Source organism: Nocardia arthritidis NBRC 100137 (assembly GCF_001612765.1).
GTDB classification, from domain to species: Bacteria; Actinomycetota; Actinomycetes; order Mycobacteriales; family Mycobacteriaceae; genus Nocardia; species Nocardia arthritidis.
On sequence record NZ_BDBB01000030.1, the window covers coordinates 1 to 57,671 of the forward strand.

Annotated in this window: 45 protein-coding genes and 1 pseudogene (1 of these 46 running past the window's edge); 24 read left to right on the plus strand and 22 right to left on the minus strand. The window is 67.3% G+C overall.

Translation table 11 applies throughout. The features are described 5' to 3' along the window. The 5 genes and pseudogenes from NA8_RS21175 to NA8_RS21195 form a co-directional block, all read right to left on the minus strand. Positions 1 to 277, minus strand: a pseudogene (locus NA8_RS21175) (hypothetical protein); the annotation flags it as partial. A gap of 351 nt (positions 278 to 628) precedes the next feature. Continuing rightward, the gene (locus NA8_RS21180; protein WP_063052112.1) at positions 629 to 1,372 is read right to left on the minus strand and encodes a CPBP family intramembrane glutamic endopeptidase; all 744 of its coding nucleotides are present in this window, start codon (positions 1,370 to 1,372) and stop codon (positions 629 to 631) included. A 53-nt stretch (positions 1,373 to 1,425) separates the two neighbouring features. After that, entirely contained in the window at positions 1,426 to 2,355 is a 930-nt protein-coding gene (locus tag NA8_RS21185; RefSeq protein WP_063052113.1) for an RluA family pseudouridine synthase, read from the minus strand. 61 nt (positions 2,356 to 2,416) lie between these two features. Further along, entirely contained in the window at positions 2,417 to 2,998 is a 582-nt protein-coding gene (locus NA8_RS21190) for a putative glycolipid-binding domain-containing protein (RefSeq protein ID WP_063052114.1), read from the minus strand. Between the two features lie 4 nt (positions 2,999 to 3,002). Then, on the minus strand, positions 3,003 to 3,455 hold the full coding sequence (locus tag NA8_RS21195) for a TIGR03667 family PPOX class F420-dependent oxidoreductase (RefSeq protein WP_063052115.1): 453 nt from the start codon (positions 3,453 to 3,455) through the stop codon (positions 3,003 to 3,005). A gap of 768 nt (positions 3,456 to 4,223) precedes the next feature. Between NA8_RS21195 and NA8_RS21205 the strand changes: the two genes are divergently transcribed. Next, complete coding sequence (locus NA8_RS21205) at positions 4,224 to 6,077, plus strand: ABC transporter ATP-binding protein (protein ID WP_063052117.1); 1,854 nt, start codon at positions 4,224 to 4,226, stop codon at positions 6,075 to 6,077. Continuing rightward, a complete protein-coding gene (locus tag NA8_RS21210; protein WP_063052118.1) occupies positions 6,074 to 7,810 on the plus strand; it encodes an ABC transporter ATP-binding protein in 1,737 nt (578 codons plus the stop codon). The genes NA8_RS21205 and NA8_RS21210 overlap by 4 nt, the downstream gene beginning before the upstream one ends. A 63-nt stretch (positions 7,811 to 7,873) precedes the next feature. Here NA8_RS21210 and NA8_RS21215 read toward each other — a convergent pair whose 3' ends face one another. Then, positions 7,874 to 8,581 carry a siderophore-interacting protein gene (locus tag NA8_RS21215; RefSeq protein WP_063052119.1) on the minus strand — a complete coding sequence of 236 codons (708 nt, stop codon included), beginning with the start codon at positions 8,579 to 8,581 and terminating at the stop codon, positions 7,874 to 7,876. A 111-nt stretch (positions 8,582 to 8,692) separates the two neighbouring features. Further along, entirely contained in the window at positions 8,693 to 9,163 is a 471-nt protein-coding gene (locus NA8_RS21220) for an MTB12 C-terminal domain-containing protein (RefSeq protein WP_063052120.1), read from the minus strand. 172 nt (positions 9,164 to 9,335) lie between these two features. Here NA8_RS21220 and NA8_RS21225 point away from each other — a divergent pair, with 172 nt between their 5' ends. Further along, positions 9,336 to 10,619 carry a SidA/IucD/PvdA family monooxygenase gene (locus tag NA8_RS21225; RefSeq protein WP_063052121.1) on the plus strand — a complete coding sequence of 428 codons (1,284 nt, stop codon included), beginning with the start codon at positions 9,336 to 9,338 and terminating at the stop codon, positions 10,617 to 10,619. 35 nt (positions 10,620 to 10,654) lie between these two features. Here the strand turns inward: NA8_RS21225 and NA8_RS21230 are convergent, their stop codons facing one another. Then, a complete protein-coding gene (locus NA8_RS21230) occupies positions 10,655 to 11,317 on the minus strand; it encodes a GNAT family N-acetyltransferase (protein WP_063052122.1) in 663 nt (220 codons plus the stop codon). A gap of 184 nt (positions 11,318 to 11,501) precedes the next feature. Here NA8_RS21230 and NA8_RS21235 point away from each other — a divergent pair, with 184 nt between their 5' ends. From NA8_RS21235 to NA8_RS21265, 7 genes are all read left to right on the plus strand, one after another. Further along, a complete protein-coding gene (locus NA8_RS21235) occupies positions 11,502 to 12,275 on the plus strand; it encodes a thioesterase II family protein (RefSeq protein ID WP_063052123.1) in 774 nt (257 codons plus the stop codon). Positions 12,276 to 12,282: 7 nt separating this feature from the next. Continuing rightward, complete coding sequence (locus NA8_RS21240) at positions 12,283 to 13,611, plus strand: beta-ketoacyl [acyl carrier protein] synthase domain-containing protein (RefSeq protein ID WP_063052124.1); 1,329 nt, start codon at positions 12,283 to 12,285, stop codon at positions 13,609 to 13,611. Continuing rightward, entirely contained in the window at positions 13,604 to 16,651 is a 3,048-nt protein-coding gene (nbtC, locus tag NA8_RS21245) for a nocobactin polyketide synthase NbtC (protein ID WP_063052125.1), read from the plus strand. The genes NA8_RS21240 and nbtC overlap by 8 nt, the downstream gene beginning before the upstream one ends. Before the next feature lie 35 nt (positions 16,652 to 16,686). Then, the gene (locus NA8_RS21250; RefSeq protein ID WP_063052173.1) at positions 16,687 to 21,219 is read left to right on the plus strand and encodes a non-ribosomal peptide synthetase; all 4,533 of its coding nucleotides are present in this window, start codon (positions 16,687 to 16,689) and stop codon (positions 21,217 to 21,219) included. A gap of 53 nt (positions 21,220 to 21,272) precedes the next feature. Next, entirely contained in the window at positions 21,273 to 26,309 is a 5,037-nt protein-coding gene (locus NA8_RS21255; RefSeq protein WP_063052126.1) for a non-ribosomal peptide synthetase, read from the plus strand. An 82-nt stretch (positions 26,310 to 26,391) separates the two neighbouring features. Further along, positions 26,392 to 27,465 (plus strand): MAB_1171c family putative transporter, encoded by a 1,074-nt coding sequence (locus NA8_RS21260; RefSeq protein ID WP_063052127.1) that lies wholly within the window; start codon positions 26,392 to 26,394, stop codon positions 27,463 to 27,465. Positions 27,466 to 27,547: 82 nt separating this feature from the next. Next, on the plus strand, positions 27,548 to 31,051 hold the full coding sequence (locus tag NA8_RS21265) for a non-ribosomal peptide synthetase (protein ID WP_063052128.1): 3,504 nt from the start codon (positions 27,548 to 27,550) through the stop codon (positions 31,049 to 31,051). A gap of 144 nt (positions 31,052 to 31,195) precedes the next feature. On the opposite strand, the gene NA8_RS21270 is transcribed toward NA8_RS21265, so the two are convergent. Beyond that, a complete protein-coding gene (locus NA8_RS21270) occupies positions 31,196 to 31,843 on the minus strand; it encodes a hypothetical protein (RefSeq protein ID WP_174550115.1) in 648 nt (215 codons plus the stop codon). Positions 31,844 to 31,880: 37 nt separating this feature from the next. Further along, positions 31,881 to 32,861 carry an ABC transporter substrate-binding protein gene (locus tag NA8_RS21275; protein ID WP_063052130.1) on the minus strand — a complete coding sequence of 327 codons (981 nt, stop codon included), beginning with the start codon at positions 32,859 to 32,861 and terminating at the stop codon, positions 31,881 to 31,883. Between the two features lie 160 nt (positions 32,862 to 33,021). On the opposite strand from NA8_RS21275, the gene NA8_RS21280 reads away from it, so the two are divergent. Both NA8_RS21280 and NA8_RS21285 read left to right on the plus strand, forming a co-directional pair. After that, a complete protein-coding gene (locus NA8_RS21280) occupies positions 33,022 to 34,812 on the plus strand; it encodes an MFS transporter (protein ID WP_157106819.1) in 1,791 nt (596 codons plus the stop codon). Between the two features lie 69 nt (positions 34,813 to 34,881). After that, on the plus strand, positions 34,882 to 36,000 hold the full coding sequence (locus tag NA8_RS21285; protein WP_063052131.1) for an MAB_1171c family putative transporter: 1,119 nt from the start codon (positions 34,882 to 34,884) through the stop codon (positions 35,998 to 36,000). On the opposite strand, the gene NA8_RS21290 is transcribed toward NA8_RS21285, so the two are convergent. From NA8_RS21290 to NA8_RS34570, 3 genes are all read right to left on the minus strand, one after another. Continuing rightward, on the minus strand, positions 35,949 to 36,389 hold the full coding sequence (locus tag NA8_RS21290; RefSeq protein ID WP_063052132.1) for a nuclear transport factor 2 family protein: 441 nt from the start codon (positions 36,387 to 36,389) through the stop codon (positions 35,949 to 35,951). The two genes, NA8_RS21285 and NA8_RS21290, sit on opposite strands and share 52 nt — an antisense overlap. Positions 36,390 to 36,499: 110 nt before the next feature. After that, positions 36,500 to 36,889, minus strand: a complete 390-nt coding sequence (locus NA8_RS21295) for a cupin domain-containing protein (protein WP_063052133.1) — start codon at positions 36,887 to 36,889, stop codon at positions 36,500 to 36,502. Next, complete coding sequence (locus NA8_RS34570; protein WP_174550116.1) at positions 36,886 to 37,275, minus strand: hypothetical protein; 390 nt, start codon at positions 37,273 to 37,275, stop codon at positions 36,886 to 36,888. The genes NA8_RS21295 and NA8_RS34570 overlap by 4 nt, the downstream gene beginning before the upstream one ends. Before the next feature lie 316 nt (positions 37,276 to 37,591). Here NA8_RS34570 and NA8_RS21300 point away from each other — a divergent pair, with 316 nt between their 5' ends. Further along, complete coding sequence (locus tag NA8_RS21300) at positions 37,592 to 38,287, plus strand: TetR/AcrR family transcriptional regulator (RefSeq protein WP_084466966.1); 696 nt, start codon at positions 37,592 to 37,594, stop codon at positions 38,285 to 38,287. Positions 38,288 to 38,406: 119 nt separating this feature from the next. Here NA8_RS21300 and NA8_RS21305 read toward each other — a convergent pair whose 3' ends face one another. Then, positions 38,407 to 40,455 (minus strand): M13 family metallopeptidase, encoded by a 2,049-nt coding sequence (locus tag NA8_RS21305; protein ID WP_245663934.1) that lies wholly within the window; start codon positions 40,453 to 40,455, stop codon positions 38,407 to 38,409. A 338-nt stretch (positions 40,456 to 40,793) separates the two neighbouring features. Between NA8_RS21305 and rplN the strand changes: the two genes are divergently transcribed. The 4 genes from rplN to NA8_RS21325 are packed head-to-tail and all read left to right on the plus strand — an operon-like array spanning position 40,794 to position 42,236. Further along, the gene (gene rplN / locus NA8_RS21310; RefSeq protein WP_039795505.1) at positions 40,794 to 41,162 is read left to right on the plus strand and encodes a 50S ribosomal protein L14; all 369 of its coding nucleotides are present in this window, start codon (positions 40,794 to 40,796) and stop codon (positions 41,160 to 41,162) included. A 1-nt stretch (position 41,163) separates the two neighbouring features. Continuing rightward, on the plus strand, positions 41,164 to 41,481 hold the full coding sequence (rplX, locus tag NA8_RS21315) for a 50S ribosomal protein L24 (protein ID WP_040864865.1): 318 nt from the start codon (positions 41,164 to 41,166) through the stop codon (positions 41,479 to 41,481). 1 nt (position 41,482) lies between these two features. After that, positions 41,483 to 42,046 carry a 50S ribosomal protein L5 gene (gene rplE, locus NA8_RS21320; RefSeq protein WP_040864866.1) on the plus strand — a complete coding sequence of 188 codons (564 nt, stop codon included), beginning with the start codon at positions 41,483 to 41,485 and terminating at the stop codon, positions 42,044 to 42,046. A gap of 4 nt (positions 42,047 to 42,050) precedes the next feature. Next, on the plus strand, positions 42,051 to 42,236 hold the full coding sequence (locus NA8_RS21325; protein ID WP_014981705.1) for a type Z 30S ribosomal protein S14: 186 nt from the start codon (positions 42,051 to 42,053) through the stop codon (positions 42,234 to 42,236). A 169-nt stretch (positions 42,237 to 42,405) separates the two neighbouring features. Here NA8_RS21325 and NA8_RS21330 read toward each other — a convergent pair whose 3' ends face one another. The 3 genes from NA8_RS21330 to NA8_RS21340 all read right to left on the minus strand — a co-directional run bounded on the left by NA8_RS21330 (position 42,406) and on the right by NA8_RS21340 (position 46,732). Beyond that, entirely contained in the window at positions 42,406 to 43,647 is a 1,242-nt protein-coding gene (locus NA8_RS21330) for an AraC family transcriptional regulator (protein ID WP_084466967.1), read from the minus strand. Between the two features lie 234 nt (positions 43,648 to 43,881). Next, positions 43,882 to 45,090, minus strand: a complete 1,209-nt coding sequence (locus tag NA8_RS21335) for a cytochrome P450 family protein (RefSeq protein WP_169810535.1) — start codon at positions 45,088 to 45,090, stop codon at positions 43,882 to 43,884. A gap of 442 nt (positions 45,091 to 45,532) precedes the next feature. Further along, positions 45,533 to 46,732 carry a serine hydrolase domain-containing protein gene (locus NA8_RS21340; RefSeq protein WP_084466969.1) on the minus strand — a complete coding sequence of 400 codons (1,200 nt, stop codon included), beginning with the start codon at positions 46,730 to 46,732 and terminating at the stop codon, positions 45,533 to 45,535. Between the two features lie 288 nt (positions 46,733 to 47,020). Here NA8_RS21340 and NA8_RS21345 point away from each other — a divergent pair, with 288 nt between their 5' ends. Then, the gene (locus NA8_RS21345) at positions 47,021 to 48,181 is read left to right on the plus strand and encodes a hypothetical protein (RefSeq protein WP_157106820.1); all 1,161 of its coding nucleotides are present in this window, start codon (positions 47,021 to 47,023) and stop codon (positions 48,179 to 48,181) included. On the opposite strand, the gene NA8_RS21350 is transcribed toward NA8_RS21345, so the two are convergent. Beyond that, positions 48,133 to 48,804 (minus strand): DUF3159 domain-containing protein, encoded by a 672-nt coding sequence (locus tag NA8_RS21350; protein WP_169810536.1) that lies wholly within the window; start codon positions 48,802 to 48,804, stop codon positions 48,133 to 48,135. The genes NA8_RS21345 and NA8_RS21350 overlap by 49 nt on opposite strands. 430 nt (positions 48,805 to 49,234) lie before the next feature. Between NA8_RS21350 and NA8_RS21355 the strand changes: the two genes are divergently transcribed. Next, positions 49,235 to 49,606 carry a MarR family winged helix-turn-helix transcriptional regulator gene (locus tag NA8_RS21355; RefSeq protein ID WP_218019489.1) on the plus strand — a complete coding sequence of 124 codons (372 nt, stop codon included), beginning with the start codon at positions 49,235 to 49,237 and terminating at the stop codon, positions 49,604 to 49,606. Positions 49,607 to 49,644: 38 nt separating this feature from the next. Here the strand turns inward: NA8_RS21355 and NA8_RS21360 are convergent, their stop codons facing one another. Beyond that, positions 49,645 to 50,229 (minus strand): hypothetical protein, encoded by a 585-nt coding sequence (locus NA8_RS21360; protein ID WP_063052141.1) that lies wholly within the window; start codon positions 50,227 to 50,229, stop codon positions 49,645 to 49,647. Between the two features lie 879 nt (positions 50,230 to 51,108). Beyond that, positions 51,109 to 51,768, minus strand: coding sequence for a DUF8020 domain-containing protein (locus NA8_RS21370; protein WP_063052143.1), 660 nt, complete (start codon positions 51,766 to 51,768; stop codon positions 51,109 to 51,111). A 722-nt stretch (positions 51,769 to 52,490) separates the two neighbouring features. On the opposite strand from NA8_RS21370, the gene NA8_RS21375 reads away from it, so the two are divergent. After that, positions 52,491 to 53,861: a WXG100 family type VII secretion target gene (locus tag NA8_RS21375; protein ID WP_063052144.1), complete on the plus strand. Its 1,371-nt coding sequence runs from the start codon at positions 52,491 to 52,493 to the stop codon at positions 53,859 to 53,861. Next, positions 53,861 to 54,274 (plus strand): hypothetical protein, encoded by a 414-nt coding sequence (locus tag NA8_RS21380; protein WP_157106821.1) that lies wholly within the window; start codon positions 53,861 to 53,863, stop codon positions 54,272 to 54,274. Before NA8_RS21375 ends, NA8_RS21380 begins: the two co-directional genes overlap by 1 nt. A gap of 571 nt (positions 54,275 to 54,845) precedes the next feature. On the opposite strand, the gene NA8_RS33905 is transcribed toward NA8_RS21380, so the two are convergent. After that, the gene (locus NA8_RS33905) at positions 54,846 to 55,100 is read right to left on the minus strand and encodes a hypothetical protein (protein ID WP_157106822.1); all 255 of its coding nucleotides are present in this window, start codon (positions 55,098 to 55,100) and stop codon (positions 54,846 to 54,848) included. A 339-nt stretch (positions 55,101 to 55,439) separates the two neighbouring features. Beyond that, entirely contained in the window at positions 55,440 to 56,093 is a 654-nt protein-coding gene (locus tag NA8_RS21385; RefSeq protein ID WP_063052146.1) for a Uma2 family endonuclease, read from the minus strand. A gap of 283 nt (positions 56,094 to 56,376) precedes the next feature. Here NA8_RS21385 and rpsH point away from each other — a divergent pair, with 283 nt between their 5' ends. The 3 genes in view from rpsH to rplR are tightly spaced (at most 14 nt apart) and all read left to right on the plus strand, a layout consistent with a single transcriptional unit that may run on beyond the window. Further along, complete coding sequence (rpsH, locus tag NA8_RS21390) at positions 56,377 to 56,775, plus strand: 30S ribosomal protein S8 (RefSeq protein WP_039795549.1); 399 nt, start codon at positions 56,377 to 56,379, stop codon at positions 56,773 to 56,775. 14 nt (positions 56,776 to 56,789) lie between these two features. Then, entirely contained in the window at positions 56,790 to 57,329 is a 540-nt protein-coding gene (rplF, locus tag NA8_RS21395; RefSeq protein WP_063052147.1) for a 50S ribosomal protein L6, read from the plus strand. 2 nt (positions 57,330 to 57,331) lie between these two features. Beyond that, a protein-coding gene (rplR, locus tag NA8_RS21400; RefSeq protein ID WP_051174870.1) for a 50S ribosomal protein L18 crosses the window boundary here: on the plus strand, positions 57,332 to 57,671 show its 5' portion. It continues 68 nt past the right edge of the window; the window shows 340 of its 408 coding nt (coding positions 1–340); the start codon lies at positions 57,332 to 57,334; its stop codon lies off the right edge, out of view.

Genomic DNA, 57,671 nt, shown 5'->3' on the forward strand with positions numbered 1-57,671 from the left:
GCCAGCGGGCGTCGGCTTCCTCCGAGCGGCGCAACGCCGTCGCCGACTTCCGGTCGCGCCGCTCGGCGGCCAGCTCCGCCTCGATTTCCCGGCGCCGCTGCTTGCGCCGCTGCGCGCGAATCCATTCCGCGAGTTCGCGCTCAGCGGTGATCTCGCGTTCGGACAGCACGTCCAGCAGTGCCGGATCCGATTGCAGGGGCAATTTGCCGCGCGCGGTCTCGACTTGCTGTGCCAGCGCGGCAATCTCGGAACTACCGTTCGAGGGTTCGTCGGGCATCGCGAGCCTTCCCGGGAGCAGGTGTCATGTCGGGTGGTGGAGACATGAGTGCTCGAACATATGTGTGATCGGAGTGAGACTAAACCGACCTCTGCCCGTGGTCAATGCGATGCACACTGGGCCGGCGGCGACACGCCGAGCTGCCGAAATTCGCGGCGCGCGTCGAATATCCGGGTGAGCGGCTCTTTTGTCGACGTGCCCGCGTGTCGAAAGTGAGTTCGATTTCTCCCTGCGCCGACTTTCGCCGCTCCGGGCGGTCGTCGATTGATCGACCGCGCAAGGCGGTTCCCCGCGCGAGCGTTTTCCGCGGCCCGGAAGAACGCGAAGGCAATCGTCCGTCCGAAATCCAGGTCAGCTCAATGTGGTGTGCCAGACGATGGCGGCGGCCAGGGCTCCCGCGCCGTTGACCGACCAGTGCAGGGCGATGGGGGCGAGCAGGCTGCCGCTGCGGTGGCGCAGCCAGGTGAACACCACGCCCGCCGCGGCGGTGGCGAAGACGGCGAGCAGGATCCCGATGACCTGTCCGGCCACGCCGCCGCCGACGACTCCGCTCAGGCCGCGGTTGCTGGAGGTAAGCCCCAGGGAGGAGGCGATGTGCCAGAGACCGAAGAGGAGCGAGCCCGCCGCGAATACGCCGCGCGCACCGTAGACGCGATCCAGCGTGCCGTACAACACACCGCGGAAGGCCAGTTCCTCGGGAATCACGGTTTGCAGCGGGATGACGATCATCGAGGCGATCATCGCGCCGGAGATGGTGGCGTAGCGATCGGCCAAGAAGAACGGCCGGGTCAAGGGGAGTGTCGCCCCGATCGCCACGACCGCGATGACCAGCGCCGCCGCGCCGAGCGCGTAGAGCGAACCACGCCGCCAGTGCCGGGGCGAAAGGCCCAGCTCCGACCAGCCGAGGCCGCGCCTGCGCATCAGCGCGAGCAGTGCGATCGCCGCGACCGGAACCGTCACGATGCTCGCCCACACGGTGGTGAAGTGCGCGATCAGATTGGTCCCCGCCAGAACGAGCACGACGACGGCGACGTCGAGGTAAGCGCGCGCTCTCTGGCGTTGCTGGATGGGTGCTGCGAGGTCGGGTTGAGCCATCCCGGACCAGTCTACGGATCTGAAACAGGTTCACTGCGCGCGGCCCGGCGCCGTCAGCCGGCCCACCCGTGCGGATCGGTCCAAGCCTGCAGGGTGCGCGTGGTCTGGAAGCGGCGCGGCTCGCGGGTGACCGGGTCGGTGAACTCGAGCGAGGCGGCGAGCAATTGCAGCGGCCTGGTGAAGTCGTCGACGGGCTTGTCGGTGAGCACCGGGTAGAAGTCGTCGCCGAGGATGGGAATGCCGAGGCTGTTCATGTGCAGGCGCAGCTGGTGGGTCCGGCCGGTGTGCGGGCGCAGCCGGTAGCGGCCGAGGCCGTCACGGTGCTCGAGCAGTTCGATCTCGGTTTCCGCGTTGGGTTCGCCCGGCACCTCCTGGGCGGCGAGCACCTGCTTCTCCTTGATGATCCGGCTGCGCACCACGCGGGGCAGTTCGAGGCCGGGATCGTACGGGGCGATCGCTTCGTACTCCTTGCGCACGGTGCGCTTGTGGAACATGGTCTGGTACGCGCCGCGGCGGGCGGGGTTGACCACGAACAGCAGCAGGCCCGCCGTGACGCGGTCGAGCCGATGCGCCGGGATCAGGTCGGGGAGGTCCAGCTCCCGGCGCAGCCGCACCAGCGCGGTCTGCAGAATGTGCTGACCGCGCGGAATCGTCGCAAGGAAGTGTGGCTTGTCCACCACCAGCAGGTCGTCGTCGCGATGCACGACGGGGATGTCGAACGGGACCACCGTCTCCTCGGGCAGGTCGCGGTGGAACCAGACCGCGCCGCCGGGCACGTACGGCGCGTCATGGGGGATCGGCCCGTCCAGGTCGACGATGCCGCCCACGTGCAGCAGTTCATCGATCCGCGTCGCGGGCACCCGGGGCAGACGCTCCACCAGGTGGTCCCGGATGGTCGCCCAGTGGCCCTGCTCCGGTAGTCGCAGCCGGGCCGGGTCCAAGCCGTGCCGCTTGGGCAACGGCGGTTGTTGCCGCCTTCTCATCGGTATCGACCCTAACCGGAGGCCGGACCCGCGATAACCGAGGCCGTGCCGCGCCGCGCGCTCAGTGGGCGCGAACCGCTATACCCGGGTAATCCAGCACCAAGCCGGACTTGTCGTAGTCCAGGGTGCAGGTGAAGTCGAACTCCGGGGCCTGGTAGCGGAACCGCGGTCCGTGCGCCCCGTCGGCGATGCGGGCGTAGCGCTGTTCCAACCGGGCCACCGCGGCGCCGGAGGCGTACACGTAGGCCGCGGGGGCGGCCGCGCCGTCGCCGATCTCCCACGCCGACCGGTGCACCGGGAGGGCGTTGGTCAGTGCGGAGGATTCCAAATCCACGTCCAGGCAGCCGTCGAGCAGCGGCGCGGGCATGCCGTCCAGCAGCCAGGACCCCGCGCCGTCGGACTCCAGCACCAGCGTGTTCCAGCCACCGGGTTTACGCACGCCCACCTGGGCCCGGCACGTCCGCCATTCGGTGTCCAGCGCGATCCGGTAGTCCACCACCCACGCCGCGCCGTCCTCGACGGCCGTCGTGCAGCCGTCGATCAGCACGCCCAGCTCGGTGACCCGGAAATACGCCACCTCGAATCCCTCGCGGGCGATGCGGTGCCGCCACGCGGCGGTGGGCGGCGGCGGCTCGAACATCATGGGATCAGAATCCGCGCAACCGGTCCGGGATGACGCGCAGCACGACCGAGTACTCGGCATAGAACTGCTCGTCGGTCAGGCCGATCGAGCGCAGTCCGTCGGCGTACTTCTTCGTGAATGCATCGATCTCGTCCGCACCGGGACGTTGGTCGACCACGCGCGCCGTGCCGGTGAGCACGACGACGTCGCCGCCGTGCTCGGTGCTGTTGAGGTTCAGCGAGACCCGGGGATTGCGCTGGATGTTGCGCACCTTCGGCTGGCCGGGCTTGCTGAAGATCAGGAACTCGCCGTCGCGCCACTGGAACCAGACGGGGTTCGGCTGCGGTGTGCCGGTGGGGCCGACGGTGGTCAGCCAGAGAACGGACTCGCGGCCGAGTCGTCCGGCGACTTTCGCGCCGAATTCGGTCTCGGTATCCACGACGGGGGCGGCGGATCGATCGGATGCCGTTGCGGTCATGGCAGGGTCAACACTGCGGCCCCCGGCTGGATTCCGCTCCACGCACAAAAGTCACTCCGGTGCGTGCGAGTTCGTCGCCGTCCGCACCGGAGCCGAGACCTGAGCGCCGTGCGTCCATCGCGGACGCCACTACGGCGTGGCCCGTTCATCGAGCACCATCAGACGAGCCTCGACCAGCGTCCTGCGTGCGCGCCGCCGGACCCGGCACGATTCGACGCTGCAATCCAGGTGCACCTGCATTGCCGTGTGCGCTCGGCCCGCGGTCAGTTCGCCGGGATCTTTCGCGCAATTGGTCAGAACCGAAAACATCTCCGTGCCACACATATTCGAAACTCCTGCGTGTCCGATGGTTTGCTTTCGTCGAAGTTAGCGATGCGCACGGGCTATCCGGCCAGGATGGGCCGCCGTTCACGGAGGATTTCCCGGCCCGTCGGGAGTTCGAAAAATGCTGGTCCCAAACAATTTTCGCACATTGGCGAAATAAGTCGGGAAGGGCAACTGTGTACGCACGCCGAGTATCCGGCGCAATGCCGTTGCGAGACTCGACGCGACATGAGGGCGTGGGAATTGCCGCACGAGTCGGCGAGCTCGTCGAGGTTGCGGTGCGCGTGGCCGGATCTGTCGGAGCCGATGCGTCGAGCGCGAAGCGATGAAGAGGCCCCGGACGAGGCAAGGTAACTTAGGCTAACCTTCCTTGCTGAGCGTTCCTGTGTGAGGATGGGGCGATTCCAGTGACGGATGCCGCAAGGGTGAGAGACGAGGGTCCAGATGACGGTAGAGGTCGCGCCGCTGCCCGCGGCGCAGACGGGAAACCGGCCGCCGAAGACGGTGCTGAAAGAACGCAAGCAGCAGGAGGCGCGGGCCCGCAAGGAGATTCTCGCGCCCGTACGCGGCCCGTTGACCGTCGCGAGCGTCGTCATGGCCGTCGCGTCGGCGTGCGCGGTCGTGCCATTCGTGCTGATCGTGGAGGCCTGCCGCGAACTGCTCCGAGACCATGTGGACACCGATCGGGTATGGCGCCTGCTGACGATCGCGGTGCTGGTCCTGGTGGCCCGCGCCTTGCTTCAAGCCGCCGCGCTGACCTGGACGCATCTGGTCGACGCCGGATATCAGCTCACCGTGCGCCGGGCGCTGGCGGCCAAGCTGACGAGGGTGCCTCTGGGCTGGTTCGGCGAGCGCACGTCCGGTGAGGTGAAGAAGTATCTGCAGGACGACGTGGAGGCATTGCACTACCTGGTGGCGCACGCGCGCCTGGAGTTCGTCGGCGCGCTCACCGTTCCGCTGATCACCCTCGGGTATCTGTTCACCGTCGAATGGCGGCTCGCCGTGGTCCTGCTGCTGCCGGTCCTGGCGTACGCCGTGCTCTACAGCCGGATGATGGACCGGGACGGCCGTGACCGTTTCGTGGTCTACACGCGCTCCGAACAGGCCACCAAGCAGGCGACCATCGAATTCGTCGACGGCATCCAGGTGGTGCGCGCCTTCGGGCAGGCGGGCAAGGCGCACAGCGCGTTCCAGGACGCCGTCGAGCACCAGGCGCGCAGCGTCCACCGGCTGAAGATGCCGATCCTGAAGGTGCAGGCGGCCTCCGACATCGTCGTCACCCCGGTGTTCGTGATGCTGGTCGTGGTCTTCGGCGGACTGGCGGCAGTCGGGCTGGACTGGGTCGAGCCCCTTGATGTGCTGCCGTTCCTGTTGGTCGGCCTGGGGCTGGGCAGCTCGTTGCTCAGTCTCGGCTACGGCGCGCAGGCGCTGCGGGCGGCCGCGGTGGCCGCGCAGCGCCTGCACGATCTACAGCAAACCCCCGAACTGAGCACCGGGGCTCCGGAGGCCGCCGAACCGGCATCTGCGCCCGCCGGACCGGTCCGGTTCGAAGGGGTCGGCTTCGGCTATCGCTCCGGCCACGACGTGCTGCGCGACATCGACCTCGAACTCGCTCCCGGCACCATCACCGCGCTGGTCGGCCCGAGCGGATCGGGCAAGTCGACGCTGGCCAAACTGCTTCCGCGCTTCTACGACGTGGGATCGGGCCGAATCACCATCGGTGGCCGCGACGTCCGCGACTTCCCGAGCGAAGAGCTCTACCACACGGTCGGATTCGTCTTCCAGGACGTGCGGTTGATTCGCGGCAGCATCCGGGAGAACCTGCGCCTGGCCCGGCCCGACGCCGACGACGCGGCGTTGGAGCGGGCTGCTCGCGCCGCGCAGATCCACGATCGCATCGTGGCGCTGCCGCGTGGCTACGACTCCGAGCTCGGCGTCGACGCGACCCTGTCCGGCGGCGAGGCGCAGCGGCTTTCCATCGCGCGCGCCCTGCTCGCCGACACCCCCGTCCTCGTACTCGACGAAGCGACCGCCTTCGCGGACCCGGAATCGGAAGCGGCGGTGCAGGACGCGCTGGCGGTGCTGGTCGCGGGCCGCACAGTGCTGGTCATCGCGCACCGGTTGCACACCATCACCGGGGTGGATCGAATCCTGGTGCTCGAACGGGGACGACTGGTCGAGCAGGGTGATCACGCGAGTCTCGTCACCGCGGGCGGCGCCTATCAGCGGCTGTGGGAGATCAACGAAGCGGCGCTGGGCCAGATCGCCCTCGTCGACAGTGCGGAGGGTGTCCGATGATTCGCAAGGTGCTGGGGTTGGTTCCGGATGAATTCGCCCACCTGACCCCGAAACTGTTCGCCGTCATCGTGGCGCAGGCACTCAGTCAGGCCGTGGCGTATCTGCTGTTGGTCCCGGTGCTGACGGCGCTTTTCGACGATGACCTCGGCCGCGCCTGGCTCTGGGCGCTCGGCATGCTCGCCGCCGTCGCGGGCGTGGTGGTGTTCGGCTACCTGCAGGCGGCGATCGGGTTGCGCGTCGGCATCGGCATGCAGCGCGGGTTGCAGACTCGGCTCGGCGACCACCTGAACGCGCTGCCCCTGGGCTGGTTCGAGACCCATGATGCCGGGCCGCTGGGCCGGTTGACGGTCGACAACGTGCGCGAGCTGCAGGGCCTGGTCGCCTATCTGCTGGCGAGGATTCTCACCGGTGTCATCGTCCCGCTCGCGGTCGCGGTCGGCATGCTGGTGGTCGACTGGCGCATCGCGCTGGCCATGCTGCTCGCCGCGCCGGTGCTCTACCTGGTGAACGGCCTGGCCAACCGCGCCTACACCAGCGCGGACCAGCGCATGCACGCGGCGGCGGCCGAAGCCGACTCGCGCGTCATCGAATTCGCCCAGGCCCAGCCGGTGCTGCGCGCGTTCGGCGCGGTGGGCTCGGGAAATCGGGCGCTCGACGCCGCCCTGGCCGGGCAGCGCTCGGCGGGCTCGCGGATGGTGTTCGCCAGCGTGCCGGGGCTGATTCTGTTCGCCCTCTTCGTGCAGGCGGTTTTCCTCGTCCTGGTGTACGTCGCGGTGGCGCGGGTGACCGACGGCGCCATCTCCGCCGCCGTCGCGATCGCGCTCATCGCGGTGAGTTCGCGGTTCATCGAACCGCTCAATCAAGCCGCGCAGCTGGGCAGCGCGCTGCGTTCGGCCGGTTCGGCCGCCGACCGCATCACCGAGCTGCTCGACGAACCGGTGCTGCCGGAGGCGGACGCACCGGTCACACCGGGAACGCCGTCGGTGGTCTTCGACGATGTGAGTTTCGGATACCGTCCAGGTGAGCCGGTGCTTTCGGGGGTGACCTTCAGCGTGCCCGCGGGTACCACCACGGCCATCGTCGGGCCCAGCGGCGCGGGCAAGACGACTCTGCTGCGGTTGGCCGCCCGGTTCTACGACGTGGATTCCGGCCGAGTGGTGGTGGGCGAGCACGACGTGCGCGATCAGCCGTCGGCGACGCTGCTCGATCAGCTGTCGCTGGTCTTCCAGAACGTGTACCTGTTCGATCAGTCGGTCGCCGACAACATCCGGATCGGCCGGCCGCAGGCCGATGACGCAGAGGTGCGTCGTGCGGCGGCCGCGGCCAGGGTCGACGAGATCGTCGAGCGCCTTCCCGACGGATTCGACACCCGGGTCGGTGAGGGCGGCGCGGCGCTGTCCGGCGGTGAGCGCCAGCGCGTCTCGATCGCCAGGGCGCTGCTGAAGGACGCGCCCATCGTGCTGTTGGACGAGGTGACCAGTGCGCTGGATCCGCACAGCGAAGCGCTCGTGGTGCGCGGGATGCACGAGATCACCAAGGACAAGACGGTGATAGTCGTCGCGCACCGCCTGGCCACCATCGCCCACGCCGACCAGATCCTGTTCGTGGACGGTGGACGGATCGTGGAGCGCGGTACGCACGCGGAACTGCTCGAGCTGGACGGCCGCTACGCCGCGTTCTGGAACGAGCGATCCCGCGCGGCGGGTTGGCATCTGGAACCTGTTGCCACATAGCGGTTCTCGGGCCGACGAAACGCCGCACCGCGCGGGGGAGCGGTGCGGCGTGGGAGAAAGACCCTACTTCCAGTAGGCCTGGGATTTGATCGCGGTCTTGGGCAGGTTGTGCGTCGTCTTGAAGCTCTTCACGATCGAGCGGGTGGTGTGCCCGTCGCAGGCGACCCAGGCGAAGGCGTCGGCCGGGCAGGTGAGTTCCTGGGCCGCTTCGCGCAGCAATCGGCCGTCATCGACGCGTTGCAGCCACGTCACCTGGTGGTGCGGTTTGTTGCGCAGCGGGATCGTGGTGTCGGATTCGTGCTGCCACTCCAGCCAGACCCGCGCCGGGGTGTCGCCGATGGCATCCAGCAGCGAGTTGATCGCGGGCAGCGAGGCGGTGTCGCCGAAGATGAGGTATTCGCCGGGGGTGGATTCCGGCAGTTGGAAATTCGAGCCGAGCACCGACACGTCGAGTTCGTCACCGACCGAGGCGTTTTGTGCCCAGCGGGCGGCGAGCCCGTCGTGCAGCGCGAATTCGATCGCGCAGCGGTCGCCGTCCGGGTCGGGGTCGACCAGGGTGTAGCCGCGCTGTTGCAGCTTGCCGCTCTCGCCGTCGGGGAACCAGCACCGAACCCACTGGGTGGGGTGAACCGGGTGATCGGCGAGTAGCCCGCCGGCGGTGAAGCCGAGTCGCACGTACTTGTCGGTGATGTGTTCGGTCGACGTGACGGTGAGCCGGTAGTCGTTCCCACCCCACGCCTTGACTAACAGACCGTTGAAGCCTTTGCCCATGATACTAAGGTTAGCCTAACGAAAGTTTAATGTCGCGTGATGCTTTCGCTCGCGCGGCGACGCCGAGGGGTGTACCCCCGGGGCAGCGCCCGGGGTTACACGGATTCGAGATCAGCAGGACAGCGCGAGCGCCGAGGCGAGGCTGCACTCCGCCTGGCGGGTCAGCTTCCAGTGGCCGTCGATCTGCTTCCACGAGACGTCGTAGGTGAAGTCTGGGTAACCCTCGGTGGTGACCAGCAATTGGGCATCGATCCGGTCGCCGGAGGTGGACGGGTTGGCCACGCTGTAGCGCAGGCTCGGCGGAGCGGCCGCGAGCAGGCCTGCGATCTTGTCCATCGTCGCGACGCCCGCCTCGCCCGATTCCAGCTCCGCCGCCCGCGCGCTGCGCGAGGCGCCGGTGTTGATCGCCACGCGCAGTTTGGCGGTCAGCTCGCCCGCGCCGGGGACCTGGGCGTGCAGGGGTGCGACCATGGGCGCCGCCACCGCGGGCGCGACGGTAACCACCGGGCCGGCGAGTGCGGCCGCGAGCGCGAACGCCGTTGCGGCGAGCCTGGTAATGGCGTTGTTCGAAGTCCTGGTCATTTGTTCATCCAATCGTTCGCGGGTGTGAGTGTCGCCGCTCTGGTCGGGTACGAGTGTGCAATATAAGGTAAGCCTATGCAAACATGATCCGGACGGGTTCTGGTTGTCGGCGCGGGAGTATCCCCGTGCACCCAGCGGGAAGCCGCGGGACGTCGGAGAGAGTGGAGAACCGGTGGAAACGCTTCTGGTGATCGGAGCCGGCCCGAAAGCCCTTGCGGTGGCCGCGAAAGCGCACGTGATGCGCGAACTCGGCTTGCCCGCGCCGCGGGTCGTCGTCATCGAGGCGCACGCGGTGGGCGGGAACTGGCTGCCGAGCGGCGGCTGGACCGACGGCAGGCACCGGCTGGGCACGAGCCCGGAGAAGGACGTGGGCTTCCCCTATCACTCGACCTGGGCTCGCGGGCGCAACCAGGAAATCAACGCGGCCATGATGGCTTACAGCTGGACGTCGTTCCTGATCGAGCAGGGCACCTACGCGGAGTGGATCGATCGAGGTCGTCCGAATCCGGCCCATCACGTCTGGGCCAAGTATCTGCAGTGGGTGGCGCGCCGGATCGATCTCGAACTCGTCTCCGGCACAGTGCGATCCATCGGCGCCGCCGCCGACGGCTGGCTCGTCACCGCGACGGATCCCGACGGCGGCACGATCCGGCTGGACGCGTCCGGGCTGATGATCACCGGTCCTGGCGTCAGCACCAAGGCCCTCGCCGACCATCCGCGGGTGTTGAGCATCGCGCAATTCTGGGATCTGGCCGGGCGGCGCAGCCTGCCCCTCGCCTCCCGTGTCGCGGTGATCGGTGGCGGCGAGACGGCGGGCTCGGCGTTGGACGAGCTGGTGCGCCACGGCATGCTGTCGATCTCGGTGATCTCGCCGATGGCGACGATCTACACGCGTGGCGAAAGCTATTTCGAGAACTCGCTGTTCAGCGATCCGGTCAAGTGGGCGGGACTGACCGTCCAGGAACGGCGCGACGTCATCCGCAGGACCGACCGCGGCGTCTTCTCGGTGCGGGTGCAGGAGAGCCTGCTCGGCGACAGCCGGGTACATCACTTGCAGGGCCGTGCGGTTCGCGTCGCCGAGCAGGGTGACGGGGTGGCGCTGACGCTGCGCAACGAGCGGCGTCCGGATCAATCGCATACTTTCGACCTGGTCATCGATGCCACTGGCGGCCAGCCGCTGTGGTTCCTGAACCTTTTCGATCAGGACGCGGCTGACCTGCTGGAGCTGGCGGTCGGCGGCAGGCCCACCCAAGAGCGGATCGAGGTATCGATCGGCTACGACCTCGCGGTGTCGGGGATGGAGACCAAGCTCTACCTGCCGAACCTGGCGGCGGTCGCGCAGGGGCCCGGGTTCCCGAATCTGAGTTGCCTGGGCGAACTTTCCGATCGCGTGCTGCAACCGGTCACCCGGCGGTCCGGTGCGCACCTCACGGGCGCCGCGCGGGCGCTCGGATGAGTGCCCACGCTGTCGACGCCGCGTGCCGCGCCGCACTACTCCCGCACGGTCGGGATGTCCGCCGGGGTGCGCGGCAGATAGTAGAGCGTGATGCGGCGGTCCGGCCGGATGTCGAATTCGCCGAGGTTGGGAACGCCGAACCGCTCGGTCATGCGCCGCACCGCGACATTGCGGTGATCGGGTTCGATCAGGATGCGACGGCAGTTCGATTCCGCGAAGATCCCCGCCAGCAGGCCGCTGACGAAGGCGAACATGATGCCTCGCCCGATCGCCTCCGAATCGGCGGTGGCCAGGTGGAAGGCCACGTCATAGGGGTCGGCGTGGTAGATCCTGGCGATCTCGTCCTTGGCCGGGCGATACAACTCCAAGTAGGCGATGTCGCGCCGGCCCAGTTCCGGCCTGCCCGCGGCGGCGAAGTCGTAGCCGACGATGCATGGGCGGGAATAGGTTCCGGCCAGCTGCGCGCGCAGATTCTGCCTGCGCAGTTCGACGGGCCACGGCTGCTCCCACGACTCGATCAGATGCGGTCGGTTCATCCACTCGGTGAGCAGCTCGGCGTCGGCGCCGTCCGCGTCGACCGTCCGGATGTCGAACGGAGCGGGCAGGGCGGGCAGTGGCGGAGCGGGCACGGCCCGCAGTTCGTCGGAGATGTCGGTCAGCTCGCGCGCGATGACATAGGGCGTTTCGGTGGGGTTCATCGGTCGTCGAGCTCCGTTCGGTAGTGGCCCTGCTGGATGAAGGTAAGGTTACCCTATGCTAACCTCTCGTGGTCGGCGAGGTCCGGCCGTTCCCCGGGGGCGGCGCGGGGCAGCGTGCCGCGGCCGAATCCATTTGTCCGCGGTGTCTTTTCGCTGACACCGCGTTATGTGTAGGAGCTGTTGGATGACGAGAAAACCCGGGTGGATTCGGAAGTTCCACAAGCCCGCCGCGGAAACGCTGCCGCCCCTGGTGCTGTTCCCCCACGCAGGCAGTGGAGCCTCGACCTACCGCACCATGTCCAAAAGGCTCAGTGCGGATTTCGACGTCGTCCTCGTGCAATATCCGGGACGTCAGGACCGCGCCGCCGAACCGATGCCCGCCAGTCTTTCCGAACTCGCGGCAGGTGCGCTCGCGGAATTCCTCGAATCCCCGTATCACCGCGGTATTCCGATCACGGTATTCGGGCACAGCGTCGGCGCGATGGTGGCCTTCGAGTTCGTCCGTCAGGCCGAGGCCGCCGGGGTGCCGGTGGCGCTGCTCGGCGCGTCCAGCGCGGTGGCGCCCGCCTTGGTGGCCGACAGCGAACCGCTGCCGACCGAGGAGGAGGCGCTGCTCGACCGGCTCGCGGCCTTGAACGGCACCGGCGCGGATGTTTTGGCTGATCGCGACATCATGCGGATGACACTGCCCGCCCTGCAAGCCGACTACCGCGCCTTCGATGCCTACGTGTGCGAGCCGGATGTGCGGGTCGGCGCGCGGATCGAGGTCGTCGGCGGCGCCGACGACGACTTCGTCACCATCGCTGATCTGCGCCCATGGCTCGCGCACAGCGCTCGGGGTGGCTCGGTCACGCTCTTCGACGGCGGGCACTTCTATTTGTACGACCACATCGACGGCATCGCGGAATTGCTTTCCGCCGCAGCCGCCGACGCCGGACAGTCCGCTCTTTCCAGTTAGGTTCAGCATGTCAGGATCGGCTTCGGGGGACGAAGACCATATCGTCGTCGTCGGAATCGGGGTCGAGGCCCCCGGCGGGATAAACAGTCCACAGGAATTCTGGTCGGCGCTCACCGACTCGAAAGAACTCATCGGCCCGCTGCCGCGCGACCGGGAATGGCCGATCGAACAGCTGCTCACTCTCGGCCGCAACGACGGCTGGAGCGATGTTCGCGATGCGGGTGGTTTTCTGTCCGAAGCAACGGAATTCGATGCGGCGTTCTTCGGGATCACGCCGCGGGAAGCCGTCGCGATGGATCCGCAGCAACGCGTGGGATTACGCGTGGCGTGGCGGGCGGTCGAGGACGCCGGACTGAATCCCGGCGCCGTCGACGGCGCCGACGCGGGGTGCTGGATGGGCGTCACGCCGTTGGAGTACGGCCCGCGGATGGCGAGCGTCAGCGAGCACAGCGGCTATCGGATGACCGGCACCACGCTCGGCGCGGTGGCGGGCCGGATCTCGCACAGCCTGGGGCTGATCGGGCCTTCGATCAGTGTGGACACCTCCTGCGCGGCGGGTTTGACCGCCCTGCATCAGGCGGCGGCGGCGATCCGGGCGGGCGAATGCGACTGGGGCCTGGCGGGTGGCGTGTGCGTGATGGGTTCACCCGGCATGTTCGTGGAGTTCGCGAAGAACAACGCGCTGTCGACCGACGGCCACTGCCGCGCGTACTCCGCGGGCACCACCGGGACCCTCTGGGGCGAGGGCGCGGGAGTGGTTGTGCTGGAGAGGGAATCGCGGGCACGGCGGCTCGGTCATCGAATCTACGCGCGACTGCTCGGCTCCCGGGTCAATCACAACGGCAAGGGCGCTCCGCTGGCCGTGCCCAGCGCCGACGCGCAGCAACGGCTGATCCGCGCGGCGCTCACCGCGGCCCGCGTCGCCCCGGAACACATCGGACTCGTCGAGGGGCACGGCACCGGCACGTCGGTGGGCGACCCCATCGAACTCACCGCGCTCATGCGGATGTACGGCGCGCCCGAGCGTGCGCGGGGCGCGCTGCTGGGATCGGTCAAGTCGAACATCGGTCACACGCAGGCGGCGGCGGGCATGCTCGGCCTGATCAAGATGCTGCTGTGCGGCGCGAACGGTCACGTCGTGCCGAGTCTGTGGGCGGAGCACCCGACCGACGCGGTCGACTGGGAGACCACGAGTCTGCGGCTGGCCACGAAATACGCGCCGTGGGAGCCGATCGATGGCGTCCGCTACGGAGCGGTGTCGGCATTCGGCGTGGCGGGGACCAACGCGCACGCGATCGTCGGGATGCCCGATCTGGAGGAGGACAGTGATGCCTGAGTACCGGCTACCGGACGGCACCACCCCGGTGCTGCTCTCCTCGGACAGCGCCGCCGGGCTGCGTGCCGAGGCCGCCGCGATCCTGGCCTATCTGGACACCCACCCGCGGGTGGACCCCGATCGACTGGCGAGCCATCTGTTGCGCACCAGGATCGCCCGCAGATATCGCGCGCTGGCCATGGTCACCACACGCGAGGAGTTGCTCGACGCGTTGCGGTCGGTCGCGGCGGACGCCGCGCACCCCGCGGTGGTGACCTCCGGCGGCGCGGTCGCGGCACGCCGCGTCGGATTCGTCTTCCCCGGCCAGGGCAGCCAGCGCCCCGGCATGGGCAAGCCGTACTACGACTTCTCGCAGGCGTACCGGGCCGCCGTGGACGAGTGCGCGGCCGTGCACGAGGAGCGATACGGCCATGCGCGACCGGTGCACTATCTGCTCGCGGCCGACGAGGAATACGGCGAGACGCTCTGGGAAGTGCAGCCCGCCAGAATGTTCCACCTGATCAGCTTGGCCGCCATGTGGCGGGCGGCGGGCGTGCGTCCCGCCGCCACCATCGGGCACAGCCAGGGTGAACTCGCCGCCTGCGTAGTCTCCGGGGCGCTGACGTTGCGCGATGCGGTGTCGATCGTCACGCATCGGGCCGAACTACTGGAGCGGGACCTGTCGGACGGGTACGCGGTGGCCGTGCTCGGCGCCGACCGGGAGGAATGCGAGGAGCTGCTGGCCCGGAATTCGGGGTGGGCGGAGGTCTCGATCGTCAACTCGCCTCGTCTGATCGGCGTCTCCGGCCACGAGGCCGCCATCGCGGAACTCGTGGCGACCGCGACCGCCAAAGGGCTGTTCGCCAGGCAGATTCAGATGTCCTTCCCGTCGCATACCTCCGCGATGACGCGGTTGCGGAGCGAATTCCAGTCCGCGCTCGAGGAACTGAGCAGCAAGACCTTCGCGATCGGCGAGATCGCCTGCTACGGAGGCACGCTCGGTGCAGCGATCACCGCCGAGTCGACCCATCACGACTACTGGTACTGGAATCTGCGCAACCGCGTTCGCTTCGACCGCGCGATCGTGGCGGCGGCCGAGCACGTGGACACCTTCATCGAGATCGCCGAGCATCCCACGTTGCAGCCGGCGTTGCGGGAGAATCTGGCCCACGTCGCGGCCGAGCCGGGGCGGGCCGCCCGTGAGTTCCGCATCGCCGGGACCTCACTGCGCACCGCGGACGGGCTGGGTGAGTTCACCCGGAATCTCGCCGAGGTCGCGGTCCACGACCTGCACTACGACTGGCAGGCACTTCGCACCGTATCGGAGCAGCGCCCGCCCGCGCTGCCGTTGCGCGACTTCCCCGCCACGGTGATGAATCAGAAGAGGCTGTGGGCGCCGTACCAGTCGGGGGCCGAGGCGCCGGTCCCGGTCGCCGTGCCGCCCGTGCGGTTGCGCGAGGAGTGGACCAAGCTGTCCCGCTTCGCGCTGGCCGCACCGCGGAGCGTGCTGCTCGCTGATCACGACGGTCGCGCCGACGAACTCGCGGCGGCGATGCAGGCGCGGGCCCCGCGCCACGGCGCCGCTATCTCCGACACCGAGACCCCCGCCGATACCATGGTGCTGTTGCTCGCGCCGAGTGTGGCCGCGAACGAAGAAGGCGCGGTCGCGGAACTCGCCGAGTTCGCTCGCACTGCCGAGCAGCTGACCGCCATCGCTCCGGGTGTCACCGAATGCTGGCTGGTGACAACGGGTGCGGAGGCCGCGACGCCGGAAGATGACCCGTCCCTCGCCCACTCGGCGGCGAGCGCCGCATATCGCAGCCTGGGCCTGGACCATCTCGGCATCGCCTTCCGGCACCTCGACTTGCCGCCGGATGCCGCGACGCTGGACCCGACCACGGTGGCCGACAAGATCTTCGAAGCCATTCATGTGCTGGGCGAGCCCGAACTCGCGCTGCGGAACGGAAAGTTGCACGCGAAGCGTCTCGTCCGCGCCGAGCCGGGCGGTGCGTCGACGCCTCCGGATCTGCGCGAAGTCTTGATTCTCGGTGGGACCGGATACGTCGGCCTCGAGTTCTGCGCGCAGTTCGTCCGCGACGGCGCGCGCCGGATCACCCTGGTGAACCGCACCGGGGAGACGAGCGCGTTCACCGAGCGGCTGCGGGCGATACGCGAACTCGGCCGGACCGAGATCGACTTGGTGGCCTGCGATATCACCGAAGCGGCCGCGGTGGCCGACCTGGCGCGGCGTTTCGCCGATCGCCCTGTGAGCGTGGTCGTGCACGCCGCGGTCCGATACGCATGGACCCGGTTCGAATCGGCCGCGGTCGCCGAGGCAGCCGCCGCGAAGGTGCTCGGACTCGCCGGGGTGCTGCGCACGCTGCCATTGGCCGCCGACTGCACCGTCCTGTTGTGCTCCTCGTTCGTGGCCACGCTCGGTGGGCGCGAGCAGGCGTTGTACGCGGCCACGAACCGCATGCTCGACAGCCTCGCGGTACGGCTGCGGGCGCAGGGCGGGGATTGCGTGTCGGTGCAATGGGGCCTGTGGGGGCTGTCCGGTGCGGAACACGCCGCGGTGGAGGCCCGAATCCTCGGTGCGGGTTTGCAGCCCATGCCCGCCGCGCCCGCGATCGCGGCGGGTTTCGCCGATCGCACCGGGAACGGGGTGGTGCTGTCCGCGGACTGGGAGCGGTTGCGTCAGACGGTCGAGCTCGCCGGCCTGACAACGGTTTTCGCGCCCGCGCTCCCCGCTCGCGAGCCTTCGGTGCCCGTGGCCACACCGTCCACGCCGCCGTCGTCCGCCCTCGAGCGGGAAGCGGACGTGACAGACGATCTCGCGGAGATCGTCCGGCGCGAACTCGGACAAGTGATGCTCCTCGACGGCCCCGACCATATCGACGGCTCGGTTCCGCTGGTCGCGCTCGGCTTCGACTCGTTGCAGGCGGTCGATCTGCGCGCCCGGTTGAAGACGACGCTGCACCGCGAGCTGCCGGTCGCGGCCATCCTGGGCGGTGCGTCCCTGGATGACGTCGTACTGCTCATGTCCGGGAACCGAGGCTGATGGTGGCCGAGAACACAGGCTCAGGAGGCCGCTTCATGTCGGAGAACACGCAGGCGCCCATGCCGGAGATCGAGGACGTGCTCGCGCTGAGCCCGTTGCAGGAGGGCCTGTTCTCGCTGGCCAGGCTGGCCGGAGAAGGCGATCTGTACGCACTGCAGTTCGTCTACGAGATCGCGGGACCCGTCGATGTGGCACTGCTGCGCCGCAGCGTCGAGACGATCCTGCGGCGGCACGCGAACCTGCGCGCGTCGTTCTGGGATCGCGACCTTCCCCGGCCGGTGCAGATCGTGCCCGTCGCCGCGGAGCTGCCGTGGGCCGAACGCGCGATCGACCCGGCCGAACTCGACGCCGCAATCGCCGCCGAAACGCGGGCGCCTTTCGACCTGGCCCGCGGCCCTCTGCTGCGCGTGCTGCTGCTGCGGTTGCCGGACGACACCTGGCGTCTGGTCCTGACCGCGCACCACATCCTGCTGGACGGCTGGTCGCTCGGCGTGTTCTTCCGGGAACTGTTCGCCCTGTACCAGGCGGGCGCCGCGGCCGACGCGCTGCCCGCACCCCGGCCCTACCGGGACTACATCGGCTGGCTGTCCGCCCGCGACAACGAAACCGCGCTGCGCGCCTGGCGGGAATACCTCGGCGACCTCGATCCGCTGATCATCGCCGACCGCGGCGATTCGACGGTCAACACCATCGTGCCCACGATCGACACGCTGACGCTGGACGCGGTCGAGACCAGCCGGTTGACGGCATGGGCGCGGGCGAACGCGCTGACGATGAACACCGTCGTGCAGTACGCCTGGTCGGTCGTGCTCGGCAGGCTGACCGACCGGAGCGACGTGGTCTTCGGCACCACCGTCTCGGGACGGCCGGACGAGCTGTCCGGTGTCGAGACCATGATCGGGTTGTTCATCAACACCGTCCCAGTCCGCGTCGCCGTCGGTGCGGGCAACGTGGTGCGCGACTGCGCGCGGCTGCAACGCGAGGCGGCTCCGATGCGTGATCTCGCCTACGTCAGCCTGTCCGCGATTCAGCGGTCGGTGGGTTCCGGCACGCTGTTCGACACGCTGTTCGTGTACGAGAACGCGCCCATGTCCGATGTGCTGCGCCCCATCGAGGCGGCCGACGGTGTTCGGTTCCGGCCGATCACGTCGGAGAGCCTGACGCACTACCCGCTCGCGGTGACCTCGTTCCTGTACGAGGGACAGCTGGTGGTGACGGTCGAGGCGGTGCAGGCGGCGTTGCGCACCCTGTCCGGTTCCGACGTCGCGGCGCGGTTGATCTCGGTGCTGCGGCAGTTACCCGAGATCGGCGAGCGCGGGCCCGACGCTCTGGACGTGCTGCTACCGGGCGAGAGCGCGCGGCCACCGGCAGCCACCGCCGAAGACGTGCGCGGCGCGACCGTTTGGGAGCTGTTCGCGCGCCAGGTCGCCGCCACGCCGGACGCGCTCGCGCTCAGCACCGAGCACGATCGGTACACCTACCGCGAGTTGTCCGATGCCGCAGTGCGTCTGGCGGGTGTCATCGCTGCCTACGGAGCCGGTCCGGAAGATGTCGTCGCCCTGGCCTTGCCGCGGTCGGCTCAGTCGATCGTGGCGATCCTCGCCGTGCTCGCCACCGGCGCGGCCTATGTGCCCGTCGACATCACGCTGCCCGCCACCCGCGTCGAATCGATCGTGCGCCGATCCCGTCCGCGACTGATCCTGGTCGACGCCTGGGGCCTGCCCGCGGTCCACGAGATCGGGGACAGCCCGCAGATACTGCTGATGGACCAGTTCTCCGAGAATCTGCCTGCGTTCACACCCGTGCCCGGCCGCCGCCCCGAACAGGCCGCCTACCTGATCTTCACTTCCGGTTCCACCGGGGAACCAAAAGGCGTTGTGGGCACCCACTCCGCGTTGGCCGCCTACTTCGCCGACCACCGCGACCGGGTCTACCGGCCCGCCGTGGCGCGGCTCGGGCGGCCGCTGCGGATCGCGCATGCCTGGTCGCTCAGCTTCGACGCCTCCTGGCAGCCGCTGATCGGACTGCTCGACGGACATGCCATCCACCTGTTCGACGTCGAGGAGATGCGCGACGCGCGACGTCTGGTCGACGGCATCATCCGGCACGGACTGGACATGATCGACACGACCCCCTCGATGTTCGCCCAGCTCGCCGTGGCCGGGCTGGTCGACGCGGGCGCCACGCCGCTGTCCGTGCTCGCGCTCGGCGGCGAGGCCATCGGCGCTCCGCTGTGGAAGCAGTTGTGCGCGCTGCCCGATACCGCCGTGCACAACTGCTACGGCCCCACCGAGACGACGGTGGAGGCGGTGGTCGCCGCTGTGGTCGACGGCGATGCCGAACCGGCCATCGGGGCGCCGGTCACCGGGATGACCGGATATGTCCTGGATTCGCGGCTGCGGCAGGCGCCGGTTGGCGTCGTGGGCGAGCTGTATCTCGCCGGCGCTCAGGTCGCCCGCGGTTATGTCGGCATGCCGGGAATCACCGCGGGCCGGTTCGTCGCCGATCCGCACCGCGCGGGCGAACGGATGTATCGCACCGGTGATCTGGTGCGCCGCTTGCCCTCCGGCGATCTGGCCTACGTCGGCCGGGCGGACGACCAGGTGAAGATCCGGGGCTACCGGATCGAGATCGGCGATATCGAGACGGCCTTGCTCGCGCTGCCGGGCGTGCAGGCCGCCGCGGTGGTCGTGGTGCGCCGAGCGGGTGGTCCCAGCCTGGCCGCGTTCGCCGTGGGTGACGGTCTCGACGCGGTGGAGTTGCGCGCCGCGCTGACCGAGCGGCTGCCCGGTTACATGGTGCCGAACCGGATTCTGGTCGTCGAGCAGCTGCCGGTGACCAGCAACGGAAAGCTCGACGCGAAGCGGCTCGCGGTGCTCGCCGAGGATCGGGCCGCCGGTGCGGGGGCGGCCCCCGCGCGCACCGGCACCGAACGCCGGCTGTGCGCCGCGGTGGCCGAGCTGTCCGGCGGTCCCGTCCCAGGTATGGATGACGACCTGGTCGGCCTCGGCATGGACAGCATCGTGGCGATCTCCCTGGTGAATCGACTACGGCGCGACGGACTTTCGATCAGCCCGAAGGCGGTCCTGAGCGCCTCGACGATCCGGGATCTCGCCGCGCGGATCGACGCGGAAGCAGGCCGCGAACGGGCGTCGACATCCGAGGGCTACGGCCCGGTCGGTCCGACGCCGATCGTGTCCTGGATGCACGAGTACGGGGCCTACCGCAGGCTCGCCCTGAGCAACCTGCTCGAGCTGCCCGGCGGCATCGATCAGGACGGGCTCACCGCCGTATTGCAGGCGTTGCTCGACGGCCACGACATGCTGCGGGCCCGTTTCGAGACCACCCCGGAGGGCTACGAACTCCACACCCGCGCTCCAGGTAGCGTACGCGCGCAGGACATCCTGTCCCGGGTCGACGAAGGCGACGACTTCCACGCGACGCTGGCGGCTCGCGGCCATGCGGTCGCCGACGAGATCGATCCGTTCATCGGCGATCTGGTGCGCGCCGTGTGGTTCGCCAGATCCGGCGCCCCTGACGTCCTGCTGCTCACCATCCACCACCTGGCCGTCGACCCCGTCTCCTGGTACATCATCTCCGCCGACCTGGAAGCGTGCTGGGCGGAGGTCGCCGCGGGACGCACGCCGACCCCGGCCGTCGAGCACACCGGCTACCGGCAGTGGGCCCGGCTGCTGCGCGAACGGGTGGGCTCCGAGGCGGTTTCGGCTCAGCGCGACTACTGGACGCGCCAGGTCGCCGCACCGGATCCGGTGCTCGGCGCCCGGTTGCCCGACCCGACGTCGGACACCTGGGCTTCCTACCGGGTCCACCCGGTGCCGACCTCGGCCGAGACGAGCGCGGCGATCCTGGACAGCCTCGGCGGTGGCGCGGCCGGGGTGCGCGAATTCCTGCTGGCCGCATTGACGATGACGCTGGCGAGCTGGCGCGCGGAACGCGGTCAGGACCCCGCCGCGGGCGCGTATGTCGCGCTGGAAGGCCACGGCCGGGAGGACGAGGTCCTCGGCGCCGACGTCGACAGCGCGCACTCGGTGGGCTGGTTCACCAGCATCGTGCCCGCCCGGCTCGGCGCGGGCGCCGAGAGCGTGGATGTGGCGACGGCTCTGGCGGATCCGGTTCGTGCCGCCGCACTGCTCGAGCACATCGCGAAGCACCTGGCCGAACTGCCGAACGGCGGTGTGGACTTCGGCGTGCTGCGCTACCTCGACCGAGCGCCCGAGCTGGCCGGCGCGCCGCAGCCGCAGGTGCTCTTCGACTACCTGGGCCGGTTCGACATGGCCGGTGCGGGGCGGCCATGGGCGCCGATCCCGGACCTGGCGTTGCACGAGTGTCTTCCGCTCGTCGCGGAGCCCGACTTCCCGCTTCGCTACGCGCTCGATGTCGTCTCGGCGGTGCGAACCACCGCCGACGGGCCGCAGCTGGTCACCGTGCTCCGCTGGAGCGAGGCGGTGTTCACCGCCGCCGAGGTGGCCCGGCTCGCCGAGCTGTGGCACGACGCCGTCGCGGCGCTCGAGCGCGCCGTGTCCGTGGTGACCGTCGGCGCCGACTGACCGCGATCTCCGCGCCACCCAGCCCATACGAATTCCCAGCCTGAAGGACCCCCATGTCAGACGAGATCCTCGAGCGGCGCAAGCGGCTGCTCCAGCAGCGACTGCGTGAACAGCACCTCGCGCCCGCCCAGGCGACACCCGAGCGCGGCAGGCGCCCCGGCGAACCGGCTCCGCTCTCGTCCGCGCAGCAGCGGATGTGGTTCCTGCAGACGGTCGCGCCGGAGGACACCACGCTCAACGTCTGCGTCGGCTACCGTCTCGACGGTCCGCTGGACAGCGCGCGACTGCGCGCCGCCTTCGACACCGTCGTCGCGCGGCACGAGATCCTGCGCACCACCTACCACGCAGGCGCGGACGGCGACCCGTATCAGGTCGCGCACACCGATCTGGGAATCGCCTGGCAGCAGCACGATCTCACCGACCTGTCCGAGGAAGGGCGAGGCAGGCGGCTCGAAGTCCTGGCGAGGCGGGAATTCACGCGTCCGTTCGACCTGACCTCGGAGTCTCCGCTGCGGGTGACGCTGGCGCGCACCGGCCCGGCCGAACACGTGCTGGTGCTCACGATCCACCACATCGGCTGGGACGACGATTCCTGGTCGGTCTTCTTCGCCGAGCTCAATGCCGCCTACCGCGGTGACGCGCCGGCGGAGATCCGGTCGCAGTACGTCGACGTGTCGCTCGCCGAGCGGTCCGCCGACGACGACGCCGACCTGGCGTACTGGCGCGCCCGGCTGACTCCGCTGCCGGAACGACTCGAGTTGCCCGGCGCGCTCGGCGCGACCGCGGCCACGCGCAACGCCGACAAGTGCGTGCTGCCGTTGCCGCCCGAACTGCTCGACCGGGTCACCGAGGTCGCGCGCGAACGGTCGGCGACCCCGTTCATGGTGCTGCTGTCCGCTTTCCAGGCGCTGGTCAATCGGTACACGGCGGCGACGGACTTCCTCGTCGCGGTGCCGGTGACCGACCGCAGAGGCCGCGACGCCGAGGCACTGATCGGCTATTTCGGCAACACGCTGCTGTTGCGGGCCCGCATCGATCCGGCGGAGACGTTCGCCGGGCTGGTCGACGCGACGAGGGACGCCGCCCGCGACGCGTTCGCGCACCAAGGCGTCGGCGTCGAACGGGTCGTCCGCGAGGTGAGCTCGGACCGCATCGCGGGCAGCGACGGCCTGGCCCAGCTGGTGCAGCTGAGCTTCAGTGTGCGCGGCGGGGCGAACGGCTTCGATCTCGCCGATGTCGGATCCACCGAGCTGCCGTGGGGAAGCGCGGTCGCGCAGGAGCCCCTCGGCCTGATGGTCGTCCTCGACGACGCGGGCGCGCGCGTGGAAGCCACCTATCTCGTCGACGAGCTGGACCGGTCGGTGGTGGATCAATTGCTGCGGCACTACCTGGCATTGCTCGCCGGCGCGGTGGGCGATCCGGGGCAACCGGTCCGCGCGATCGACATCCTCGGCGCCGCCGACCGCGCCGAGATCATCGCGGCGTCGCACGGTCCGCTCGTCGACGCAACGGCGACCACCTTGGTCGACCTGGTGCGGCGGCAGGTGGCGGCGACCCCGGATCGCGTCGCGGTGGTATCCGACGACGCCGAACTCACCTACGCCGAGTTGAAACGGCGGGCGAACCGGCTGGCGCACTGGCTGATTCGCCGCGGTGCCGGACCCGAGCAGCTCGTCGCGCTGCGCATGGCGAACTCCATCGAGTTCATCGTCGCGAGCCTCGCGGTGCTCGAGTCGGGCGCCGCGTACCTGCCGATCGATCCGGCCTATCCTCCGGATCGCATCGAATATCTGCTGTCCGACGCCCGGCCGACGCTGTCGTTCGACGCCGACGCGATCGCCGCGGCGATGACCGCGGCGGCGGCCTTGCCGGACACGGACCCGACCGACGCCGAGCGCACCGCACCGCTGCGCCCGTCGAATATCGCCTACGTCATCTACACCTCGGGCTCCACCGGCCAGCCCAAGGGCGTGCCCGTCCCGCACGACGCGATCGCCGATCACCTGGTGAATTTCGCGGCCGACTGGGACGCGAGCATCCCGGAGCGGGTCCTGCAGGCGACCTCGGTGAGCTTCGACGCGTCGCTGGCCGACATCTTCTTGCCGCTGATCGCGGGCGCGAGCATCGTGGTCCCGAAACCGAACGCCTACCGGGACATTCCCTATGTCGCCGAACTGATCGCCCGGCACGGGATCACCGTGCTGCACATGGTGCCCTCGCTGCTGGCGACCTTCCTCATGCTGCCCGAGGCGAACGACTGGCGGGCGTTGCGGCACGTGCCGGTTGGCGGTGAGGCGCTGCCGGGGGAGATCGCCGACCGCTTCGCCGCGCAATTCGACGCCGATCTGCGCAACCACTACGGCCCCACCGAAGCGGTCGTGTGCTCGACCTCCATGCCGGTCGACGGGCCGCAGGGCACCAGGATCGTGCCGATCGGATTCCCGAACCGCAACGTCTACGTCTATCTGCTCGACGACTCGTTGCGGCTGGTGCCGCCGGGCGTGCTCGGGGAGATCTACCTCGGCGGCCGTCAGCTCGCCCGTGGCTATCTGGACCGGCCCGCCCTGACCGCGCAGCGGTTCGTCGCCGATCCCTTCCTGCCCGGCGGCAGGCTGTATCGCACCGGTGACCTCGCCCGGCGCACCGCCGACGGCGAGATCGAATTCGTCGGCCGCGCCGACGAACAGGTGAAGGTGCGCGGATTCCGGATCGAGCTCGGTGAGGTGGAGGCGGCGGTCGCCGACCACCCCGGCGTCGGGCAGTGCGTCGCGATCGTCACCGACCACGAGCGGCTCGGCCCGATCCTGGCCGCGTACCTGGTACCGGCCCCGGGAGCCGAGATCGATCTGCAGCAGGTGCGCGCGACGGTCGCTGCGACGCTGCCCGAGCACATGGTCCCGGCGGCGTTCGCGGTGATCGACGAGGTGCCGCTGAGCGCGCACGGCAAGCTCGATCGCCGCGCGCTGCCGGAGCCAATGCTGGCGAAGACCCATAGCTATCGCGAGCCCGAGTCGCCCACCGAGATCCGGCTCGCCGCGCTGTACGGCGAGCTGTTCGACACCGAGCGGGTGGGCGCCGACGACTCGTTCTTCGAACTCGGCGGCCACTCCCTGCTCGCGGCCCGGCTGGTCGCGCTGGTCCGCGATACCTTCGGGGTCGACATCGACGTGCGCGCGCCGTTCGACACCCCGACGGTCGCGGGACTCGCCGCGCATCTGGTCGCCCGGTATCGCGATCAGTTCGGCGAGAATCTCGACGAGGTCACGCCCACCGGCCGCGCGGCGGGCGACGACGCCGCGATCCCCGCGAAACAGCTGCGCCCCGAACGGGTTCCGCTGTCGTACTCGCAGCGCGCGTTGTGGCTGCGCCGCAAACTGGAGGGCCCGTTCGGCTGGGAGAACTTCCGGTTCGCCATCCGTTTCGACGGTGCGCTCGACATCGACGCGCTCCGCGACGCCCTCGCCGACGTCATCGGCCGCCATGAGTCGCTGCGCACGAGCTTCCCGGAGCACGAGGGTACGCCGTATCAGCGGGTGGCCCCGGCCGGCCCGGTCGAGCTGCCGCGCACTGTGCTCGACGGCGACCCGGACGCGGTGGCGGCTCGGCTGGAGGAAGCCCTGGAAGCCGAGGCGAGCCACGTCTTCGACCTGGCGGCGGAGTCGCTGGTCCGGTTGCGCCTGTTCGTCCTGGACGAGCAAGCCCATGTGCTTTCGGTGCTGGCGCATCACATGGTCACCGACCGGGAATCGTGCCGGGTATTCATCGAGGATCTCACCGTCGCCTACCGGGCGCGGATCGGCGGCGCCGCTCCGTCCTGGCCGGAGCTGACACTGCAATTCGCCGATTTCGCGGTGTGGCAGCGCGATACCTTCGACCACGCGCCCGGCCGCGACGGTCTCAGTGAATACGGCCGTAGGCAGCTCGACTATTGGCGTGGCGCTTTGGCGGGGTTGCCGGTGGAGATCGCGGTCGCGCACGATCGCCCCCGTCCCGCGCGGCTCGGCCACACCGGCGTGAGCGCGACCCGCATTGTTCCCGCCGAGACATGGCAGGCATCGCGATCGCTGGCCGAGACGTCCGGCGCGACGGAATTCATGCTGTGCCAGGCGGCGGCCGCGGTGCTGGTGCACACGCTCGGCGGTGGTGACGACGTGCCGATCGGCGCGACGGTCGCCAACCGGCCCGGGCGATCGGTGGACCGGCTGATCGGGCTGTTCGCCGACATGATGGTGTTGCGCAACGACCTTTCGGGCGAACCGACGCTGCGCACCGTGCTCGAGCGGGTGCGCGAGTCGGCGCTCAGCGCCCTCGGCCATCAGGATGTGCCCTTCGAGCGGATCGTCGAGACGCTCAACCCGCCGCGGGTGCTCGGCCGCAACCCGCTGTTCCAGGTGATCATGCAGTTCGGGCACACCGCGCCGACGGTCGATTTCGCCGCGCGCGGGGAAGCGACGCTGACTCCGCTCACGCCGCAGTACGACGCCGCGTTCATGGACTTCCACCTGGACTTCCTGGTGCAACCCGGTGGCGAGCTGCTGGTGCGGGTCGTGGTGAACTCCGAGCTCTACGACCCGGCCTCCGGCGAGGTCTTCGTCGACACGCTGGTGCGGATCTTGACCGCGTTCGCCACGAAACCCGATACGGCGGTGCGGGAATCGAACCTCGCGCCGGAGGGCTGGGACACCGCGCGCACCGTGGTGCGTTACTCGACCACGGAGGTCGCGGTCGGCGAGGCCGAGCCAGGCCCGCCGCAAACCGAGACCGAGCGCACGCTGGCCGCGCTTTTGGAGGAATTGCTCGAGATCACCGACGTGGGCCGCACGGACGGATTCTTCGCGCTCGGCGGCGACAGCGTCATCGCGATCCAGTGGGCGGCGCGAGCAGGCGAGGCGGGCTTGGCGCTGACCCCGCAGATGATCTTCGAGTACTTCACCCTCCACGAGCTCGCTGCGGCGGTGGACGCGGCCACCGATCAGGCCGCGCAGGGAGCGCGGACGCCCGAGGAACATCGCTACGAGCCGATGTCGGCCTCGGGGCTGTCCGGTGACGCGTTGGCCATGCTGCGCGAATCCTGGTCCGCGCAACGATGATCCGAGAGAGCCGGTCGCGGTCGGCGGACCGCGACCGGCTCGCGATCGGCCCGCCGGGCCGCGGCGACTAGGGTCTACGGCGATGGATTCTGTGCCTGCGTGGTTCATGTTCCCGGTCATCCTCGCCGTCGCGGCTATCGCGGCCGGGCGATGGTTTCTCGTCGCGGACACCATCACCGATCGCATGATCAACCGGGCATGGGCGTGGAATGTCGGTGGCCTCGCGCTCTATGTCACCGTCAGCGCGGCGGGATTCCCCGTACTCGGGCAGCGGCTGTTCCTCTGCTGCGGATTGATGACCACCGCCGTCGTCTTGGTGCTCGCACAATTGGTCGTGGGCTCGCGGCCCGAGGTGGCACTGCGACGGCAGCGGACCTACAGCGCCGTCGCCGCCGTGGCTTCGGCGGTGACGCTGGCGATTTCGCCTGCCGCCCGGGACGTGCTGCACGTCGATCTCGACGAGATCGTGTGGACGCTGTCCGAGCTGCCCATGGCGGCCAGCGGGTGTCTGTTGGCGCAGGCCAGTATTCGGGAGCTGCGCACCGCCGCGCTTTCGGCGAAGGAGAAGCTGACTTATTCGGTTCTGCTGTTCCTCGCGGTGTATTGGGCGGTGGCGGCGCTCCTCACTGTCGTCCGCGCGATGAATGGTGTGCCGCCGAGTCATCCGGGGAATGTCCTGGCGGTCTCGTCGTTCTTCTGCCTACTGGTCATCGCGACACTTACGGCGATTCCACTGTTCACCGCCGTGTTGGTGCGGGCGGGGCTGGATCGAGCAGGCCGGCGTTGCCGCCGCCTGCATCCTCTCTGGTGTGACCTGACCGCTGCCGTCCCCGAAGTCGTCTTGAGCCAGGAGGGCAGCGGCGCGGCGTCACGGCTCTATCGGATGACGGTGGAGATCCAGGACGCCCTCCTGCATTTGAAGCCTTACATGCCGTCCCCGGCGCCGGGACGCGAGATCGCCTCCGGTCCTGACGCAGGCGATCATGCCCGTCGGATCGCCCATGCCGTCCGGTCCAGAGCCGCCGGGCTCCGACCGGTCGCGCAGACGGCCCCGTTCGCCGCGCTGCCATCCGGTAGCCCCGATCGCGCCCACGGTCTGCGGCAGCTACTCGAATTGGCTCGGGAATGGCCGAAAGCACGCGCGAATGTAGGTTAGGCAAACCTATTTAAGCTCGGCTAAGCTATGCCGCAGCAGTCTCGGTCCGCGGATCCGGCGGCAGACAAGGAGTGGCAGCGCGATGGAGTCGACACAGCGTCGGGCAGAAGGAACGGTGGACATCGGCCTGGAGGAGATCCGGGCCGCCGTGGCCGGTCAACTCGGCCTCACCGCCGCGGACATCGCCGATCACGACGACCTCATCCAACTCGGGCTGGACTCGATCCGCACGATGAAGCTCGCAGGCGGCTGGCGCAAGCGCGGCGCCGACATCAACTTCGCTCAGTTGGCCGCCAGCCCCACGGTGGCTTCGTGGCACGGTCTGCTGGGCGCGAACGACGCTGCCGGACGATCGGCAGATCCGGTGCCGGTCGAGACGGTGACACAGGTCGCGGGCGCCGACGGCGAGTCGGCTCCGTTCCCCCTGGCCACCATGCAGCATGCGTACTGGATCGGCCGCTCCGACGAGCAAGAACTCGGTGGAGTCGCCGCGCACCTGTACGTCGAATTCGACGGCGGCCGCATTGATCCCGTGCGACTCGAGCGCGCGGTGGCCGAGCTTGTCGCCGCACATCCGATGCTGCGCACCAGATTCCTTCCGGATGGCACCCAGCAGACCATGACGGCCCCGGGCAAGCCGGTGTTCGCCGTCGTCGACCTGCGCGATCGGTCGCCCGAGCAGACCGAGGCCGCCTTGACCGAGCTGCGCGAGCGCAAGACCCATCAGCGCCTCGCCATCGAAGACGGCCAGGCCATCGACGTCACGCTCACCCTGCGCGACCCGGACCACAGCAGGCTGCACCTCGATGTCGACATGCTCGCGGGCGACGCCATGAGTTATCGCGTGCTGATCTCCGATCTGGCCGAGCTGTACCACGGGACGACGGTGCCCGCCCCCGGCTATACCTACCGTCGCCACCGCACCGAGCATCGAGAGGACCTCACCGCTCGCGAGCGTGACCGGCAGTGGTGGCAGGAGCGGATGCCGGAATTACCGGGAGCGCCGGAGCTTCCGACCGTTCCGGTCAGCGAGCGCACCGACCCGAATCGCACCGTGCGTTACGACCACTGGCTGCCGCCGGAAGCCAAGCAGCGGTTGCTCGCCGCCGCGCACGAGCGCGGCATCACGCCGGCGATGGCATTGGCGGCGGTGTTCGCCGAGACCATCGGCGGCTGGTCGGCGCAGAGCCGTTTCCTGCTGAATGTGCCCCTGTTCCACCGTGATCCGGTGCACCCAGACATCGATCGCGTGATCGGCGATTTCACCTCCTCGATCATGCTCGAGGCCGACGTCACCGAGAGCATGTCGGTCACCGACCGCGCCCGCGCGCTACAGCGCGGCATACACGAAAGCGGCGCGCACACCGCCTATTCCGGGCTCGAGGTGCTGCGCGATCTGGGCAGGCAGCGCGGCGAGCCGGTGCTGGCCCCGGTCGTCTACACCAGCGCACTGAACCTGGGCGAACTGTTCGCCGACAAGGTCACCGAGACCTTCGGAGAGCCGGTGTGGATCATTTCGCAGGGACCGCAGGTGCTGCTCGACGCGCAGGTCACCGAGGTCCGCGGTGGGCTGCTGCTGAACTGGGACGTGCGCGCGTCGGCCTTCCCCGAGGGCCTGATCGACGCCATGTTCGCCTGGTACTGCGCGGCCATCGGGCGGCTCGGGGAAGGCGCGGCAGGGTGGAACGCGGAGGCCGCCGTGCGGCTGCCGGTCGCCCAGGCCGAGGTCCGCGCCGCGGTGAACGCCACCGACGGCCCGATCAGTGGGCGTTGCCTGCACCAGGGCTTCTTCGAGCACGCGGCGGCGAATCCCGGTGCACCCGCGGTGCTGTGGGGCCTCGGCGACGAGCGAGGGGCGTGGAACTACGGGGAATTGGCCGCCCGGGCGCTGGCCGTGGCGGGCGCCTTGCGCGCCGAGGGCGTGCAGCCCGGCGACGCGGTCGCGGTTCAGCTGCCGAAGGGGCCGGAGCAGGTCCTTGCCGTGCTCGGTGTGCTCGCCGCAGGGGCGACCTACGTCCCGATCGGATTCGATCAGCCGATCGGGCGACGCGCGGAAATCCTGCGTACCGGCGGTATCACCGCGGCGCTGACGGTCGAGGGCGCGAACCTGGGGGCGCCGATCGCGTGCCTGTCCATCGACGCGGCCCGCGACTACCCGCAGCCGTTGGCCGCGCCCGTCTACCCGGATACCGGCGACATCGCCTACGTGCTCTTCACATCCGGATCGACCGGCGTGCCGAAGGGTGTCGAGATTCCGCACCGCGGCGCGATGAACACCATCGACGCGTTGAACGAATGGTTCGAGGTCGACAGCACAGGTCGCGCGCTCGGGCTGTCCGCCCTGGAATTCGACCTCTCCGTCTACGACATCTTCGGCTTGTTCGCGACGGGCGGATCGGTCGTGACCGTCGATCCGGAGCAACGCGCCGATCCGGCCACGTGGGTGGAACTGCTGCGCACGCATCGGGTATCGATCCTCAACTGTGTTCCGAGCATGCTGGACATGATTCTGGACATCGGCGGTGACCAGCTGGGCGATTCGCTGCGCGCGGTCATCCTCGGCGGGGACTGGGTCGGCGCGGATCTGGCCCGCAGGCTCTCGGTCCAGGTGCCGGGTTGCCGCTTCGCCGGTCTCGGCGGCGCGACCGAGACCTCCATCCACACCACCATCTGCGAGGTGAAGGGCGAACCGCCCGCACACTGGGCGACCGTGCCGTTCGGCGTTCCGTTGCGCAATGTCAGGTGCCGCGTCGTCGGTCCCGCGGGCCGGGACTGCCCGGATTGGGTGCCCGGCGAACTGTGGGTCGGCGGTGTCTGCGTCGCCGCGGGCTACCGCAACGACCCGGAGCGGACCGCGGAGCGTTTCGTCGAGCACGACGGTATCCGCTGGTACCGGACCGGTGATCTGGCCAGGTACTGGCCCGACGGCACGATCGAATTCCTCGGCCGCGCCGACCATCAGGTCCAGATCCGCGGGTACCGGGTGGAGCTGGGCGAGGTGGAGAGCGCGCTGCGCGCGGTGCCGGGCGTGCGGCACGCGGTCGCGGCGGTCGTCGGTGCGGGCGCGCCCAAGCTGGTCGCCGCCGTCGCGGGTGACGTGGCCGAGATCGGCGACATCACCGCGGCGGTCTCGGATCTGCTGCCCGGCTACATGGTCCCCGCTCGCGTCGAATTGCTCGCGCGGATGCCGTTGACCGCCAACGGCAAATTGGACCGCCGCGCCGTGGTCGGCCTCCTCGAACCGGAGGCCGAGGAGGATCAGGCCACCGCCCCGCGCGACGACGTGGAGGCCGCGCTGGCCGATATCGTCGCGACTGTGCTGGGGATCGGCGCGATCGGCGTGCACGACGACTTCTTCGGTCGCGGCGGCGATTCCGTGCTCGCCACCACTGTCATCGCCCGGGTACGCGAGTGGTTGCAAGCCGACCACGCACTGGTCGCGGACCTGTTCGCCACCCGTACCGTCGCGCGGTTCGCCGAGCGGCTACAGGAACGCGAAGGCAAGGACGGCAGGCTGCCCGCGGTCGCCCGGCTCTATCTGGAGGTGGCGTCGATGACGGACGAGGAGATCCTCGCTCAGACGTAACGAGGGGCCGGCTGAGCCGCGGAGTCGGTCACGGTCCGACGATCGGGCGGCGCGCCAGTCGACTACATTCCGGTTACCGTCGGTGGCGTGTACGCACGGATATCAGGGATAGGTCCTAGTGGCGGGACCGGAATGCTCTCCGGATCACGGCGTGCTCGCCGAGCGTGGCGCGGAGATGGAACCACAGAACGGGCAGGCGCCTACCGCTGGTGGGAGTTCGTCGTCCTCCGTGTACGCGTCCGCGACCAGGAATCCGCACCAGTGCAGGTCGTCGGCGAACTGTGTTTTGACGGCGATCGGCACGTCGGCGTCGGCCGCGCCGAGCCCGTCGAGCAACGCCAGCAGCCGCGGGTCGTGGATGCGCAGATCGCACCACGCCCGTGGGTGCTCGAGCACGAAGCCTTCCGAGTCGCGATGCAGGACGGCGAATTTCGACAGCGTCGCCGACCAGGAGAGCGGGGTGCTCGGTCGCGGCGCGGAGCGCGTGAACGGGCGGATGGTGTAGAGGTCGCGTCCGCCGTCCCGCATCGTGATCGACAGCCAGCCATCGTCGGCGAGCCTGCCCATCAGTCCGGCGACATCGTCACCGCCCGTGGTCATCTCCGACAGGGCCGCCGGCCCGCGGGTCAATGTTTCCAGCGCGCGGAGCTGACCGGCTGCCAGGCCGGTCAGCTTCTCCTCGCGCGGCGGATCGGTCAGCACCGCTCCCGCCGTACCGGTCAGGCAGGTGACGCCGCGCCGGAACGCGAATCTGGTCTGCTGTGGATATGTGGCGGCGGGCAAAGATCGCATATCTCCGCTTATCGGATCGAGCTGACGGGCGCGTCGCCTATTTCGCCGCGGCGGCGAAGGCGGGTTCCAGCTTGTCCAGGATGTAGGGCACCGAGAGCGCCGTGGGCGTGTTCACGGCGCTGATCTCCTGGGTGGTGAGGAAGACGACCGAACCCTTCTCGACCGCGGGCAGGTCGGCGTATCCCGGTAGCTGCCGGTACTTCTCGTCCAGGCCCGGAGCGTAGCCGGCCAGCAACAGATCGGCGGTCAGCGCGTCGATCCGTTCCGGGGACAGGGCCAGCCTGCCCTGGTTGGCGGGCAAGTCGGTGAGGTTCTTCGGGATGCCGAGACCCAGTTGGGTGAACACCTTCGACGACCCGTCGTCGGGGTCGGTCAACACCATCAGCTGTGCCGGGCCGGCCAGCCAGGTACTGGCGAACGTCTTGCCCTTCAGGCCGGGGTTCGCCGCGGCGATGGCGGCGATCTTGTCGTCCACCTTCGCAATCACCTTGCTCGCCTCGTCCGCCTTGTGCAGCACCTTGCCGAGGGCGGTGACCTGGTCCTGCCAGGGCGCCACCGACTCTTTGCTCAGAGCGGGCAGCGTCGGCGCGACACGGGACAGTTCGTCGTAGGTCTTCTGGTCGGCGATGAACGGGTCGACCAGAATCAGGTCCGGCTCCAGGGTCGCGACCTGTTCGGCGATATTCCCGGTGGTGGTGAGCGCCTTCGCGGATTCGAGACTCTTGGGCTCCCACGGCGGCGTGCTCTTGGACGCCACCGCGACATTGTCGAGGTATCCGACCGGGACGACACCGAGCGCGAGCGTGGTGTCCAGCCACTGGTTGCCGAGGGCGACGATCTTCTTCGGGGTGCCTTCGACGGTGGTCTCGCCACGGGCGTGGGTGATGGTCACCTTTTCGCCGCCGGACGCCGAGTCGTCCTCCGAGGATCCGCACGCGGCGACGGTGAGGACGAGAACTCCCGCCATCAGAGTCAGCGCCGCCCGCGGCCAACGGCCGCGCGTCCGAACGAGCTTCATCGTCGCACCTTCCTTCAAAGCAAATCAGCCAAGGCTAACCTATCTTGCTCTGCGGCGGGTATCGGCGCGTCCTGCGAGGGGCATGCGGGGACTCTTCGGTTGATGGTTACATCGGCTAACTATATAGTTCGCGGTGGTAACTATCTGGTGAGGGGCTGCCGTGACGAATCCATCCATCGAAGTCGATCCGGGCGATGTCCGGACCATCCGGCGCCGGTTGCGCTACGACCGGGATCATCCGCGCTACAAGTGGATCGTTCTGACCAACACCACGCTCGGTGTCCTGCTCACGGCCGTCAACTCATCGATCGTGCTGATCTCGCTGCCCGCGATCTTCCGCGGTGTCGGGCTCAACCCGCTCGAGGCGGGCAACGTCGGATACCTGCTGTGGATGCTGATGGGTTACCTGCTCGCCACCGCCGTGCTGGTGGTGATGTTCGGGCGGCTCGGCGACATCTTCGGCCGGGTGCGGGTCTACAACCTCGGCTTCACCATCTTCGCGCTGTCGGCGGTCGCGCTGTCGTTCGATCCGTGGCACGGGGGCGCCGGTGCGATGTGGATCATCGTCTGGCGGGTCGTCCAGGGTGTCGGCGGCGCGATGCTGACCGCCAACTCCTCGGCGATCCTCACCGACGCCTTCCCGGCCGGTCAGCGTGGCACCGCGCTCGGTATCAACATGGTCGCGGCGGTGGCCGGTTCGTTCTTCGGCCTGCTCATCGGCGGCGTGCTCTCGGAATGGGATTGGCGCGCGGTGTTCTGGGTCAGCGTCCCGATCGCCGTCCTCGGGGCGGTCTGGTCCTACCGCTCGCTACACGAGGTCGGCATCCGGACCGCGGGCACGCTGGACTGGGCGGGCACCATCACCTTCGGCCTCGGCCTCACCGCGCTGCTGACCGGCATCACCTACGGCATCCAGCCCTACGGCGGCCACGCCACCGGCTGGACCAGCCCGTGGGTGCTTTCCGCGGTGCTGGGCGGCATCGTGCTGCTCGCGGTGTTCTGCGTGGTGGAGATTCGCGTCGCCGACCCGATGTTCCATCTGGGACTGTTCCGGCACCGCGCCTTCGGGCTCGGCAATTTCGCCAATCTGATGGTCTCGATCGGACGCGGCGGCATGCAGTTCATGCTGATCATCTGGTTGCAGGGCATCTGGCTCCCCCTGCACGGGTACGACTTCGAGTCCACCCCGCTGTGGGCGGGCATCTACCTGTTGCCGCTGACCATCGGATTCCTCGCCGCCGGACCGATTTCGGGCTGGTTGTCCGATCGCTACGGGCCCCGACTGTTCACCACCGGAGGCGCGTTGCTGACCGGCGCGACGTTCCTGCTGCTGCTGATCATCCCGGTGGACTTCGACTATCGGCTGTTCGCGCTGATCACCCTGCTCAACGGCATCGGCAGCGGTTTGTTCTTCTCGCCGAACACCGCCGCCATCATGTCCAGCGTCCCCGCCGCCCAGCGCGGCGCGGCCTCCGGCATGCGCGGCACCCTCTTCAACGGCGGCAACGCGCTGTCGATGGGAATCTTCTTCTCCCTGATGGTGGTCGGGTTGGCGGCGAACCTGCCGTCGGCGCTGGACTCCGGGCTGCGCGCGCAGGGCGTCTCGGCGGGGGCCGCCGCCGAACTGGCCGCGATGCCGCCGGTGGCCAGCATGTTCGCCGCGTTCCTCGGCTACAACCCGATCCAGGAGTTGCTCGGTCCCACGGGGGAACTCGGCAAGCCGGGCGTCGACGCGCAAACCCTCACCGGTCAGGAGTTCTTCCCCCATCTGCTCACCGGTCCGTTCCATTCCGGATTGGTCGTGGTGTTCGTCTCGGCCGCCGTGATGATGTTCCTGGCCGCCGTGGCGTCCTGGTTCATCGGTGCGAAATACGTCTACGACGAGGCGGCCGAACTCGCCGAGGCCGCACCGATGTCGGAGGACGTGAGCGCCGCGGTACCCGTCCGCTGATCGGAGATCGGCGCAACGGGTTCGCGCCGGGCTGGCCTCGCGCCGCGCGAGGACATACCGTCGATCGAGATGAACGCTGTTCCGACTCCGGTGGTGCTGTCGGTTGTCGTCTTCGTCGCGCTCATGACCGCGGGGCGGTGGCTGCTCGTCGACGAGACGGCCACCGATCGGCTGATCAACCGCACCTTCAGCTGGAACCTCGTAGGTCTGCTGCTGTACGAGGTGGCCATCGCGTTGGATAGTCCCGATATCGGGCCGCGCGTCTACCTCTGCGGTGGTCTCATGGCACTCGCCAGCTTCTACGGGCTGGCCAGGCTCGTCGACGGCGCCGACACGGCGGCCGTTCACCGGCGTCAGCGGCGATACGATGCGATGGCGGTCGCTGTCGCCGTTTCGCTGATCGTCGCCACACCGATCCTGCGGTGGGCGTGGCGGATCGACTATGTCGAAGTCGTATGGACGCTGTCGGGGCTTCCCGGGGGCTTCTGTGCGTTGTTTTTCGCTCGTGCCTGCGTTCGCGAACTGCGCTCCCGAGGCGTTTCGATCAGGGAGAAGCTCACTTTCGCGATGTTGCTCGCGTTCGCGATCTACTGGTTTATCTCGATGACGATCATGGTCGGTCGCGCGCTCGCCGGTACGCCGCCGAGCGAGCCGGGAAAGGCGTGGGCTGTCGCGGCGGTCCTCATGTTCTCCGCCATCACCCTGTTCACCATGATCCCCCTGGTCACGGCGCTGCTGGCGCGGGCGGGCCTGGATCGCGCCGGGCGCGCCTGCCGCAGGCTGCGGCCGCTGTGGCGGGATCTCACCGCCGTGGTGCCGGAAGTCGTCCTGGCCGAAGACCTTTCCGCCCCGAGGGAAGCCACGTCCAGGCTCTATCGGATGACCGTCGAGATCTGGGACGCGCTGCTGCACCTGAAACCATATGCGCCCGGCTCTCCCGCCGGGACCTACACCGACGCGCGTCGCTACGCGCTCCAGGTCGCGCTGGCCGTGCGAGCCAAGCGCGGTGGTAGCGCCCCGGCTTCGGCCCCCACCGCCGCGGGCGTAGCGCAGGCGGAGGCACGCGATCGTGCGGCGGAATTCCGGTTTCTGCTCGAATTGGCCCGTGCATGGCCGGAGGCTGTTGCGGCCGTCGACTACCGGTCCGATGCGTTACAGACGGCCACCACTGCCGCGGTATCCCAATAGAAGGGCCGCACCTCGGCGATGCGGCCGTCGGCGAAGGTGATCGTCTGCAGGATCGGGAAAGCGAGTTCGCGGCCCGTCGCGCGAGCGCGAGCGTGGACTTCGGTATGCACCACGACGGTCTCGGCGGCCGGGAGAAAACGCTGTTCGAGCATCTCGAATGCCTCCCACGTGGCGCTCATCGCGCGGAAGAACCGTTCCATGCCATCGTGACCGCGCCAGATCCCGCCGTAGGGCAGGTTCTCGGCTTGACGGAGGACCACCGATGGATGGAAGAACGGCGCGAGCAGGTCGAACGAGGCGTTGCCCGGCCCGCCGGCCGCCAGGTATTCCGCTTCGGCCGCGTACATTCCGGTCAGTACGGTCATCGGGTCGGTCGTCGATGGCGTCATGCGGCCAGTCTGACCGCCGCGAGCGGGCGGGACCGGCGGTATTCGGACGTCGCGATGACCGCCGAGGCGGTTCCCGCACACGCGCCGCGGCACGGGAACCGAAGGACGGATCACTGCGCGGCGACAGGGTCCTGACGGCTGTCGTGGCGCAGCCCGATGGACATGATGTCGGACGGTTCATCGAGTTCGATGCGATGCCAGCGGTTTCTAGGGACCACGAAGGCGGTGCCAGAAGTGAGACGGACCATCGTCTCGTCCTCACCCGCGTGCTCCGGTCGCAGATACAGGCGCAGCGCGCCGGTCAGGCAGCACACCGCTTCGTCACTGCCGGGATGGACTTCCCAGTGGTCGGCGTGCACGTCGGCGTCGGATTCGACGTGGAAGGCCGCGAGCTGCCAGTCGCCGTCGCCGGTGGCCATCCGGCGTTCACCGGCCGCTACCGAACCGTCACTGCCGAAATTGATCGCTCGGCGGAACAAGTCGATCGAGTTCTGGTTCATGTTGTGTCCCTTTCGATGTGATGGGTGGGGATAGTTTTCGGCTCTTCGGTTTCGAGGTATCGTGCTGCCGTCGACGTGTCCATCGAGCCTGACGAGGCGTCTTCAGGTGCGCGTGGCGGAGAGTTCCGCGGCCTTCTCCCTCTCCGCGTCGTTCGGATCGTGCGGCGCGTCGCAGGCAGCACGGTCGCGGCGACGATGCTCGCCAGGGCGAACAGTCCCGCCGCGCAGCAGAGCGCCAGGGCGTAACCATCGTTCAGAGCCGCGGGCGCTGTGCTGTTCCCGGTTCTCGTGGCCGCGATGGTGGCGAGCGCGGCCACGCCGACGCAGCCGCCGAGCTGGCGCGCGCTGTTGAAGACGCCGGAGGCCATGCCCGCTTCATGGGGCACGACGCCCATGGTCGCCGCGGCGGCCGCCGGGGCCAGGCACAGTCCGAGGCCGAAGCCGCCCAGCAGTGAGGGGCCGAGGACGTCGGCGAGGTGGCCACCCAGGCCAGATCGACCGGCGCGAAGCCCAGATCTCCCCGGATGGCGGGCAGCGCGACGTTCACCACCGCGAGGTCCAACGCGACCGTGAACTGCGCGACGGCCACCGCCGTCAACGCCACGCCCGGCCGCCCACGTAGTTTTTATACATGTATAAAAACTAACCGCACGGGTTGCCCCGTGTCCACACCCGGTTCGGTGGATGGGCGAAGATGGACCCATGCCGAGCTCGTCGTCGCAGCCTCAGCGCACCGGCCGACCCGCGCGCATCTCCCGCGGGGACATCGTCGCGGCGGCCAACGCGGTGATCGAGGCCGAGGGCGTGGAGAAGCTGACCATGCGCCGCCTGGCCACCGAACTCGGTTGCACACCGATGGCGCTCTACCACCATGTCCGCGACAAGGAAGACCTGCTCCGGCTGCTGCTCAACGACCACGCCGACCAGGTGGTGTGGCCGGATCTGCCGGAGGATCCGCGACAGCGCGTCCGCGTCGCGGCGCGGGCCATGCACGATGCGCTCGTCGCGCGCCCGTGGGTCGTCGAGATCCTCGCCGCCGACGACCTTCTCGGTGTCTCCGCGCTGTGGGTGACCGAATCCATCGTGGACGGGTTCGTCGCCGGCGGCCTATCGCCGGCGCGGGCCGTCCAGGCCTACCGCGTCGTCTGGCGCTACACGGCGGGCGATCTCATCGTGCGCGCCCGATCCGCACGCCGGGCCGCGGAGGGCCGTCCCACCTTCCGCGCGCAGGTCTTCGCCGACCTCGACGCAGAGGCTTATCCCCGCCTGGCCGCCCTCGGCTCCGACTACTTGTCCCTCGCCGCCCAGGACACCTACGAACTCGGCCTCGACGCTCTGATCGATGGTCTGCTGCGGACGCGCCCGCAGAAATCGAGTGATTCCTCCGAAAGGCATTGAGCGGCCGATTCACCGCGCTCTACGGATAATCCGCCTTCGCGGTCCGGCATACAGTTCGAGCCCGCCACGAAGGGCGGGCTCGAACTCGCTTCACGCTCGGTCGCACACGACCGGCCGACTCAGAACGTCACCCGCTGATCAGCGGGCAGAAACAGCTTGTCGCCTTCCTTCACCTCGAAGGTCTTGTAGAACTCGTCGAGATTGCGGACGACCTGATTGCAGCGGAATTCGTTGGGGGAGTGGGTGTCGATGCTCAGGTAGCGGACGGTGAGTTCTTTTGTTTGCTTCTCCCGCCAGCTGCGGGCCCAGGACAGGAACATGGTGCGGTAGTCGGGATTGTCGATACCCCGGCGCTTCTCGGCGATGCGGAAAGCCGCCAAGGTGATCTGGAGTCCGCGCAGATCGGCGAGGTTCTCGCCGACGGTGAGCTCGCCGTTGACGTGCTGGTTCGGTTCCAGCCCCTCCGGCACGAGCGCGTTGTACTGGTCGACCAGTTGCTTGGCCTTGGCGTCGAACGCGGCGCGGTCCTCGGGCGTCCACCAGTCGCGGCGATTGCCGTCCCCGTCGTACTTGGAGCCCTGGTCGTCGAAGCCGTGGCCGATCTCGTGCCCGATGGTCGACCCGACCGCGCCGAAATTGACCGCGGGCAGCGCGTCCTTGTCGAAGAACGGCGGCTGGAGGTAGGCCGCCGGGAAGACGATCTGATTGGAGTTCGACGAGTAGTAGGCATTCACCGTCTGCGGCGACATCCCCCATTCGTCCTTGTCGACCGGCGTGCCGAGTCGCGCGAACGCACGCTTGACCTCGAAAGCGTTGATGGCGAGCAACGACTCGATCAGTTTGCCCCTGGTGATCTGGAGCTTGGAGTAGTCGACCCACTTGTCCGGGTAGCCGATCTTGGGATCGATCTTGTCCAGTTTCGCCAGCGAGGCCGCCCTGGTCGCGGGTGACATCCAGGTCGAGTTGGTGAAATTCTCCCGGTAGGCCGCGACGACGTCGGCGAGCATCTCCTTGGCCCGTTCTTTCGCCTCCGGGGGGAAGTGCTTGGCCACATACAATTTTCCGAGTTGCTCGCCGAGCTTGTCGTCGACGATCGAAACCCCGTACTTCCAGCGTTCGGGCCGCTCGTCCTGCCCGTTGAGCACTCTGCCCTTGAAATCGAAGTTCGCGTCGTTGACGGCTTTGGGCAGGTAGGGCGCGAACTCACGCAGCACGTAGAGCTTGAGGTAGTCCCGCCAGGTCGCGATATCCACTTCGGTCCACAACTGGCCCGCCGCCGTGATGTAGGAGGGCTGGTTGACCACCATCGTCGCGAACAACTCGCGCGGGCGGTCGGTGTTCCCGGCCAGCCACGGGTCCCAGTCGAAGCCCGGAGCCAGGGCGGTCATATCGGCCCAGCTGTACACGTTGTACGTCGCGTCGGTGTCGCGGTTGCGCACGTTGTCCCAGTGCGCGGGCGCGATCCGCTTTTCCAGGTCGAACACCCGCTGCGCGATCCCGGCCGGATCGGCGAACCCCGCGCCCGCGGCGATGCGCTCGAGGAAGACGCGATACTGCGCGAGCACCTCGGCGTACTCCGGCTTCCGGTAGTACTGCTCGCCGAGGCCGAGTCCGGCCTGCCCGACCGAAGGGATGTAGGCGTTCGAGTTCTTCCGGTCGACGCCGATGCCGAGCCCGATCAGCCCGTCGAGCGGCAACTCGGCCATCACCTTCGCCAGGTCCGGCTTGGTGGCGGCGCCATCGATCTTGGCGAACAGCGGCGCCAGGGGCGTCATGCCGAGCCGTTCGATCTCGTCCCAGTCCACCCTGGCGTCGTAGAGGTCCTTGATCTGCTGCTCTTCCGAACCGGGTTTCGGATCCCGGATGCCGTCGATGATCTCCCGCAACTGCTGTTCGGTGCGCTCGCCCGCCTCACTGCCCGAGCCGTAGCTGACCTTGTCCGGCGGCAGCTGGTAGTCCCGCAGCCACTTCCCGTTGACGTGCCGGTACAGGTCGTCCTGCGGCCGGATCGTCTCGTCCACTCCGCTGAGATCGACGCCGGTGAGCGTTCTGCTCGCGGGTTCGGTGTCATCCGAGCACGCGACCAGCGCTGCGGCGGCCGGAACGGCCCCGAGGGCGATCAGGAAGGCACGACGATCCAGCTTCGCTGGCCGACCGGTAGATGTCACGAGAATCCTCTCCCCGACGCGGCGGTGCCGCAGATGTACGAAGGCAGCCTTGCAGGACACGAGGCTACCGGCGCGGCGCCGGACCGGCCGGGATTGGGGAAAGGGGCACCGCCGTGTGGGTCCGATTTGGGAACGACCTGCGGGTTCCCATACACTAGACCGGTTGCCTGCGGGAGCTATGCCCGCAATCCGGCAGTGAACCCCCAGTGGTTGGTTCCGCGTTTCTTGCTCGAATCGAGGAAAACCGCTGGCAGGCGCGCGTCCGGAGGGCAACCGACCATGCCCGTCGGGTCGGCAATCCGGCGTGCACATACGTCCAGGTCAAGGAGGACGCTGAAGTGATTCAGCAGGAGTCGCGACTGCGCGTCGCCGACAACACGGGCGCGAAGGAAATCCTTTGCATCCGCGTTCTCGGTGGTTCGTCGCGTCGCTATGCCGGTATCGGCGACATCATCGTCGCTACCGTGAAAGACGCCATCCCCGGCGGCAACGTGAAGCGGGGTGACGTCGTCAAGGCCGTCGTCGTGCGCACCACCAAGGAGCGCCGTCGTCCCGATGGTTCCTACATCAAGTTCGACGAGAACGCGGCCGTGCTCATCAAGGCGGACAACGACCCGCGCGGCACTCGTATCTTCGGCCCGGTCGGCCGCGAGCTGCGTGACAAGAAGTTCATGAAGATCGTGTCGCTGGCTCCGGAGGTGCTCTGACATGAAGGTGCACAAGGGTGACACCGTGCTCGTCATCTCGGGCAAGGACAAGGGCGCCAAGGGCAAGGTCATCCAGGCCTACCCGAAGGAGAACCGGGTCCTCGTCGAGGGCGTGAACCGGATCAAGAAGCACGTCGCGAACTCCGCCAACCAGCGCGGCGCCTCCTCGGGCGGCATCGTGACCCAGGAAGCCCCCATCCACGTCTCGAACGTGATGGTCGTCGACTCCGACGGCAAGCCGGCCCGTATCGGCTACCGGACCGACGAGGAGAGCGGCAAGCGGGTCCGGATCTCCCGTAAGAACGGGAAGGACATCTGATATGACCACGACGGAAAAAGTGCAGCCCCGGCTGAAGCAGCGCTACCGCGAAGAAATCAAAGACGCGCTGAACAAGGAATTCGGCTACGCCAATGTGATGCAGATCCCCGGCGTGGTGAAGGTTGTCGTCAACATGGGTGTCGGTGACGCCGCCCGCGACGCGAAGCTGATCAACGGCGCCGTCGAGGACCTGGCCCTGATCACCGGTCAGAAGCCGCAGATCCGCAAGGCGACCAAGTCCATCGCGCAGTTCAAGCTGCGTGAGGGCATGCCGATCGGCGCCAAGGTCACCCTGCGCGGCGACCGGATGTGGGAGTTCCTGGACCGCCTGGTCTCCATCGCGCTGCCCCGTATCCGCGACTTCCGCGGCCTGTCGCCGAAGCAGTTCGACGGCAACGGCAACTACACGTTCGGCCTGAGCGAGCAGTCGATGTTCCACGAAATCGACGTGGACCGGATCGACCGTCCGCGTGGTATGGACATCACCGTGGTGACCACCGCGACCAACAACGAAGAAGGCCGTGCCCTGCTCAAGCACCTCGGCTTCCCGTTCAAGGAGAACTGAGCACATGGCAAAGAAAGCACTGGTCAACAAGGCCAACGCCAAGCCGAAGTTCGCTGTCCGCGCCTACACCCGCTGCCAGCGCTGCGGCCGCCCCCACGCGGTCTACCGCAAGTTCGGCCTCTGCCGCGTGTGCCTGCGCGAAATGGCGCACCGCGGCGAGCTGCCGGGCGTGCACAAGAGCTCCTGGTGAGCTGACGCTCCTGGTGAGCGCACCCGGATAACCGAACAGCGAGGGCACGGACTCAACCGAGACCGTGCCCTCGCTGTCTCCAGGAGTTTCTCTGCTATCTCATCGCGGCCGCGCTCGCGGCGCGCCCGCTCGTCCCGCACAGCTGAGGGTCGCGAGTGCCCAGCGAGACCTATGCGGTGGTGTTGTCGAGGTACCGTCGGCGTGCCTGGTGCAGTTCGCGGCTCCACGTTGTTCCTTCGTCGGCCAACCGGCGTTGGAGCGTCCGTGGCCCGACCTCGAGGAGTCGGGCGGCCTCCGCCAGCGAGGGCGCACCTTCGGTGAGGGCGGCCTTCAATGCGGTGCCCACCCGATCCGACCATGTCGGAGAGCACACGGGCGGCGGCATCGTGGCATAACGGCGCCCGGCAGCCGGGGGAACCCCGGCTGCGTGGTGCGTTTCGAGCGCAGCTGGATGAGGTCCGTCAAGGCCCGACACCAGTCGATCGGTCAGTTCCCTCGATCGGCGCCTCTGGAAATCTCGGGGCGTTTCGCCGTAGCGTGCCTTGAACGCCTGGGAGAACCAGGTTTGCGTGAAACCGCAACGTGCGGCCACCTCGCTGACAGTCATGTACTTTCCCGGTTGGGAGAGCAGGTCGCGCGCGGCGCGCAGCGCCTCGTCCTGCCGCACGTCCCGATAGGTAGTTCCGCTCTGCTGGAGGGCGAGCCGCAACTGCCGGGGCGACCAGCCCAGAGCCGATGCCACCGCAGGCAGACGCAAGTCCCCGACACCGACGTGCTCCCGCACGTACTGTCGAACGGCTGCGGCCGTTTCAGCCAGATGGCTTTGTTGCGGGCCCATATCGCCGAGCAGCATCAAGCAGATCAGCTCAGTGATTCGATCGCAGACGGCGTTGAATTCCCAGTCCGCGAGGTCGGATCGCTCGGCGTGCGTTTCGCGGATCATGCTCTGCACGATCCGGCCCAGGCCCGATTCCATGTCGAGCGTCATTTGCGGTGGTCTGGCGGACGACAGTCGATTGTCGATATCAGCACGCGGTATGCGAACCGCGTTCGTCACCATGCGTGGCATGTAGTACCGAAACGGCTGATCTGGGCTCAATAGCATTGCATTACCGGGAGTTACGCGCATAACCGTGTGATTCATTTCAAAGGTGTTGACTCCCCCCACAGCCCGCTGCGGCACGACCAACCAATAGTCTTTACCGCCCTGCCGGGTGTGTGACGGGGTCCGCCAGGCTAGACGCTCGCTGCGTTGGTCGAAGCGCAGGAGGGTGTGAGCAACAGTGTCCTGAACGGTGGCACGGATCCACCAGTTGCGCGGATCACGATACCGGGACTCGGACGGCAGAAAGCTGTCGCTGAGTGCTTCCCACTCGTCGATGTCTTTCGTAACAAGCTCGGTGTACATCATGATGACGCCTTGGCAGGTGTGTTAGTCGGGACTTACAATTCAACATCACCCGGGAGGGCCTGTAGCTGTCCGGCATATCCCGCTGTGAGAAGGGGATCAGCGGGAAACGCTGCGAACGATCGGCGTGACCGACGCTCGATCGCAGCGTCGATCACGGGCGTCACTCCGTCGGCTACGGCCGCATCGAGCCTCGAAAAGCGCGAAACTCCCCGGCTGTGCCGAATTCACTCCGCACTACGCGCTGGGTTCGAGCAGCACTGGAAGTGTGAGGGGCCCGCAGGTGATGAAATTCGGGCCGTAGATCTGGGTGGGGTCACCAGCCAGGTTCAATCGCGGGAACCGGTTGAACAGCGTGGACAACGCGATGTGGCTTTCCAGCCGGGCCAGATGAGCGCCGAGGCAGACATGCGGTCCCCGGCCGAACGCCAGCTGGTCTCGGTGATCGCGGTCGATGTCGAAGGTACCGGCGTCCGGATAGCGCTCCGGGTCCCGCCCGACGCCGCCATACCACCCCACCATGGCTCCCGCGGGAATGTCCACGCCGGCGATGGTGATGTCTTGCAGCGCATACCGAGTGGGAAGAATCGCGGCCACCGAAGAGCGGAAGCGCAGCATCTCCTCCACGACGTCCCTCCACCGGTCTTCGGCCTGGGCTTTGGCGAGCTGCTCGGGATGGGTGCACAGCGTGACCACCGCGTTGCCGAGCAGGTGAACGGTTGTTTCGTGTCCGGCCATGAGCACCAACCACAACATGTTGACCAGTTCGGCGTCGGTCAAACCGTTCGATTCATTGGCCTCCAGCAGAGCGGAGGTGAGGTCGTCGCCGGGTGCGCGCCGTTTGCGGTCCAGGAGTTCGGCGAGGTAGCCGAGCATATCCGCCATCGCGGCCTGAATCTCGTCGCCGGTGCTCAGATGCGACATGACCGTGGACGCCCAGATCCGGAATTGTTGTTGTTCGGACGCCGGCACACCGAACAGTTCGCCGATCACCCGCACCGGCAGGGGGGTGGTGTAGCTGGAGGCGAGATCGATTTCGGTCTTGTGGTCGGGAATCTCGTCGAGGAGCTCGGTGGCGATCTGCTGGATTCGGGGCTCGAGCGCGGCGACCCTGCGTGGGGTGAACGCCTGGCTGATCGTTTTCCGCAGCCGTCGATGATCCTGACCGTCCATGTTGATCATGTGGTCGATATCGGTGAGCGCGCGCAAGGGCCAGTCGGCTGGAATCGTGCCGTCCTGCAGCGCAGGACAGTTGCGCGGATTCTTGCTCAACACGGTGCCGTCTCCGGCGAGGACTTCGCTCACCGCTTCGTGGCTGACGGCGAACCAGGCCACGACATTGCCGGGCAGCTCGATCGGAACGATCGGTCCACTCCGCCGGATCCTATCGAAGGTATCGAAAACCAACTCGCCAGCGGTAGGCAGCTGAGCGACGGGCTCGGTCATGATGTCTCCCATGGTGCGTTCGGTCACACGGATACGGCCGACGTGTGCCCGCCCAGTGTCGGCCGCAGCGACGCACCGAACCACCGGATCTGGGAATCGCTGCCTCACAACGAAAGTGCGACGCAGAAGAACGAATATGGGAGCGAGATGTGCCACGACGTCGATACCACGAAGGGCGCTGCGGCGGATCATCTCCGCCGCAGCGCCCTTCCCGATTTTAGTCAGCAGGTCAATCGCTGATTGTCAGGGCAGCACCTGCGGTATGACATCGGGCGCGATCTGGTGTCGGCAGTTGGACTGCTCGGCGTGTGGCGCCCTCATCACGAGCCGCGAGCCGGGGCGTCCGATGGACTTGCGGCCGAGCAGCAATACCACCGGCTGTCCGAGGATGTCGCGCGTGAAATCGACCCTTCTCTGCGCCGATTCGGCGATGGTGGAAGAGTTATCGGATCGCCTCGAGCACACCGGTTGTGAGTTCTTGGAAGCCGAACGGCGCTGCTGGGGGCGGTTTCGGGCCCAGCCGGACGGCCACCACGTTTTCTTCAGGCACCACGGCGACGATTTGGTTGTTGAAACCCAATGCCCAGAATGTGTCGCGCGGAGCGGACGGAACCAGCGGTCCCGTACGGGTTTGCCGATCGCCTCGACCGGTGACGGCGAGCGCGGGTGATGCTACGACTCCCTCGGCATTCACCCACCACAGGCGCCCGTAGCCTCGGTTGTGGTCGGTGCTCGGCGTAACCGAGGCCCGTATATAGTCGGCGTCCACGATCTGCATGCCCTTCCAATTCCCATTGTTAAGCATGAAGACTCCGAGGCGAGCAAGGTCGAGGCAGGTCGTGTTCAGGCCCATGAACGTCATCGCTCCGCCCGAGAGATCCCGGCCGAGTCGGGAAGCGTCCATCCCGAGTGGGCCGAAGATGTGCTGCTGCGCGTAGTCGGATGGATGCACCCCGGTTGCTGTCTGTATGACCTTCGCAAGCACCTGCACCGCCGAGTTGTTGTATATCCACTCGGTCCCTGGCGCGGCGTCTTGGCCGAGGCCGATCGCGAACGCCGACTTGTCCGCCGCCCTTGCTGCCATCTCCCCGTAGTCGATTGCAGCATCCCATTGCCGACCCGATGTGTTGGTGAGGAGATGTTCTATCGTCACCCCCGCCGAGGGCGTATCACGCCACTGCGGTATGTAGTCGGCAACTCTGTCGGACAAAGACAACTCCGCACGCCTCACCGCGACACCGACCAGAAGCCCGGTCAACGACTTGGTCACCGAGAACGCTTCTCGAGGATGCATATCCGGACCCGGCCCGTGCTCATCGACCACGATCTTGCCATCGCGCACAACCGCCAGACACGACGAGCCGGCTGCCGCCGCCTCGGAAACGAGGGTAGACAACACCACAGGGTCGAAACCTGCGTCGGTGGGGTTCACCCGCTCCCATCCCGAACCAGGGAAGACCGCTTCGGCATCCGTTGCCTCCGGAGAAACATCAGATGATGTGGGAGGCGCGGAGCAGGCCGCCGCAACGAAGGCGGCGAAAGCCGCGGCGACCACACGCCGCCACCGCGCCGATGACGACCGGCCGGTTGACTCGGCCGGCGGGCTACCTATCTGGAGAAGCCGGTATCGCACGAAATCCATGGCTCAGTTCTCGATCCTTCGTTTCATCTGTCCGACGCACGTGACAACTCCAATCAACGGCGGGCCAGGGGCGCATGAGCCTCGCTCTTACGCACGAGGCTGCCTGGGCTGGCCCGCGACCAGGCCCGCCCTTGATAGTATAGACAAGGTACTTGCCTATACGATAGGAAAATGTGCCGATGTGTCGATCTACAAGGGAGAGTTGTCTTGAAAATACTAAAGCGCCTTGCTGACATCTGGGTCGAAAGCGTGTCGCCGAGTCGGCGCCCTGGTGTACGGTCGGCGGTTTTGGTGGCGCTCCTGGGATGCGCGACGGCCGTACCGGCTGCGATGGGGCCTGCCCCCGCTCCTGCCGCTCCCGACAGTAGTGCCGCGGATAACCTTGCATGCGGCTGGAGCCCGCGGATCGGTGCAGGCACGGTCAACGCCGCCTTCCCGGACACATTCGCAAACTATTGGACGACTATCCTGCCGGCGATTCCTGGGGCGAGCCTGACCATCCGTGGCGCCTTTCCCCATGCGCGGTACATGTCGTTTACGGCTTACTCCAAGAGAGAGGTAGTTGCAGCGCTCAATGATCAGGTCATCACCGCGGATGGCGGCAGCGTCAACCCGTTTGGCAGCGGCGCCGATCGCGATGCCTCGGCGCGCGAGTACACCGTTCGCGTCGTAGTGGGCGCCCCGCCTCCGCAGCCGGAGGCCAACACCCTCTACTTGGGTGAGGTCACGGGCATTGTCCCCGTCGCCTACCGGGTCTACCGGCCTGACGCGGGGCTCGATTCCACGGGCGGCACCGGACTGCCCCGCCTCGCCTTCGCTCTGCCCGATGGTGTGGAGCACGAACTGTCCGACTGTACCGCTGAGAACACGATCCACGACCCACACGCTCTGTATCCGCCCGGACCGGTTCGACTGCCCGCCCGAAGGACATCACCGCACGAATCGGACTGGAAACCGGCCGCAGGCGGCGGCTACTACCCCAACCCGGACAACAAGTACCTGGCCACCCTCCTCCAACCGGGCCGAGTGGCGGTGATCCGGGGAAAGCTGCCGACCACCCCGGCTACGTACCAGAAGCAGTCGATAATGGGCTCGGGGCAAGTGCGGTACTGGTCGCTGTGCAGCAACAACCCCGTCTCGACCGCCGTTGCCGCATGCGTCGTCGACGACGAGACGGCTGTGGATACCGACGGCTTCTACACCATCGTTGTGTCGCCCTCGAACGAGCGACCAGCGAACACCACCGGCGGCTGCGGCATCGGATGGCTGCCCAACGACTCCGGATCGGACCTGCTGATCATGCGGAATATGCTGCCTACCAAAGATTTTCGGCACTCGATACAGAACGCTGATCCCGCGGACCCGAAGTCGAGCATGGGGCCGTATTACCCCGAGATTCGTTACGCGTCCAAGGCCGAAGTAGAGGCCGCGGGCTGCCCGGCTCGGTAAGCGGCATAGCCGCGGCGCAAAATCCGCAGGTTGACACACACCATGACGGTGAACAGCGGAACTCCTGCGAGTAGGTGCGCGATCCCGAGAGCGACCACATTGTTCGCGAAGTACAGCGGTATGTGCACCGCCGTCCGTAAGCCGATTATGGCCGCCCAGACGGCGGTGCACTGCCGATAAGCCCGCAGCAAGTTCCGGTCCTGACGCCAGGCCGTCCCGCCGACCACCGGCCCGACGAGCACACCGACAAGAGGGCGGCGTCCCAGCAGCGAGAGCAGCAGAAGCACTCCCCATACCATGCCGCGCAGCATGTGCGGCAGATAGAAGTCGACACCGCGGCCCGTCGTGAGGGCCAGCAGCCCCGACAACACTACGAGTGCGAGTCCGCCGACGGCTTGCCGTTTGGGCTGCCCGAAGATCATCCGAGCTGATACCAGGCCACCACCCCAGATCAATGCCGACCACACCGAAACCGGAACATCCTGAGTCACGGCATACGCCACGCCATACAGCAGATGCGGCGACGCCACGTCCAGCAGACCACGTTTACCAGGGACGACATCCGACAGCGACACCTCAGGCGACGTGATCAGCGCGGCGAATCCGATACGCAGTCGCGCCACGCGGACTGCCCCCGCCGCACGAAGAGCCGCGATCACCATACGACCGGCAGTCTGCGCGGACCGGGCGCACCGCTGCCAGGCTTCGCTGGCGACCCCGGCGGGCATTCACCCGACACACGCGAGCATCGCGATCGACGCCAGCGAGTCGAGGGCGATCGCACGGCCGCGGTCTGCACTCTGGTGCGCGATTTTGAAGGACTTCCGAGTGAATACTTCGTGAAATGCATGATCGACCATCCATTGGGGGCCTGCGGAGGAGCGCGGAACGTGCCACTGCGGAGTCGCGATTCATCCTGGCCGCCGCCCGATTATTATGCAAGTAACCTGTCATATCGCAGGTGGCAGAATACGCAGGGTGAGCGAACCTCCCACCAGCCCTCCCTCGGCCGCGCCACCAGGCTTGGTTTACCGCCTTGCCCGTTTGAACAGCGTGAAACTGTCTGAAGCGTTCGCCGAGAACGGCATGCCCGATCTACTCCCGCGGCACGCCCTCCAGTTGCTCCCTCTCCTGTTGGGTGGTGGTGTGCGGGCGTCGGATCTGGCGGCCAAGCTCGGAGTGACGCGGCAAGCCGCCGCGCAGGTCGTTGGGACACTCGAACGCGCAGGCTACCTCACCCGTATCGACGACCCCGGCGACCGCCGCGCCAAGCTGGTCTGCCTCACGCCACGCGGCCGCATGGCCACCCGCGTACTGCACCGCAGCATGCGAGCACTGGAACGAGACTGGGAGAGCGTTCTCGGCCCAGAGCGGATGGCCGAACTGCACCGCACCCTGACCATCCTGGTGAACAAACAGGACTGAACTGGTCCGGCCTCGCACCGCGATCGATGTGCCGACACCTAGCTGTCGTGCACTCGAGAACTGTGCCAGTCGATATCACGCGCCACTTCACGTAGCTTATCGGCGGCGCCGCGAACCTCGTCCACCGCAGTTCCGAGGGTCCTGTCTATGGCGTCGACCAGGTCTGCCTGGGTTTGGAGCGGAATCCTGTTTCCAGCGCCAACGGAAGCGGATTCCAACTTCTCGTTGAGCGACCGAACGGAGTCCTCGATGCGCCCGAGCGACTGACTGAGGAAGGCCGACATCTCACCTTTCGTATCGCTCACGGCCTCGGAAGAATTGGCGATCAACTCCCTTACGCCCTCCGCCCTTCTGACCACATTCAGATATCTGTGGTAGACGAGCGGATGTCCATTGATCTCGTCCAGCCTGTCCAACCGCAACTCGTGCCGCTGCACGAACACTGGCTGGGAGGGGTTGGCCGGGGTGCCCGGACGCAACAGGTCCGCGAGCCTGTCGATCGTCAACTCGCCCGTACTGATAGCGCATCTCAGGAATTCCGAATATTCGCCGGTCGGGAGATGCAAAGGCAGCTCAATATCGCGAGTGATGTACCTGGGGAAAGATGTCGCCTCATCAGTCACGGCCGTCGATCCCATCTGTGCGACGGCGGTCGTATCCGGTGCTAGCCGGTGTCGATGCCGTCCAGTTCGCCGATTCGCCGCGCCGCGCCATGCCGATGACGTCGATTCGAGTTCCTGGTTCACCGGAGAGCTTCGCTGAGAACCCACCGATGAGGGTCGCGCCGATGACCGCATGCGTCGCGACTGAGCCCACCGACCGCGCACCGGATCGGCAGGGGCAAACGGCCGTGGCCGGAGCCGAACAGCCGACAAGGCCCTTGTGCTTACGCACAACCATCTCCTTCGTGCTTACACACAGTCATCCTCGTGGGAACGACTGCCGGAATCGCCATCTATCGCAGTATAGACAAGTATCTTGCCTATACGCTATCCGTCTATGGCATCACCTCCGCCGTCTGTAACGCGGCGCTTGGACCGGCCTCGCCGGCTCGCCTGCGCTCTGTCCGGCGGTGCGCTTCCATGGGTGTAAGACTGTCGAGGATGTGGTAGCACCACGGCGCTGGTCCCGAGTTGTCAATGCCGGAAGCCTGCGGCAACTTCCGGACGGGTTCGTACGACGGAAGCAAGCTCCGCCGAGTGAATGTCTAAATGTCGCACTTGGCGCGAACCAGGCTGTCCGCGGAATTTGGGGGGCGCTGCACGATCGATCGATATGCGGACGTTTCGATGATCTCGGGGCCGATAGGGGTGTGGGCCGGTTCGATCAGTTTCTCGGTGACCGGAATCTGCAAATTACAAGCGTGTGCAGGAAACGTGCTGTACGCGTCTTCTCACCCGAGACGCGGGTGAAGTGGAGTGGTACCAAAAAAGGCGCTGCGGCGGATAGTCTCCGCAGCAGCGCCTTTCGCGCATTCGGCTCAGCAGGTCAATCGCTGACTGTCAGGGCAGCACCTGCGGAATGACATCGGGTGCGACCGTACCCACGATCGCGCCGATCACAGCGCCCAGGATGGCGGTGGTCACCACGCCGACCACGGCGCACAGCGCGTAACCGACGACGAAGACCGCCAGGGTCGGAATGCAGGTGATGAGGGCCGCGACCGCGCCGACGCCCGCGCCCGCGGCCGCGCCGTTCATCACCGGATCCGGGTACTGCGCACCCGGATTGGTCGCGATGTCCTTCAGCTCCGCACCCGTCGCCGCCGAGACCTCGGGTGTGGTCACCGACAGCGTGCGGCCGTCTTCGGACACCTTGGCATCCAGCGCGATGGTGGTACCGGACGGCGTGACCAGCGCGCGCGGAAGCTCGGTAACCGCTGCGCCCGCCTGGTTCACGACCTTGATCGATGCCTCGCCGAGCTGGAACGTGCCTGCGTCCAGCGTGGTGGAGACGGTGCGCAGGTCCGGCGCCACCGTGGCGCGGTAGCCGACGTCCGCCGACGTGCCCGACGTAGAAATCGCCTGCGCCAACTGCGCCTGCTGCTCGGCGTAGTTGGTGGCCGATGCGGCTCCGGCACCGGCGAACGTAGTCGCAACGGCCAGCGGCAGCGCGCCGATGAGCGCCTTACGACCGACCTGAATTGCAGCGCGATAGAACATTGAATTAATTCTCCTCCCCGACCCCGACACCCCCACGTGGACGAATCGAACGTCGTATCGTGCGATGTGAACGCACTATTGGTAGCGATTGCCCGGCCATGAAGGCAAGTCTTGTGACATTGCCGACAATGTGGAACCGATTGAGCAGCAGGATATTTCAGTCTGAGATGGCATTCGGCTAACCAAGAGCGAATGCTGTTGCCTGCCCAGCCGCGGCATCGGGCAACCGCCAGTCGTCGACGACCACAACCTCGGCCAGCCAAGCGCCCACGCAGCCGAGCAACCATCCGGGACGCTGTCCTCGCCTACACCACGCTGCCAGCGGTGCGGTTCCCCGCACGCGGTGTACGCAAGTTCGGTCTCTGCTCGTCTGCCTCCGTGAGAGGCGCACCGGGGCGAGCTGCCGGGCGTGCACGGCTCCTGGTGAGCTGGGGCGCTCTGCTGAGCGCCGCAGCTGAACCCGAACGAGGGCACGGGCTCCACCCGAGTCCGCGCCCTCGTTTGCGTTCATTTTCGGATTCGAGACAGGTCAGCGGCGTCGGTGTCCGGGTCGAACGCGAGTACGGTGCGGCGCGGGTCGAACGCGCGCGACGCATGGCTCGCATTGCGGAGGTTCGCGACAACCTGCTCGTGTTGGCGGATGCCAGATCCAATGAGTGACGGCGGATGTGCGACTGGGGTAGATTCGTCTGAATCGTTCGCCGGTAGAGGGGGACAGAGGCGTGGCGGGGGAACAGCCATCACTGTCGATCGACGCCGCTGAGGTCAAAGCATTGAGCCGCTTGGCGTTCGATGTCGCCACTCAATGCCGGGACGGGTACTCCGCGCTGGAGACCGACGTGCGAGACATGTTGGAGAGCTGGACGGGGAATAATTCAGGCGCTTTCACGATCGGGTGGGAGGAGTTCCACCAGGGGGCGGTGCAGGTCTGGGATGCGTTGTTCGAGCTGGCGGAGAAGCTCGGGGTCACCGCCGACACCGTCCGTGAGACCGACCAGGCTTTCGCCAGCGGCAGCGCCCTGTATGACATCGGCTTCACCCATGCCCAAGCCGACGCCTCCGTGAAGGGCGCGCCGCAACCAGCCCGGCCCACGGACGCCGGTATGCCCGTCTTCGGACCCTTTTCGGTCCCCGCCTCCGCGGGCGGCCCTGGCCAGGGCATCGTGGACCAAGGCATCAATATCATCAGCCATATCGGCATACCTGTCCCTGATGGCGACACCGGCAAACTCGCCAAGGCGGCCGACGCGTGGGACCGTCTCGGCACGATCTACCAGAACACCAATGCCCGCGACAAGATCGCGATCGCGGCGAGCTTGTTCGACAGTGTCACCGCTGATGACGCGGGCTACATCCAAGACGACCTAAAATCCCTCGCGAGCTCGATCGATCAACTGCTGACCGCCTGCACCCAGATCAGCCAGTCTTGCATCGCGTACAAGGACGCGCTGACGGAACTCCGCGACGAGATCAAGGGCTTCCTGAAGTCTCTAGCCCAGGACCTCGCCATCGACGCCGCGATCACCATCGGCCTTTCGCTGATCAGCTTCGGAGCCGGAGCGGTCACCGCCGCCAAGGCTCTGGACACGGTGCGGAGATGGGCGGGAAAGATCAAAGACGGCATCGTCGCTTGGCGCGCACGCAAGGCGTTACAGATCGCCGGTGTCCGCCAGGAGGCGAAGGACGCCGCTCTCAAGGCCCGAAAAGTGGTTACCGACCTACGCGATCGATTGCGCGGGAAGAGTGGCGACGTCAAAAGGCCTCCGGTGAAGTCGCTCAAGAACGATCTCGACAACGCGCAGACATGGACTGGCGGAAATCTACCCACCCAGGGAGGGCCGCCGAACGGGTACCTGGTCAAACGCGATCCCCAAGGTAATATTACGAACTATTCGTACTATGATAGTGACGGGGTCGCGACGAAGCGGGTCGATTTGACAGGTGATTCGCATTATAACAAGGCGACGGGTCAAACCATTCCAACGCCTCATGTGGTGGAAATTCAAAAATATGTCAAACCGGAGACCGGCGAGATCTTCGCTCGCACCGATCGAAACAATGTCCGGGCCGCGCTACCTGAGGAGATTCCATAGTGGACACCGGTGATGCCGATGCCGAGCTGTCGTCGATATTGGCGCGCTCCCGAAGTAGTGATAATTCTACAAGGATAGAAGCGATACCTGATCTCGGACGTAAAATCCAATCCAGCAGTGCGCGAGAACGACTGCAAGAGATAATGATCGATGACGAGATCGTAACCATGCGAGTCGACGCGGCTGAGCAACTCGTCCGCGCCGGCGGGGAAGACGGATTGCTGGCGGTTCTGACTGAACTGGGTCGGCGCCGAAGCGATCCTGACATCGACTACACCGCCTATATGCTGAGCGAGCTCGACAACTTCGGGGAGTTTCCTGTCCTTCGCACCGCTCTGTCTATCGATCAGTCCAGATTGTCGCCTGACGCGAAGGTGGGTCTGAGTAACCTGCGTGAACTGATGAATAAATGACAAGCCGGATTTTATGTCCGGTGTAGCGGAGTCGTCGCATGGGCGCGCTGACCGGTCCACGGTGAAGGGCAGCGGGTATCGGTGGTAAGGCTGGGGGTCGCAGTCGAGGCCGCGATCGAAAGCCATCTCCTTTGGGTCAGCGTTGCTGCGTAGGGGATCTGGTCGGTGACACGGTCCGGCCACCGCGCGAGCTGGTGAAGGTGCCTATCGGGGTTGTGGGCTTCTGCTTCGGTTACAGGTCGAGACGTCGCATCAGAGCGATGCCCGGTGAGGCGTCATTGCGGCGGGGGTATGGTCTTCACCATTTGGCAGTAACCCCTCGATCGCCGGTGGGGTGATCACCACGACCTCGACCTGGGACGGGTTCAACGCCACGGTGGACGCGGTGGCCACGTCGGGTGCGGCTGCTAATCCCACACATCGCGCGTGCTGCGTCGTCTTCCGACCCGCGCCGGCCGAAGCCGTGACCACGCCGCGTCACGAGCCCGCGTTCACCCGAAAATCGAACGCCACCCCCGTCGGCGGACCGCGGAGGTGGCGTCGTCGGTAAAGCAGCCGAATCAGCTACGACTTAGCGCCTGTGCCCCTGTAGTTCCCATTTTTGAAAATAAGGGAGATAGTTGCAGCTCCATTCCCTGAATTCCCCGGAGAATTTACCTACATTGGCTCTGCCGAAGTTGTCGCATGCGCCCTTGGAATCGAATTGATGCGATCGTCCATCGACATAGATGGCAAGCCATGTCTCGATATCGGCGGATGCGGCGCCCGTAGCTCCGAAAGTCAAGCCCAGGGCGAGTGCTGCGCCACCGATCAGCTTTGAAATCATTTCCTCCCCTTACCTCTCACGGCCTAGCTGCCGCGATCTCAGAGTACATGATGTCGCCTCTGTCGCAACAGTATTGGATCTGCAACTTCCTTCGCGGTAATCGATGACGCACTACCTCGAGAAGGTGGTGAACGCGCTGAGACGCAACGGCCACCGGCGAAAAGTAGGTCGCCGATCAACGCTTGAAAGGAGCAGTGCTAGATCGCGCTATGAGTTGAATCACAATAGTTGATGGAACCACCTGCATTTCCAATGCGTCAATAAGTGGTGTGGGGATCGAATGCATCGAATCAGACCCTGTCTACCCTTTCGGAGCCCGGATGAAGCCCCCTGGCGCGGTCAGAAGTCCAACTCCGACCACGGGATATGGATCGGGAACGGGAAGTCGATGGTGATGGCGTCGGAATTCTCGGGTGACCACTTGCCGATCAGGAGGTAGTTGGCCGGATAGAGCGGGTGTACGCCGGGTGGGAGCTTGCCAGGGGTGGTTTCCAGGGCGTATGCGCGGACCAGCGCGACGGTGCTCTTCTCGCGTGCGAGCGTCACTTCCCAGTACCAGGGAACGCCTGCATCGGCGTAGCGCCTCTGCTCGTCGTAAGGATCGGTAGCGGCGCTCCACGGCGAATGGATTCGTCCTGCCAGGATCACGTCTTGGGCGCGGATGTCCTGGTAGGGGGCATCGAGGCGGCGGTAGACGAGGACATCGGGGATGGCGAAGTCCGACTTGCCGGTGGTGCCGAAGAAGACGTTGGTTTCGAAATCCACGCGCCACCAGCTTTGCGGCTGCTCGGCCATGCCATCGCGGGCGCAGCGCTTGAGTGCGCTGGTCAGCGCGAAGGTGAATGCTTGATGTTCGGCAGATTCCCGCTGTCGCCAGACGACGCGCCCGTTCCGCAGCTCGATCTGTGCGGCGATCTCCTCGGGTAGCTGCTCGAGCTCCTCCCAGGTCATGAACTCCGGAAGATCGGGTCGTTCGACGCCTGGGCTCGACATAGCCTCATGGTAGACCGGCGACAGCTCATTTCCGCTGGTCACAAACCGGATGAAACGCCGTGCTCACAGACCCGGATTTTGCCCCGGTGAACCCCTTGCCTACACTAGAGCGGTTGCCTGGGCACCTCCATGTCCGCATGCGTGCGCTCGGGCGATCGAACCTCCTCCGGTCGGCAAGTGTCGGCCGGACCATCCGAATTGTCGTAGGCCCACCGCTGGGCATGCCGATGTGCATGTCAGCGCTGTATGGGAACCGCGGCGAGAAAGGTGTCTAGGTCGAACCATGACCATGACTGATCCGATCGCAGACTTCCTGACACGTCTGCGCAACGCCAACTCGGCGTACCACGATCAGGTGAAGGCTCCGCACTCGAAGCTCAAGGCGAACATCGCCGAGATCCTCAAGCGCGAGGGCTACATCGCCGATTACCGGACCGAGGACGCACAGGTGGGCAAGACGCTCATCGTCGACCTCAAGTACGGCCCGAGCCGTGAGCGCAGCCTCGCAGGCGTGCGCCGTGTCTCCAAGCCCGGTCTGCGCGTGTACGCGAAATCCACCAACCTGCCCAAGGTGCTCGGCGGCCTCGGCGTGGCGATCATCTCCACGTCTTCCGGCCTGCTGACCGACAAGCAGGCGGCCAAGCAGGGCGTGGGCGGCGAAGTCCTCGCCTACGTCTGGTAAGGGAGGTCAGGACAATGTCGCGTATTGGTAAGAAGCCCATCGCAATCCCGGCCGGTGTCGATGTCGCCATCGACGGCCAAGACATCTCGGTGAAGGGGCCCAAGGGCACCCTGTCGCTCACCGTCGCCGAGCCGATCACCGTCGCCAAGGGCGAGGACGGCCAGCTCGAGGTCGCCCGTCCGGACGACGAGCGCCGCAGCCGCGCACTGCACGGCCTGACCCGCACCCTCGTGTCGAACATGGTTGTCGGCGTGACCCAGGGCTACGAGAAGAAGATGGAAATCTTCGGCGTCGGTTACCGCGTCGCGCTGAAGGGCCAGAACCTCGAGTTCGCCCTCGGCTACAGCCACCCGGTGCCGATCGAGGCGCCCGAGGGGATCACGTTCGCGGTGGAGTCGCCCACCAAGTTCTCCGTGTCCGGAATCGACAAGCAGAAGGTCGGCCAGATTTCGGCGGTCATCCACGGCCTGCGCAAGCCCGACCCGTACAAGGGCAAGGGCATCCGCTACGCCGGCGAGGTCGTTCGCCGCAAGGTCGGAAAGACGGGTAAGTGATCATGGCGCAAACCGAAAACCAGAAGGCCAAGCGCATCCCCCTGGGCAAGGACGTGTCGACCCAGCGCCGTCTGTCGAAGACGCGCCGTCACTTCCGTCTGCGCAAGAAGGTGGAAGGAACCACCGAGCGTCCGCGCCTGGTGGTCAACCGCTCCTCGCGGCACCTGCACGCGCAGCTGGTGGACGACTCGGCGGGCAAGACCATCGCCGCCGCCTCGACCATCGAGGCCGACGTGCGGGCGCTGGACGGCGACAAGTCGGCCAAGAGCAAGAAGGTCGGCGCCCTGCTGGCCGAGCGGGCCAAGGCCGCCGGTGTCGAGGCCGTCGTGTTCGACCGTGGTG

Coding starts and splice junctions, on each gene's coding strand:
- NA8_RS21180 (WP_063052112.1), bottom strand. CDS start 1,372: ATGGCTCAACCCGACCTCGCAGCACCCATCCAGCAACGCCAGAGAGCG.
- NA8_RS21185 (WP_063052113.1), bottom strand. CDS start 2,355: ATGAGAAGGCGGCAACAACCGCCGTTGCCCAAGCGGCACGGCTTGGAC.
- NA8_RS21190 (WP_063052114.1), bottom strand. CDS start 2,998: ATGATGTTCGAGCCGCCGCCGCCCACCGCCGCGTGGCGGCACCGCATC.
- NA8_RS21195 (WP_063052115.1), bottom strand. CDS start 3,455: ATGACCGCAACGGCATCCGATCGATCCGCCGCCCCCGTCGTGGATACC.
- NA8_RS21205 (WP_063052117.1), top strand. CDS start 4,224: ATGACGGTAGAGGTCGCGCCGCTGCCCGCGGCGCAGACGGGAAACCGG.
- NA8_RS21210 (WP_063052118.1), top strand. CDS start 6,074: ATGATTCGCAAGGTGCTGGGGTTGGTTCCGGATGAATTCGCCCACCTG.
- NA8_RS21215 (WP_063052119.1), bottom strand. CDS start 8,581: ATGGGCAAAGGCTTCAACGGTCTGTTAGTCAAGGCGTGGGGTGGGAAC.
- NA8_RS21220 (WP_063052120.1), bottom strand. CDS start 9,163: ATGACCAGGACTTCGAACAACGCCATTACCAGGCTCGCCGCAACGGCG.
- NA8_RS21230 (WP_063052122.1), bottom strand. CDS start 11,317: ATGAACCCCACCGAAACGCCCTATGTCATCGCGCGCGAGCTGACCGAC.
- NA8_RS21235 (WP_063052123.1), top strand. CDS start 11,502: ATGACGAGAAAACCCGGGTGGATTCGGAAGTTCCACAAGCCCGCCGCG.
- NA8_RS21240 (WP_063052124.1), top strand. CDS start 12,283: ATGTCAGGATCGGCTTCGGGGGACGAAGACCATATCGTCGTCGTCGGA.
- nbtC (WP_063052125.1), top strand. CDS start 13,604: ATGCCTGAGTACCGGCTACCGGACGGCACCACCCCGGTGCTGCTCTCC.
- NA8_RS21250 (WP_063052173.1), top strand. CDS start 16,687: ATGTCGGAGAACACGCAGGCGCCCATGCCGGAGATCGAGGACGTGCTC.
- NA8_RS21255 (WP_063052126.1), top strand. CDS start 21,273: ATGTCAGACGAGATCCTCGAGCGGCGCAAGCGGCTGCTCCAGCAGCGA.
- NA8_RS21260 (WP_063052127.1), top strand. CDS start 26,392: ATGGATTCTGTGCCTGCGTGGTTCATGTTCCCGGTCATCCTCGCCGTC.
- NA8_RS21265 (WP_063052128.1), top strand. CDS start 27,548: ATGGAGTCGACACAGCGTCGGGCAGAAGGAACGGTGGACATCGGCCTG.
- NA8_RS21270 (WP_174550115.1), bottom strand. CDS start 31,843: ATGCGATCTTTGCCCGCCGCCACATATCCACAGCAGACCAGATTCGCG.
- NA8_RS21275 (WP_063052130.1), bottom strand. CDS start 32,861: ATGAAGCTCGTTCGGACGCGCGGCCGTTGGCCGCGGGCGGCGCTGACT.
- NA8_RS21285 (WP_063052131.1), top strand. CDS start 34,882: ATGAACGCTGTTCCGACTCCGGTGGTGCTGTCGGTTGTCGTCTTCGTC.
- NA8_RS21290 (WP_063052132.1), bottom strand. CDS start 36,389: ATGACGCCATCGACGACCGACCCGATGACCGTACTGACCGGAATGTAC.
- NA8_RS21295 (WP_063052133.1), bottom strand. CDS start 36,889: ATGAACCAGAACTCGATCGACTTGTTCCGCCGAGCGATCAATTTCGGC.
- NA8_RS21300 (WP_084466966.1), top strand. CDS start 37,592: ATGCCGAGCTCGTCGTCGCAGCCTCAGCGCACCGGCCGACCCGCGCGC.
- rplX (WP_040864865.1), top strand. CDS start 41,164: ATGAAGGTGCACAAGGGTGACACCGTGCTCGTCATCTCGGGCAAGGAC.
- rplE (WP_040864866.1), top strand. CDS start 41,483: ATGACCACGACGGAAAAAGTGCAGCCCCGGCTGAAGCAGCGCTACCGC.
- NA8_RS21325 (WP_014981705.1), top strand. CDS start 42,051: ATGGCAAAGAAAGCACTGGTCAACAAGGCCAACGCCAAGCCGAAGTTC.
- NA8_RS21330 (WP_084466967.1), bottom strand. CDS start 43,647: ATGATGTACACCGAGCTTGTTACGAAAGACATCGACGAGTGGGAAGCA.
- NA8_RS21335 (WP_169810535.1), bottom strand. CDS start 45,090: ATGACCGAGCCCGTCGCTCAGCTGCCTACCGCTGGCGAGTTGGTTTTC.
- NA8_RS21340 (WP_084466969.1), bottom strand. CDS start 46,732: ATGGATTTCGTGCGATACCGGCTTCTCCAGATAGGTAGCCCGCCGGCC.
- NA8_RS21370 (WP_063052143.1), bottom strand. CDS start 51,768: ATGTTCTATCGCGCTGCAATTCAGGTCGGTCGTAAGGCGCTCATCGGC.
- NA8_RS33905 (WP_157106822.1), bottom strand. CDS start 55,100: ATGATTTCAAAGCTGATCGGTGGCGCAGCACTCGCCCTGGGCTTGACT.
- NA8_RS21385 (WP_063052146.1), bottom strand. CDS start 56,093: ATGTCGAGCCCAGGCGTCGAACGACCCGATCTTCCGGAGTTCATGACC.
- rpsH (WP_039795549.1), top strand. CDS start 56,377: ATGACCATGACTGATCCGATCGCAGACTTCCTGACACGTCTGCGCAAC.
- rplF (WP_063052147.1), top strand. CDS start 56,790: ATGTCGCGTATTGGTAAGAAGCCCATCGCAATCCCGGCCGGTGTCGAT.